The organism is Amycolatopsis sp. NPDC001319 (genome assembly GCF_042896185.1).
Classification (GTDB): Bacteria; Actinomycetota; Actinomycetes; order Mycobacteriales; family Pseudonocardiaceae; genus Amycolatopsis.
Genome location: NZ_JBIAWY010000007.1, coordinates 416,134 through 471,330, shown reverse-complemented (window position 1 = coordinate 471,330; position 55,197 = coordinate 416,134). Strand labels below are relative to the sequence as shown.

Sequence of the window (55,197 nt, the reverse complement as noted above, 5' to 3'; positions counted from 1 at the left end):
CGCGCGAGCCGGGCGGCGGCGGGACCGGGCCGGGAGCCGCGGCCAGCAACCCGGGCTCGGGTGCGGAAGCCAGCGCCGTGGCCGGGTAAGGCTTGTTCACCGGAGGCGGCGGAGGCGGCGGCAGCTGCGGACGTGGCGCGGCCTGCGAAACCGGCGGACGCTCCGGCTCCCGCCGCGGTTCCGGACGCGGCTCCGGCCGGTTGATCACCGACCACGGCGGCGGCCCGACCAGGCCCACCGGAATCAGCCCCAGCACGCTGAACGGCAGGAACCCGAGCCAGAAGTGCACGGCCGTGTTGGCCGTCATCCCGACGCTCGCCACCGCCATCACCACGAACGGGATCCAGAAGAACCGCGACGGCCACTTCGGCCCGCGCCGGAACGCCGTGCGCGCCTGCAGCATCACGAACAGCAGCGAGCCCACGGGCAGCACGATGAACGCGAGCAGGTAGAGACCGTAGGAGAGCTTGAGGCCGTTGTTGTAGAAGAGCGCCTCGAAGACGTTGGGGCCGCCGCCGAGGTACTTCGACTGCACGCCGACGAAGCAGTACGGCGAGTCGAGCGTCGACCGCGCGGCCGCGCCCAGCCCGCCGGTGCCGCCCGCGGCGACCGAGCGGAACGACTCGGAGATGCCGTTGGACAGCAGCCACGGCAGCACCAGCACGGTGACCACGCCGATCAACCCGAACACGGTGAGCGTCGTCGCGTCGTAGCGGTTGCCCGTGCCCTTGCGCACGATGGCCACCAGCAGCGCCCCCAGCGCGGGGAACAGCGCGACGAGCGCACCGGCTGTGGTCGTCGCCCAGACCCAGTCACCCGGGCAGAACCCCGGGCCGAACAGGGTGTGGGCGAACGAGAGCAGCGCGCTCGCGAATCCGCTCACCGCCTGGTTCCCCTCACTCTCCGTGGTCGCGTGATACCGCCACGCGGCCGAACTCCGTGGTCCAGCTTAGGACGCACGCCGCCTTCGCGGGGTTGCCGGGTCGGTGGGTCGTGACCGTGGTGAAACCTGCACGACACCCTTCCCAGGGCCATCATGAGTGACGGATCCGGCCGACCGGATCGAGTGACGCTGTCGAGGGAGACACCGTGGGCGCTTATTCCGAGACCTACCGGCGCAGCCTGGACGATCCCGAGGGGTTCTGGCTGGACGCGGCGAGGGCGATCGACTGGACGAAGCCACCGACGAAGGCCCTGGACGCCTCGCGCGAGCCCTTCTACCGCTGGTTCCCCGACGGGGAGCTGAACACCGCGTACAACGCGCTCGACCGGCACGCCGACAGCGGCCGCGGCGGGCAGCCCGCGTTGATCTGGGACTCGCCGGTCACCGGGCAGAAGCGGCGCTACACCTACGCCGAGCTGCGGGACGAGGTGGCGGTGTTCGCGGGGGCGCTCAAGGCGCTCGGGGTGACGCAGGGCGACCGCGTGATCCTGTACCTGCCGATGATCCCCGAGGCCGTCGTCGCGATGCTCGCGTGTGCGCGGATCGGGGCGGTGCACTCGGTGGTGTTCGGCGGCTTCGCGCCGAAGGAGCTCGCCGCGCGCATCGAGGACGCGAAGCCCAAGCTCGTGCTGGCCGCGTCGTGCGGGATCGAGCCGACGCGGGTGGTGGAGTACAAGCCGATCATCGACGCGGCGCTGGAGCTGACCGAGCACCAGCCGGACCACGTCGTGGTGTTCCAGCGCGAGCGGGCGCCCGCGGAGTTGTCGGGCACGGACCTGGACTGGGTGGACCTCGTCGAGACCGCGCAGCCGGCCGACCCGGTGCCGGTGAAGGCGACGGACCCGCTCTACATCCTCTACACGTCCGGCACCACCGGGAAGCCGAAGGGCGTGGTGCGCGACGCGGGCGGCCACGCCGTCGCGCTGGCCTGGTCGATGGGCGCGATCTACGACATTCACGCGGGCGACACGTGGTGGACGGCGTCCGACGTCGGGTGGGTCGTCGGGCACTCCTACATCGTCTACGCGCCGCTGCTGATCGGGGCGACGACCGTCCTGTACGAAGGCAAGCCCGTCGGCACGCCCGACGCCGGCGCGTTCTGGCGCGTGATCGCCGAGCACGGCGTGGAGGCGCTGTTCACCGCGCCCACGGCATTGCGCGCGGTGAAAAAGATCGACCCGGGCGCGGCGGAGCTCAAGAAGTACGACCTGGCCAAGTTCCGCACGCTCTTCATGGCCGGCGAGCGCCTCGACCCCGAGACCTACCACTGGGCGAGCGACATCCTCGGCACGCCGGTGATCGACCACTGGTGGCAGACGGAAACCGGCTGGGCGATCGCCGCCAACCCGCGCGGCCTGGAGCCGATGCCGGTGAAGGCCGGGTCGGCGACGAAACCCGTGCCGGGCTGGGACGTGCGCGTGCTCGACCAGGGCGGCGACGAGCTGCCGGCGGGCCGCGAGGGCGCGATCGTGATCAAGCTGCCGCTGCCGCCCGGCTCGCTGCCCACGCTGTGGGGCGACGACGAGCGCTACCGCGAGGCCTACCTGTCGCGTTTCCCCGGCTACTACCTCACCGGCGACTCCGGCTACTTCGACGAAGACGGCTACCTCTTCGTGATGGGCCGCACCGACGACGTGATCAACGTGGCCGGACACCGCCTGTCGACGGGGTCGATGGAGGCCGCGCTCGCGTCGCACCCGGCCGTGGCGGAGTGCGCGGTGATCGGCGTGGCCGACGAGCTCAAAGGTCAGGTGCCACGCGGGTTCGTGGTGCTCAAGGCGGGCGTGGACGTCGACGAGGGCCAGTTGCGCGACGAGCTCGTGGCCGTGGTGCGCCGCGACGTCGGGCCGGTGGCGGCGTTCCGCGACGTCGACGTGGTCGAGGCGCTGCCGAAGACGCGTTCGGGGAAGATCCTGCGCAAGACCATGCGCGGGATCGCCGACGGGCGCGAAGAGCCGGTGCCGTCGACGATCGAGGACCCGGGCGTGCTCGACGCGTTGCGCGCGGTCCTGCGGCGCTGACATTTCTCCAAGACGGGCGGCGGTGCGCGGGCGCATCGTCGCCGGTATGAACGACTACCTCCACGTGGTCCAGGACGGCCCGGCCGGCGCGCCGCCGTTGCTGCTCATCCACGGCTCGGGAGCCACGAGCGGCTCCTGGAGCGAGGTGGTGCCGGCGTTGGCCGAGCGCCACCACGTCATCCGCGTCGACCTGCCCGGGTGCGGTCGGTCGACGCCGCCGCCGTCGTTCGCCGTGCCGCGGCAGGCGAGCCGGGTGGCGGCGGTGCTCGACGAGCTGGGCCTGGCCCACGTCGTCGTGGCCGGGCATTCGAGCGGCGGCTACGTCGCCACCTCGCTGGCCGAACAGCGGCCGGACCTGGTGGGCTCGCTCGCGTTGGTCAGCACCGGCCCGCGGCTCGACGCGCTCCTGCCGCAGCCGCTGATCCTGCGGCTGCTGCTGGCTCCGCCGTTCGGGCCGCTGCTGTGGCGGAGGCGGTCGGACGCGGTGATCCGGCGCGGGATCGGGGCGACGATGGCCCGGCCCGTGCCCATCCCGGACGACATGGTCACCGAGCTTCGCGGGACGACCTACCGCGCGTTCCGGCAGGTGCTGCACCACAACGGCGCGTACCTCGCCGAGCGGAGCGTGCCCGAGCGGCTGGCGGCGCTCGACGTGCCGGCGCTGGTGGTGTTCGGCGCGGCGGACCCGCGGTGGGACCCGTCGTCGGCGCACGACTACGACGCCGTCGCGCGCGTCGAGTACCTGCCGGGAGTCGGGCACGTGCCGCTCGTCGAGGAGTCCGCGAAGACCGGCGAGCTGCTGCTGTCCTTCGCGGCTACCCGTCTGTGACCCGCGCCGCCTAGCGTGGTCACGTGCAGGCCTTCGACTGGACAGGCGTCGACATCGCGGTCCCGCCGCGACGGCTGCCGGGCGTCCGCATGGCCGGGTTCCGGCAGGCGGTGCCCGCGCCCGTCGACATCGCGATGGTGGCGCACCCGGCCGTCACGGTCCTGGTGGACCTCAGCGACGGCCTCGGTTACGAGGCTTTCGGACGGCGTGGGCGAGGCAGCGTCGTCGTCGGGCTGTGTCCGGGCGAGCTGCGCGCCGCCGGCCGGATCGGGGAATGCCTGCAGATCCGGCTGGAACCGGCCGTGGCCGCGGCGGTGCTCGGGGAGACGCTGAGCGGGGCGGTGTCGCTGGAGGACGTCGTGGGCCGCGACGCCGCGCGTTGGGAAGACCGGCTGCGTGCGGCGGTGTCGTGGGACGACCGGTTCGCGCTCGCGGCCGAGCTGCTGAGGCAGCGGCTGGGATCCCGCCGCGTCGATCCGGAAGTGGCGCAGAGCTGGCGGCGGACGTTGGCGGCTCGGGGGCTGGCGCGCGTCGAGGGGCTGGCGGACGAGGTCGGGTGGAGCCGCAAACGGCTGTGGGCGCGATTCCGGACGCAACTGGGCATCACGCCGAAACGCGCTGCTCGCCTGGTGCGGTTCGATCATGCCGCGCACCTGCTGGCGGCGGGGCGGGCGCCGGCCGAGGTCGCCGTGGCGAGCGGGTTCGCGGACCAGTCGCACCTGCACCACGAGGTGCGGGCGTTTTCGGGACTGACGCCCGCGGCCGTCGCGGTGGCGCCGTGGCTGGCGATCGACGACGTCGCGTGGCCGGAACCGAACCGCGGCGGTGGGCGACAGGGCACGTAACCGAGCCGCGGGCGATCCTTTCGGCTGTTGTCCGCGGACTGCCTAGTGGTCTATACCTCTTAGGGTCTGTCTTCTCCTCTCCCCGACCGGAGGTAGTCCGTGAGGAAGAGCTTGTCCAGAGCCGTGCTGGGGGCGACCGTGCTGAGCCTCGCGGCGCTCGGCCTGCCGGCGTCGGCGACGGCCGCGACCGCCGCGCCCGAACGCAGCGTCACCGACATCGTCCCGCTGCCCGTGCAGGCCAAGGCCGACCCGAAGGCGAACTTCACGCTGTCGCCGCTCACCGTGATCCGCGCGGGCAAGGGCACGAACCAGGTGGCCGACTACCTGCGCGGCCTGCTGCGCCCCGCCACCGGCTATCCGCTTCCCGTCGTGCCCGTGAACGCCGGCCTGCCGGCCATCTCGCTCGACCTGGGCCACGCCGACAGCCGCGTCGGCTCCGAGGGTTACCAGCTGTCCGTGGCGAAGACGGGCGTGACGCTGAAGGCCAACACCACCGACGGCCTGTTCGAGGGCGTGCAGTCGTTGCGGCAGCTGCTGCCTTCGGCGATCGAGGCGAAGAGCGTGCAGTTCCGCAAGTGGACGATCGCGGGCGGCACGGTGCTCGACTACCCGCGCTTCGGCACGCGCGGCGCGATGCTCGACGTCGCACGGCACTTCTTCAACCCGGCGCAGGTGAAGACCTACATCGACCAGCTGGCGCAGTACAAGATCAACACGCTGCACCTGCACCTGGCCGACGACCAGGGCTGGCGCATCGAGATCAAGAGCTGGCCGCGCCTGGCGACCGAAGGCGGCAAGGGCGCCGCGTACGGCGACCCCGGCGGCTACTACACCCAGGCGCAGTACAAGGACATCGTCGCCTACGCGGCGTCGCGGCACATCACGATCGTGCCGGAGATCGACATGCCGGGTCACACGAACGCGGCCCAGTCGGTGTACGCGGAGCTCAACTGCGACGGCGTCGCGGTCCCGCCGCGCACCGACACGGAGGTCGGCTACAGCTCGCTGTGCATCGACTCGCCGACGACGTACAAGTTCGTGGAAGACGTGATCCGCGAGCTGGCCGCCATCACGCCCGGCAAGTACCTCGGCATCGGCGGCGACGAGGCGCACTCGACGTCCGACCCGGACTACAAAGCCTTCTACGCCAAGGTGAACCCGCTCGTCGCGAAGTACGGCAAGCTCATCACGGGCTGGCACGAGATCGCGAAGTCGGACCTGCCGGCCACGGCGATGCCGGAGTACTGGGACCAGGGCGGCGCGAACCCCGACCTCGCCGCGTTCGCCGCGCGCGGCGGCAAGGTGCTGATGGCGCCGTCGAACCACGCGTACCTCGACATGAAGTACACCGAGGACACGCCGCTGGGCCAGGACTGGGCCGGTCTGGTGGAGGTCAAGGACTCCTACGACTGGGATCCCGCGACGCTCGTGCCGGGCGTCGGCGAGAGCTCCGTCTCCGGCGTCGAGGCTCCACTGTGGACGGAGACCATCCGCACGAACGACAACATCGAGTACATGGCGTTCCCGCGCCTGCCGGGCCTGGCCGAGATCGGCTGGTCGCAGCAGTCCGGACGCGACTGGGACACCTACCGCGTCCGGCTGGCGAAGCAGGCGCCGCGCTGGGTCGCGCAGGGGATCGACTTCTACCGTTCGCCGCAGGTGGACTGGAAGTAGTTTCTTCGACGAAGGCCCCTTCCCTGGATTCTTCGGGGAAGGGGCCCTTTTCAGCCCGCGTTGCGCAGCCGCCAGCGCTCGACCGACGAGCGGATGCCCCCGGAGTACGACGGCGAAAGCGCGGGCGTCGCCAGGATCTTCTCCGCGCGTTCGACTCCCGCTCGCGCGATGGGCGGCTCGAGCTGCGCGAAGTTGGCGAAGGCGATCAGGTGCACCTCGGCCACGGTCGGTGCCTGCGCGTCGGACTCGACCACGCGCACGGCCCCGGACGTCGGCACGCGACCCGGCCGAAGCACCCGCAGGTACCAGCCGCACCGCCCGGAGTCGATGAGCGCCGGCACGACGTCCTTGCGGCCCGTCCGCATGGCCAGCTTGAAACACGGCTGCCGCGGCTGCGACACCTGCAACCGCGCGTCACCCCACTCCCAGACGTCGCCGATGCGCACTCGGGACTCGTCCGCCCCGCTCACCGCGAGGTTCTCCCCGAACGCCCCCAGCTCGACGTCGAACCCGTCGGCCGCCCACGCGGCGTAGTGCTGCGCGGGGTAGACGTAGACCGCCTTGTCGACCCCGCCGTGCACGCTCAGGTCGGCCTGCTCGTCGCCGTCGAGGTTCAGCCGCGTGAGCTCCAGCTCGGCTGCGGCCACCCGGTCCTTGACGATCGCGCTGAGCACCGGCCGCTCGCGCCGCTGCCCGAGCACGGCGGGCCGTCCGACGAAAACACCGGCGAGTTCGAGTGTGGTCACGGTTCGGAAGCTAGCATGCGCGTCGCCGCAGGTCAGGTGCTTTTGTCCGCCTCCGGAGCCGGTCCCGGCCGACTGCTCCGATCGGTGGGTTCAGCCGGGTGATGGCGACACGGGCCCCTTGATCTTGATCGAGGGGACCTTCGGGTGTGGCCTGGAGCACTACCGCACGCCGAAAGGACGGTTTCGACGATGAGACTGTGGCGCCGGGATCGCGCCTCCCGGGCTTCGCGACGCTCCGGCGACGACATCGCTTCACTGATGCCCTACGGCCCGCATTCGTCTGTGCGCGTCCGCAACGAGGCGGTCGAGCGGGGCGCCGCGGGGTGGGACGTCGCGTATTGCTGCTTCACCGATCCCGAAGAGGCGACGCGGTGTCACGCCGCGTGGCAGCGGCACGCTCCCACGCTGAAGAGCACGCTCCTCCACGGCCGCCGCAGCGCGTGTGAGCCGGATGTCGAGGGCTCTTACCTCCACGAGGACGGAACGTGGCACACCGGGCAGCCCGCCGAGATCATCGCGCTGATGGCCGAGCTGGCTCCGCCGAGCGCCGAGGAACTGGCGGCTCGCCACGCCCATGAGGCCGAGCAGGCCCTCGAAACCGTACGGGCGGAGAAGGCCGCGTGGGAAGCGCGGCAGCCGAAGGAGATCGTGCTGGCGGAAGCGGGGGACGATGCCCCGATCCCCCACCACGACAAGTTCGTCAAGGCCACGCGGATGACCGTCGGCGGGCAGCCCGTCGACCGGGTGAAGTTCCACTTCGCCGAGTTCACCGGCGACGAGCCGGAGCCCATCGCGCCCGAGCCCGGCAGCAGCGACACCGAACGGCATCGCCTCGTCCACGACGAGTTCGCAGTGGCCCGCACCTTGTGGGCGAAGGCGGTCTACCGGCGGGAGGCCACGCCGGTGCTGCGCGCCGCCGCGTCCGCCTGGCCCGAGGTCGCCGAGGCCTTCGCCCGGATCGGCCGGGCCTGGTCGGACCTCGACGACCCGCCGCACGGCTGGGAAGCCGCGGTCAAGTGCCTGCTCGACGCGCACGACCACGCGCGGCCCATCGTGGAGAACTGGGAGCACCTCCACGCCCGGAAACTGGCCACCGTCGGCGCCGAGCTCACCTACAGCCCCGGTGAGCTGGCCGAGCTGCGCACCCAGCTGAGTGTCGAGCTGGGGATCGACACCATCGAGGAGTGGCACATCGGCCGGGTCGAGGACGGCACCCCCGATCCGCTCCACGCCGACATCCGGGACGGGGCGAGCGTGCAGCTCGAATCCCTCATCCAGCCCCAGCGCGACCGGCTCGCCCTGATCGCCGACGTCGCGGGGCGGCTCACGGCGTGAGCAAACGCTTGCGGCCCGGTTCCCGCCGTCGTGGCCGGGACCCGGGCCGCACGCGACCCCTCCGCTGTTTCAGCCGTTCAGCGCCGCCGACTCCTCGTCGCTGAAGAGGCGGGACCTGATCAGGAACCGCACGCCCTCCGGCGCCTCCAGGGAGAACCCGCTGCCGCGGCCCGGGACGACGTCGATGGTGAGGTGCGTGTGCTTCCAGTACTCGAACTGCGGGCCCGACATCCAGACCGGCACGGCGTCGATGCCGTCGACGGCGAGGTCGCCCAGGTGCACGTCGCGCTCGCCGACCTTGAACTCGCCGAGCGGGTAGCACATCGGGGCGCTGCCGTCGCAGCAGCCGCCGGACTGGTGGAACATCACCGGGCCGTGGACGGCCACCAGCTTGCGCAGGAGGTCGGCCGAAGACTCGGTGAGGTCCACCCGGGACACGTCCATCAGAAGAATCCCAGCGCCTGGTCGGAGTACGACACGAGCATGTTCTTCGTCTGCTGGTAGTGGTCGAGCATCATCTTGTGGTTCTCACGGCCGATGCCCGAGGCCTTGTACCCGCCGAACGCCGCGTGCGCGGGGTAGGCGTGGTAGTTGTTCACCCACACGCGCCCGGCCTGGATGTCGCGGCCCGCGCGGTAGGCGGTGTTGCCGTCGCGCGACCAGACGCCGGCGCCGAGGCCGTAGAGGGTGTCGTTGGCGATCTTGAGCGCGTCGGCGTAGTCGTCGAACTTCGTCACGGCCAGGACCGGGCCGAAGATCTCCTCCTGGAAGATGCGCATCTTGTTGTCGCCCTCGAACACCGTCGGCTGCACGTAGTAGCCGCCGGAGAACTCGCCGCCGAGGTCGGCCTTGTCGCCACCGGTGAGGACCTTCGCGCCCTCCTGCTTGCCGATGTCGATGTAGGACATGATCTTCTCGAACTGGTCGTTCGAGGCCTGTGCGCCCACCTGCGTCTCGGTGTCGAGCGGGTTGCCCTGGCGGATCTTCTTCACGCGCTCCACGGCGTCGCCGAGGAAGCTGTCGTAGATGCCGCTCTGGATCAGCGCGCGCGACGGGCAGGTGCAGACCTCGCCCTGGTTCAGCGCGAAGAGCGTGAAGCCCTCCTGCGCCTTGTCGTAGAACGCGTCGTTCTGCGCGGCGACGTCGTCGAAGAAGATGTTCGGGCTCTTGCCGCCCAGCTCGACGGTCACCGGGATGATGTTCTCGCTGGCGTACTGCAGGATCAACCGGCCGGTGGTCGTTTCACCGGTGAAGGCGACCTTGCGCACGCGGTTGCTCGACGCCAGCGGCTTGCCGGCCTCGACCCCGAAGCCGTTGACGATGTTGAGCACGCCCGGCGGGATCAGGTCGCCGATGATCGACATCAGCAGGTGGATCGACGCGGGCGTCTGCTCGGCGGGCTTGAGCACGATCGCGTTGCCGGCGGCGAGCGCGGGCGCGAGCTTCCAGACCGCCATCAGGATCGGGAAGTTCCACGGGATGATCTGGCCGACGACACCCAACGGCTCGTGGAAGTGGTACGCCACGGTGTTCTCGTCGATCTGCGAGATCCCGCCCTCCTGGGCGCGCAGCGCACCGGCGAAGTAGCGGAAGTGGTCGATCGCGAGCGGGATGTCGGCGGCGAGCGTCTCGCGTACGGCCTTGCCGTTCTCCCACGCCTCGGCGACCGCGATCTTCTCGAGGTTCTGCTCCATGCGGTCGGCGATCTTGAGCAGGATGCCCGAGCGTTCCTCGACCGAGGTGCGGCCCCAGGCCGGTGCGGCGCCCTCGGCCGCGTCGAGGGCCTTGTCGATGTCGGCCGCGGTCCCGCGCGCGATCTCCGTGAAGGTCTTCCCGGTGATCGGCGTCGGGTTCTCGAAGTACTGCCCGCCGGCCGGGGCGACGTACTCGCCGCCGATGTAGTGGTCGTAGCGGGTTTCGTAGTCGACGACGGCGCCGTCGGTGTTCGGTGCGGCGTAAACGGCCATCTTTCCTGCCTCGTTGCTCTCCAGTGGCGGACGGGCGCCGAACGTAGGCCGCGCGACGTTGCACGGACGTTGCAGCCGTGTGAGCTGGGTCTCTACGCTGGTGTGGTGGCGGAGCCGCCCGAAGCCGACTTGCTGCGCGATCCGGAGGCGTACGCGCGGCTATTGGAGGACGTCCACTCGGCGGTGCTCTCGGGCGTTCCCGCGCCGCGGTCGCCACGCTCAGTGGTCTCGGCCTCGTGGCGGCGCTCCCTGGCGGCCCACGTCGACCCCGATTCGGGTGAGGCGCCGCTGATCTGCGAGCCGTCGGAAGTCACCGATCTGCGCGCCGAGCACCCGCTCGCGCCCGTGCTGCCGTTGCTGCGCCAGACACTCGTGAGCATCGCCGACGACGCCGAGCACATGATGATCGTGACCGACGCCGACGGTCTGGTCCTGTGGCGCGAAGGGGCCACCGGTGTGCTGCTGCGCGCGGACCGCGTGGCGCTGACCGAGGGCACGCGGTGGACCGAGGAGGCGATCGGGACCAACGCGATGGGCACGACGCTCGCGACCGGCCAGCCGGTGCAGATCTACTCCGCCGAGCACCTCGTGCGCCGCTACCACGCGTGGACGTGCGCGGCGGCGCCCGTACGCGACCCGGAGACGGGCGAGCTGCTCGGGTCGATCGACGTGTCCGGGCCGCTGCGGACGGTGCACCCGGCGATGCTCGCGCTCGTCACGGCCAGTGCGCAGCTCGCTGAAGGTCAGCTGCGCGCGCAGCTGGCGGTGCGCGACGAGAAGATGCGCCGCGCGAACATGCGCCACCTCGACGCGCTGCGCGGCCGCCCGGGCGCGCTGCTGTCGGCGGGCGGGCGTGTGCTGGCGGCCGAGTCGTGCACGCTTCCGTCCACAGTGGAGGTTCGCCGGGGCGGCGGCACGGTGACGCTGCCGGACGGCCGCATCGCGGTTGTCGACCCGCTCGACGACGGGTTCCTGCTGCGCGTGGCCACATCCGGCCCGACACACCGCCGCCGGCTCACGCTGGAGTACCTCACCGACGCCGCCGGCTCCACGACCCTCGACGGCCGCGAAATCCCGTTCACCCTGCGCCACGCCGAGCTGCTCACGTTGCTCGCCCTGCACCCGCGCGGGTTGTCCGCCGAGCGGCTCGCCCTCCAGCTCTACGGCGAAAACGGCAACCCCGTCACCGTGCGTGCGGAAATCCACCGCCTGCGCACACAGCTCGGCACGGGTGTCGTGCAGACGCGGCCCTACCGCCTCGCCGCCGACGTCGACGCCGACTTCCTCCGCACCCGCGCCGCCCTGCGCCGCGGCGACGCCCGTGAGGCCACCCGCACGTTCCGCGGCCCGCTGCTGCCGGAGTCGGAGGCCCCGGCGATCCTGGAGGAACGCGAGTCCCTCACGGCGCAGGTCCGGCAGGTCTCCCTCAACAGCACCGACCCGGACACGCTCTGGTCCTTCTGGGAAACCTCCTGCGGCGCCGACGACCTCGAAGTGCTCGACACCCTGTGCGCGGCCTTGGACCCGGCGGATCCCCGGCTGGCGGTGGCGCGGACGCACCGGTCGCGGCTGAGCTGAGCCCGAGTTTCCTTGTGCGGTCAGGCTTTCGCGGTCTCGCGGATGGCTTCGTCGACGGAGCGGTGGACGGGTGGCTCGACGAACAGCTCGCGCAGGAACAGCCCGTCGAGGTGCTCGATGGTGAGGCCGGGCTGCTTGCCGGTGAGGCCGTTCACGCGACCGCCGAGGCGGAACATCGCGCGGACGACGCCGGCGGGCAAGGTGCGGACCGGGCGAGGCTTTCCGGCGGCGCCGGCCATGCGGGTGAGCATGTCCGTCCAGCGCAGGTTTTCCTCGACCACGGGGAGGTCCGCGCCCGAGCCGTCCTCGAGGGCGTCGACGGTCACGATGCCGACGCCCCGCGCGCTCGTCGCCGCACTGCCGCCCCGGGGCGCGAACAGCGGAGCCGACGACCGCACCCACTTCACCACCGGCACCGACCACTCGGGCACCCGCCCCGGCGCGACGCCGAACACGTAGGGCACCTCGATGATCGCCACCGGCAGATCCGGCCCGGCCGTCTCGCGGGCGAGCTTCGCCTGCTCGATCCGGCTGCGCACGTACGGGTGCTTCGCCGCCAGGCCCCACTCGGGGTGCACGCGGTCGAAATACGTGTAGTACGACGCCAGCACCGCCGCCCGCGTGCACCCGGCCTCGCGCGCCGCCTTCAGCAGCGCCACCACCGGCGCGACGTTGCCCGCGTGCAACCGCGGCGCGACCGGTCCCTTGTCGACCCTCCGGTCGTCGCTGCCGCCCGCGAACACCACCCCGTCGTGGCCGGCGAGGAGCTCGCCCAGGGCGTCTTCCGAGGCCGTCGTGACGTCGAGGACTCGGTCAACGCCTTCGCGCGCCGTGCGGGCCACCGTGGTCGCCTCGTGCCCGCGCAGCCTCAGCTGCTCCAGCACGTGGTGTCCCAGCAATCCGCTTCCACCCACCACCAGGATCTTCATGGCGAAGATCATCGCGGACGGGCCCGGCCCGGTCCAGCGGCCTTCACCCCACCCTCACGCCACCCCACGGCAACGATGCCCGCAGTGCCCACACGGACACCAGCACCGGCGCTGCGGAACGACGCGAGGTCCACGCCGCGGCCGCCACCCCACCGTCACTGGGGAACGACGCGAGGTCCAGTGCGGTCGCGAGCCGCATCACCGAGACCGCCGGCCCGGCAACGCCAGCGCCAACGTCACCGGCCGGCCGCACCCCGGCCCCCACGGCCAACGACCGCTCGGGCGCACCGCCACCCCCAACCCTCAGCCGCGACGCTCGCCACCTAGCCCAACGCGGGCCGGCCGAACGCGGCGGCGTACTCGGCTTCTTCGGCACTGGCGGGGTCGGCTACTTCACTTGCCATGGCAGGGGTTCCGGCCCTCCGTGTCTCGCCACCCGGCCGCGGCCGCGCCGGGAAGTTCGCTTTCCTGCGCACAATTGGCGAGCAAACGCCGCCGCGGCTCGGCAACAGGACCGGCCTCCCCGGCTGCTTCACTTGCGGCCACACCGTTTCCGGGGGCACCCGGGACCACGTAAGCCCATCCCGGCAGCAGTGCCGACCTTGCTGACTGTTTCGCCTGGGAGCACTGGAATTCCGATGTCTCGTGCCGGACCATGCCGACCGAAGCCAGGCGCCCCAGCGGACCCACCGTCAGCGAACCCCCGCGCGGCCATCACCCGACGGCCCGGCGCGGTCGAGCCCAGCCGCGCCGTCGGCGGCGATTTCCCCCGCCGTAAAAGGGTTTCCGGCCGAACCGACCTCGACCAGCCCCAGTTCGCCCACCAGGAAACGTCCTCCGCCCACCGTGCCCGGTATCACCGCGGCAGTAGCCGCCGGGCGGCTCGGGCACCGTCGCGAACGAGGTTCACGCGTGTCTTGCCTGCCAGCCGCGGAGGCGGGCCGTTGCCGCCTGGGCGTTGGCGTGTTGGCGGGCGGCCTCGGCGGCGACGGCGTCGGCGCCGGAGCGGGTCAGGCGGTAGTAGCGGCGCAGCCTGCCCTGCTGGACCTCTTCGCGGTCGTGCTCCACGAGGCCCTCCGCGGTGAGGCGGTCGAGGGCGCCGTAGAGCGTGCCGACCTTGAGCTTCACCCGCCCCTCTGACAGGTCCGCGACTTCGCCGACGATGCCGTAGCCGTGGCGCGGCTCGCCGACCAGCGCGGTGAGGATGAAGAAGACCTGCTCGGACATCGCCATGCCACCAACGTATCGCCGAACGATATATCTCGGCAAACCCACCCGAGTGAACCCCAAGCCAACCGGCACCGGGTCACAGCCAGCCGTTGTCCTCGGCGAGCCGGGCGGCTTCCGCGCGGGTGCGGGCCCGGGTCTTGCCAATCGCCGCGGACAGGTGGTTGCGGACGGTGCCTTCGGACAGACCCACGGCCTCGGCGATGTCAGCGGCGGCACGGAGCACGTCGACTTCGCGGTCGGGGCCGGGCGGTGATGTCCTGCCCGGACGAACCCGCTCACCGTTACGACTGAAGGCCGTGCTGAGGCTTGGCGACGGCTGCTGCGGCGGCTTGCTCGATCTGGATGCGCCGGACTTCCCAGAACGCCGCGTCGCGCTGCCGGGTGGCGTAGTCGGCGGCCGTGCCGGTCGAGCCGTCCAGTTGTTCGCGCAGGATGTCGGCGTGTCCGGCGTGCCGGCTGGTCTCGGCGAGCAGGTGGACCAGAACGTTGAACAGCATCACCTGCGGTCGCGGCCACCAGGGCACGTGACCAGGCGAATCGATGTCCAGAGCCGCGATCGTCGCGTCGGAGTGCGCCCAGACGCGTCGGTAGCGGCCGATGATCTCCTCACGCGTCTCGAGCTCGGTGGCCCACATGTCAGCGCCGCGTTGCCCGAGGTCGTCCCATCGGGGCAGGGGTTCGGCGAACGGCCGGTCGAAGACTTCGCCGAAGTACCGGGATTCCGAGAGCGCCAGGTGCTTGACCAGCCCAAGGAGGTTGGTTCCGGTCTGGGTCAGGGGGCGGCGGATCTCGTACTCACCCAGCCCTTCGAGTTTCAACGCATCACCTCGCGGAGCTCTCGCAGATCGCTGTGCAAGTACTCCTTCGCGACATCATCGATCATGACGCGAGCCTGTCACGCACCGAGTCAAGTGCCTCGGCGGCGCCGAACGCCTGGTCTCTGACATGCCGGTTGCGTTGGCACCCCGCCTCACGGCCCCGGCAAGGTCCGGACACCGACGACTTCAGCCGGACAGGACACCGTGAAGAAGTGAACCTCACGTAGACACCGTCTACTAGAGTTTGATAGACAGTGTCTACAAGGTGAACCACGGGTTACGGAGATCGACATGGGCTTTCAGAAATTCGTCGCCGTCGGCGACAGCTGCGCCGAAGGGCTCGACGATCCGTACCCGGACCACAGCCAGTACCGGGGCTGGGCGGACTTCGTCGCGGGCCGGCTGGCGCGGGACGAGCCCGAGTTCCGCTACGCCAACCTCGCGGTGCGCGGCCGGCGGCTCGACCAGATCATCGTCGAGCAGCTGCCCGCCGCCGAGCGGCACGAGCCCGACCTGATCGCCCTGTTCGGCGGCGGCAACGACGTGATGAGCGGCGGCTGGAACGCCCGCACGGTCGCGCGCCGCGTGGACGCGGCGATCCGCCGGTGCACGCACATCGCGCCCACCGTGGTCACCTTCACCTTGAGCGACATCGCCCACCGCATGCCCTTCGGCGCGCGCATGCACCCGCGCGTGACCGCCCTCAACGACGCCATCCGCGAAGCGTCGGTGAGCTACGGCGCCAAGCTCGTGGACCTGTGGCCCGACCACGCCGCCCACGACTCGCGCTACTTCGGCCCCGACCGCCTGCACCTGTCCGAGGCGGGCCACCTGCGCGTGGCCGGCCACGTGCTCGACCGCCTCCACATCGGCCACGACAACGGCTGGCTCCAGCCACTCCCCGGCTTCCCCGCGCGCCCGAGCCTGCGCGCGGACCTGCAGTGGTTCTGGCAGGAGGTCGTGCCGGTCGCCGTCACCCGCCTGCACAACCGCCTGATCGGCCGCTCGCCCGGCGACGGCTTTTTCCCCAAGCGCCCCGACCTGCTGCCCGTCGCGTTCTCCGAAGCGCAGCTATGAGCGCCCGCCAGCGGCTGATCACCACCGCGGAGACCCTGCTCGCCGACGAAGGCGTGGACGCGGTGACGTTGCGGGGCATCGCGAAAGCCGCCGGCGTCTCCCACGGTGCGCCGCTGCGGCACTTCTCCGGCCGCGCCGAGCTGTTGTCGGCCGTCGCGACGCTCGGCTTCGCGCAGCTGCTCGAACGCGGTGCGAAGCTGCCCGAGGGCAACCCGCGCGAGCGCGTGACGGCCGCCTGCCACGCGTACGTGGCCTTCGCCCTGGCCAACCCCGCGATGTTCGAGCTCATGTTCCGCCGTGACCTCATCGACCCGGCCGAACCCGGGCTCGTGGCTGCGAGCAGCGCCGTCTTCGACTACTTCGCCGACCTCGTGCGCCTCGACCGCGAAGCCGCGCACGACGACCGGCTCAAGCCGGGGACCGACCCGCGGCTCGTCGCCGCTTCACTGTGGGCGGCGCTGCACGGGCTCGCGCAGCTCTGGCTGTGGGGTGGCCTGGCGGGCGCCAGCTTCGCCCCGTCGCCGGAATCGGCCCTCGCGGTGACGCTCGACGCGTACCTGGGCTGACGCTCGGCGGGGGCAGGGCAACGCCGAATGGGTGGCCGTTTCGCTATCCGGACGAACCGCCAACCGTACGCGCCTACCGCGCTGGTGGTAGGCGGTTCTCCGCCGGTGTACCGGGGTGGGTGACCGCCCGCGCGGCTGATCACCAGCCGGCGGGCAGCGCGAGGCCGAATTCGCGCCGCAGCGCGGTTTTCGCGGCGTGCAGGCCGGCCATGCCGTGCACGCCCGGGCCCGGCGGGGTCGCGCTGGAGCACAGGTAGACACCACGCAACGGGGTCGTGTGGGGATTCCAGCGGACGACCGGGCGGGCGAGCAGCTGCCGCAGCGTCACGGCGGCGCCGGAGATGTCGCCGCCGACGTAGTTCGCGTTGTAGCTCTCCAGCTCGGTCGCGGGAATCGCACGTGACGCGAGGATCGTGTCGCTGAAGCCGGGAGCGAAACGTTCGATGCGACGACGGACGACGTCGGTGGCGTCGAGGGGATCGCCGTTGGGCACGTGGGCATAGGCCCAGATCGGCTGCTTGTGCGGAAGTCCGCGCGAGGGATCGGCGGCCATCGGCTGGGCGAGCAGCACGTACGGCTCCTCGGCGCGCCGCCCGCCGGCCACGGTGTTCTCACTCGCGCGGACCTGCGCGGCCGTCCCTCCGATGTGGACGGTCGCGGCCTTCGCCAGCTCCGGCTCGCGCCACGGAATCGGCTCCGACACGAGGAAGTCGACCTTCGCCGCCCCCGGTCCGTAACGCACGTTCTCGAGCGCGCGACGGTAGCCGGGTGGCGCGAAGGGTCCCGCGAGTTCGAGCAGGCCACGCGGACTGACATCGAGCAGCACGGCACGCGTTTTCGTGAACTCCCGCAGGTCCGTCACCCGGCTGGAGGTGTGGACCCGGCCGCCGTGCGCGACGAAATCGGCGGCGAGCGCGTCGGTGAGCACCTGCGTGCCGCCACGCGGAACCGGCCAGCCACCGGCGTGCGCGAGGTGCCCGAGCAGCAGGGCCGTGCCGCCGCCGACCAGCGACGGCAGCGGGCCCATCGGGTGCGCGGCCACGCCGGCGAGCAGCGCGGGGGCTTCGGGGCCGCGGAACAGGATCTCGTCGACGCCGGTGCCGAGCGCGAGGATCCGCGGCGCGAGCAGGGCGGCGATGGACGGCCGCGGTGGACGTCGCAGGTCACCCAGCAGCAGATCGACGATCTCGGCGGTGTGCTCGACGAGCGGCCCCATCAGGCGGCGCCAGCGCTCGCTGTCGGCGCCGAGGCGGTCGCAGGTGCGGTCGAGGTCCGCGTACGCGAGGCCGGTGCGCCGCTCGTCGACGGGGTGCCCGTACGCGACTTCGGGCCGGCACAGCTCGACGCCGTGCGCGGCGAGGTCGAAGCCCTGGAAGAACGGCGAAGCGACGGCCATCGGGTGCACGGCCGAGCAGACGTCGTGGACCACGTCGGCGTCGAACAGCCGCGCCGAGCGCGCGCCCCCGCCGAGCTCCGCCGCGGTTTCGTGCAGGTCGACCGCGAGACCGGCGCGGGCGAGCAGCACGGCGGCGGCCAGGCCGTTGGGGCCGGAGCCGACGACCACGGCGTCCGGCACGTCAGGAGAATCCCCGGACGAATCCACTCACGGATCGTATCGACACGCGGGCACCCTGCCACGCGTCCGAACACCTGATCGAATATTGTCGTACCCCGCGCCTACCTTGGACCCCACGCCGGCCCGCCCGGGCCCGGCCCAGCAGGAGAGGGGGATCATGCCCGCCCACGACACGCAGCTGGAGCGCATCCGCAAGCTGCTCGCCAAGGCCGAAGACCCGGCGGTGACCGCGGAAGAAGCCGAGCTGTACAACACGAAGGCGGCCGAGCTGATCGCCCGGTACGGCATCGACAACGCGATGCTCGCCGCCGCCGGGCAGGGCTCGGACGACATCACCGTGCTGAAGATCCCCATCGAAAACCCGTACAGCCGCGACAAGGCGAGCCTGCTCACGAACATCGCGTACCCGTTGCGCTGCCGCACGTTGCTGCACCGCGTGGGCCAAGGCGTGGACGCGGTCACGGTGTTCGGCTTCAAATCCGATCTCGGGCGCGTGGAGCTGCTGTTCACGAGCCTGCTGCTGCAGGCGAGCACCCAGCTCACCCGCGTGCGGCCCGACGACCGGGTGTTCCGCGAGTCGCTCGCCGCGTACCGCCGCACGTGGCTGCACGGCTTCGCGCGCGCCGTCCACGATCGGCTGGTGCGGGCCGAGGACACGGCGGCGCGCGAGCACCCGGGGTCGGGCGGGCAGTCGGCGGAGCTGGTGGTGCGCGACCGGAACACGCTCGTGCAGAGTGCGTTCGACCGCGAGTACGGCGACCTGCGCGCGGCCGCGCCGCGCCGGCTCTCCGGTTCGGGGTACCGCGAAGGCCATCAGGCGGGCACGCGCGCCACACTCGACCCGGCCGCGCTGGCCCGGCGCAGGCAGGCCCTGCCGGTGCGATGACGAATTCTGGGGCTGTCCCGAGGATGCACGGTTTACCCTGCGAGCCATGAACGTTGCCGGTCACCTCGTCCCTCGCCCGGAGCCGCCCTCGGCTTCCGGCGGGAGAAGCGGTGCCCGGTCGTGAGCGGCGAGCCGGCCGTGCGCGTCGAGGACCTCGCGACGCGTCCGGACCTGCGGCGGCCCGCGCTGGAACTGGGCGTGGTCGGCGGGGAGTTCCTGGCGCACGACGTGATCGGCGACCTCGCCGCGTCGGTGCGGTTGGCTGCGCGCTGGCCGGAGTTCTTCCTGGTGCTGCTGGAAGACGACGTGCCGGTGGCCCGCGCGGCGGCGATCCCCGTGGCGTTCCCGACGGAAGAGCGCACCGAGCTGCCCGACCACGGCTGGGACGGTGCGCTGCTGTGGGCCGCGCAGGACGTGATGGACGATCGCGAGCCGACCACGCTGGTGGCGCTGGAGGTCAACGTCGCCGAGCGCGCTCGGGGCCAGGGCGTCGCGGCGCTGGCGCTCACGGAGCTGAAGAACCGGGCCCGGCACGCGGGGCTGTCGCGGCTCGTGGTTCCGGTACGGCCGACGGGCAAGGCCGACCACGCCGTCGAGTCCATTGTGGACTACGTCGCCCGGCGGGACGAGCAGGGCCGGCCGGCGGATCCGTGGCTGCGCAACCACGAACGGCTGGGCGCGCGGCTGGTGAAGATCGCGCCGTTCGCGATGACCGTCACGGGCACGCTGGACCAGTGGGAGGAGTGGACCGGCGTGCGGCCCGGCGACGGCCTCACGACCGTGCCCGGCGGGATCGCGCCCGTGCTGGGATCGGTGGCGCAGGACCTCGGGGTGTACGTGGAGCCGAACGTGTGGCTGGAGCACCCGCTCTGACCTCGGCTATCGTGGTGATGTGTGCACTCGTCGGCAGGAGCTCGTGACGCCGATCTTCGGCGACCACTCCTACCGGTGTGACTTCTACGGCTGACGACGTCGTCCGTCCCCGTTCGAACGTCACCACAACCGAAGAGGAACACCGTCATGCCCGAAACCCATCCCGCCACGGCCTGGGCGCTCAAGCACATGCCGCTCACCGCGCAGGCGGTCGCCGAACTGACCCCGGTGCTCGCCGGCAAGCGGCTGGCGATGTGCCTGCACGTGGAGCCGAAGACCGCCGCGCTCGTGACGCTGCTCGTGCGTGCCGGCGTCGACGTGCGGCTCACCGGCTCGCCCGGCACCACCCACGACGACGTCGCCGACGCGCTCGCGGAGCTGGGCGTCGCCGTGTTCACCCGCCGCGGCGACGGCGAGGCCGAGCACGCCCGCAACATCGAACGAGTGCTGGAAGTCGAGCCCGACCTCACGCTGGACAACGGCGGCGACCTCACCGTTTCGCTCCTCGGCTCCGGTACTCCGGCGGGTTATCTCGGCGGCACCGAGGAGACCACCACGGGTGGAATCCGGCTGCGTGAAACGAAAGCACGGCTCGGCAAGCCCGTGGTCGTGATCAACGACTCGCGGCTGAAGCTCCTGGTGGAGAACGAGTTCGGCGTCGGGCAGAGCGTGGTGCAGGGCTTCCTCAACGCCACCAACCTCATGGTGCCCGGGATGCGGGCCGCGGTGCTCGGATACGGGCCGTGCGGCAAGGGCGTCGCCGACACGTTGAGCCGGCTCGGCGCGCGTGTTTCGGTCTGCGACACCGACCCGATGCGCGCGCTGGAGGCGATCCTCAACGGCCACAGCGTCGGCTCCGCCACCGAGGTCGTCGCCGACGCGCAGCTGGTCTTCACCGCCACCGGCCACCCGGGGGTGCTGGGTGCGGCCGAGCTCGCGGCGCACGACGGCGCGGTGCTCGCCGGCGTCGGGCACTTCGCGTGGGAGATCGACCGGGCGGCGCTCGCCGAGAAGACCGTCCGCACCGTCGAGTACGGCGCGCCCTCGCGACGCACGGGCCACGTCCTCGACGACGGCCGTGAGATCGTGCTGCTCGACCAGGGCCGGATGCTCAACCTCACGGCCGCCAACGGGAACTCCATCCAGGCCATGGACCTCGGCCTCACGCTGCAGGCCCGCAGCCTCGCCGCGGTCGCCGCGGGCGGGCTGGCCGACGAGGTGCAGCCCGTGCCCGCGGACGTGGAGCACCGCATCGCGACCGACCTCGTGGCCGCGTTGCGGTAGCTACTCCTCGAGGCGCGGCGGCAGGAAACCGTGTTCGGACAGGTCGAACCAGTTGCCTTCCGGGTCGATCGCGCGGTACTCGGCGAACGGGCGGTCCCCGCCGCGCAGTACCGGCCGGGGGACGCCCGCTTCGGCGAGCTTCTCGGCGATCGGCGGGATTTCCGAGACCCGGAAACCGAAGTGGTTGAAGCCGGTGGCGACGTCGCCGTCGAGCTGCTGCTGGATGAGCGCCAGGTTGAGGTAGCCGTCGGTCACGAAGTGGCTGCCGTCGGGGTCGGTGTGGAACAGCTCCATGCCGAACTGCTCGCAGTAGAAGGCGGCCATGCGCTTCGCGTCCTGCACGACGAAGGCGAGGTGACGCAGGCGGGGGCGGGTCATGCGGTGGGTCCCTTCGGGATCATGTTGTGTAAAGCGGCGATCGTCGGATCGCCGTCGTGGCGGACCACGGCTTGCGCGTGCGTCACCACGCCGGCGGGCCCGATCTCCGACGTCGCGTGCACGAGCGAAAGCACCGGCGACAGGGGGCGGATCAACGTGACTTCGGCGGACAACGTCGTGCCGCGGTAGGCCGTGGCGAACAGCTGCGCGTGCCCCGTCTCCACGGCTTCGCGGCCGACGAGTGCTTCGCCGCGCACGTTGACGAAGTCGACGTCGGACGCGAAGACGGACGCGAACTGCGTTGCGTCGCCGTTTGCCCAGCCGTCGGTCATCGTCTGCCAGAGAGCGCGAATCGACTCGTTCACGCCGTCACCATCCCCACGCGCAGTGGCAGCGATTCGCAGTCGCCGTTCCACGCGGCCAGCGAGTAGTAGAAGTCGCCGTGCCGGCGTTCGAGGTAACACACGACGTTGAGCGGCCAGCCCGCGCTGCGGAAGACGTACGCGTCCATGGGCGTCGGGCGTTCGCTCAGCGGGCGGCCGCGTTCGCATTCGGGCCCGAGGCGGTGCCAGTCGGGGTGCAGGTGAACGGACCCGAGCACGTCCAGACCACGCGCGTCGGCTTCGCGGGTGATGCGCAGCAGATCGGCCGGATCCAGCCACCACGCGCGCACCGAATTCTCATACGCGGAGCCGAATTTCGGCACGATCGTGGTCGTGAATTCCTCACGCGCGCTCGGGTCGGTGACCCGCGCGTTGCGGCCGAACGCGAGGTCCGAGACGATCAGCGCGTCGTCGGCGAAGGTGCCCAGCAGCACGGCGAAACACGGTCTCGGTTCCTCGGGCGTGATGAACGCGTATTCGATGGCCGCCGCGTCGAGGAACCGCTGCAGCACGTCGTCGGAGAACAGGACGGGAAGCGTCGTTTTCCCGATGAGCGGAACGGGGACCAGAGATGTCACGCCGGGCACCGTAACCAGGCACGATGCGGTGTGGCCATGATCATCACGGGATCGGCCCTATTGCATCCGGCGATAATGTTTTCCCCATGCGCCTGGAAATCCGGCACCTCGAGCTCGTGGTCGCGATCGCCGAGGCCGGCAGCCTGCGCAGAGCCGCGGGCCGCCTGCACCTCACGCAGCCGGCGGTGACCACGCAGCTCAAACGGATCGAGCAGTTCCTCGGCGGGCCGCTGTTCGTCCGTTCGGCCGAAGGCGTGCTGCCCACCCACACCGGCACGGAACTGGTGCGCGACGCACAGAAAGTGCTGCACGGCTTCGACGCCCTGCAACGCGCCGCGCGCCTCAACGCACAACACGAAGCGGGCGCGCCCGTTCGCGTCGGCGGGATTCCGGCGCAGCAGTTCAGCCTCCTGGTGAACGCGTTGACGACCATGCTGCCCCGGCGCGAGGTCACCAGCCGCACAATCCGCGAAACGAGTGCGCTGACGGCCTTGCTGCGCTCAGGTGAGCTGGACGTCGCCGTGATGCGCGCGTTCCCGGGCTTCCCCCTGATCCCGCCCGACGGCGTCGAACACCGCCTGCTGCTGCGGGAACCGTTTTTCATCGGCGTCGCGGAAGACCACGCCCTGGCCGCGCGCGGCGAGGTCGCGCTCGCCGAACTGGCCGACGAACGCTGGGTGATGCCCGACCCCGACGACAGCGGGATGAACGAGTTCTTCGCCCGCACCTGCGCGTCGGCCGGCTTCGACCAGCGCATCACGCACCTGACCAACGAGGCGCACGTCGCGTTCGCCCTCACCGCCGAGGGCCGCGCGATCTGCCTGCTCTACCCCATCGGCACCGACCGCACGGGCATCTCGACGGTGTCGCTGACCGGCACCCCGCTCTACCGCGAGCTCGTCCTCGCGTGGCGCACCGACTCCCCGATCGCTTCACTGGTGGACGAGATGTGTGCCAAGATCGAGGCCGGGTACCTCGCGCTGGTCGAGGACTCGCGCTTCTACCGGAAGTGGTGGCACGACGGCGGTTCCGCGTTCGCGCTGCCACTCTGAAGTTGCCGTTGTCGTTGCCATGAAGGAGTCACCATGCCGATCCGAGGCCTGAACCACGCCGTCCTCTGGGTCCGCGACGCCGCCCGCAGCAGCGCCTTCTACGTCGACGTCCTGGGCTTCCGCGCGGTGCACACCTCGGACCGCGCCGTCTTCCTCCAGGCCCCCGACTCCCACAACGACCACGACCTGGGCCTCTTCACCCTCCCGGACGCCGCCGCGGCCCCCGCCGGTTCCGTCGGCCTGTACCACCTCGCCTGGGAAGTCCCCACCCTCGCCGACCTCCAGACCTACCTCGGCGCCCTGCAGACCGCCGGCGCCCTCGTGGGCTCCACCGACCACGGCACCACGAAAGCCCTCTACGCCAAAGACCCGGACGGCCTGGAGTTCGAGATCTGCTGGCTGGTCCCCCAGTCCCGGATCACGCCCGCCGACCGCGCCCACAACGGCCCCCTCGACCTCGCCACGGACATCACCCGCTTCGGCGCCGACACACCTGGTGAATCGGCTCGTATCCCGGCCTGAGCTCAGGCCGCGGGCGAGAGCACGTAGGAGAACCGGCGGATCACCGGAACCCACTTCTGGAAACGGGCCAAGCGGTCGACCTCCAGCGCGGCCGACGCCTGCGCAAGTCCTCGATGCAACCGAAGCCAGACGCGCGCTTCCTCTTCGCTCAGGGCGCCGACAACCGCGTTCCCCCATCGCTCGCCCTCGCGCTGGGGCTCGCAATCGGCGACGAACCCGGCCCACGTCGCTTCGCTCGACCGGCGGGCCAGACCGCCGCGGACCGACCGGCTCGCGTCGGCGGCACCGTCCAACGCTTTGCCCAGCAAAGGGGCCGGCGCGGTCAGCAAGCCGAGCAGTGCGACGACCACCTGGTATTCGCCCGGTTCCCCGTCTTCACCGAGGAACCGCGACACCTCGGAGAGATCCCGGGTCGAGCGGAGCATCCGGTAGAAGTTGAACAGCCGTTTCGCCTCGCGCGGCGTGGCAACCAGCCGGTCCAAGGAGGACAACAGCTCGATCTCCCGGTCGGTGAGCGGACGTGGTGGTTTCACGGCTCGCTCGGGCCGCCGTCGACTGTCTACTTCGGATCCGGCTTCGATGTCCGGAACCGCCTCCTGCGCAACCGGCGGCGGGGACGGCAGCTCGGTGACGGATCGGGCTCGAGTGGTCTGTTCCGGCACGAGCGAGCGCAGCAACCGGCGCAGGCTTCCCGACGACATGCCGGGCAGAACCAGCGGCAGGTTGATGATCTTCTCCAGATAGTCCTCGGGCGTCACGTGCCCGCCGCCCGGCGTCTCGGCGAGGATCTCGTCGTAGTGGCTGCTCAGCGACCGCACCAGCCACCGGGGGTCGACTCCGACCACCACCACGAACAGTTCCAGCGCGAGCAGCAGGTGTATCGCTTCGAGCACCTCGACCACCTGCCGCGAGCTGCACCGGTCGAGGTCGTCGATGTACAGCACGATCCGGTCGATCGCCTTCCCGCCCGGCTCGGGATGCGCTCGCCAGTCGGCCATCAGCTCGACGAGCTGCTCGAAGTCCTTCCGGATCGTCGAGACGAGGCCGAGGTTGCGTCGGTAGGAGTCGTCGCGCGCGCGTTCGGCCAGGAAGGTGTAGAGACTTCGGCCCGGCGTCAGCTCGGTCAGCTGCCGGCCGAGCTCACCGACGCGAGCCACGACCTCGTCCAGCTGGGCCTCGGCGACCCGCTGGTCGGCCTCGGTCCTGCGGATCTCGTCCAGCAGCCCGGCGACCTCCGGCGACGCCTGGTCCATCCCGCTGCGCAGCTGGTCACCGAGTTCGCGCAGCGCCTGGATTCCCGACCTGGCCCGGGCCAGGAACGCGATCCCGGTGCCGGCCACGGCGACGAACCCGGCGCCCGCCGCCGTCAGCCACTGCCACGCCGCCGGCGCGACCACCGCGACGAGGAAGCCCACCAGCAGGATCACCGCGGCCGCGGCCAGCGCGACCTTGCCCCAGCGGTCCTTGGGCGACCTCCGCAGCGCGTCGGCCTCAGTCAGCGCGCCGCGCAACTGCTCGACCAGCAACGCGCCTTGCTCGGCCTCGTCCTGAACGCCGAGGTGCCGCCACACCTGCCGGGAGCCCGCCAACGCGTGGACGAGGGCTTTCCCGGTGGTTTCGCGCCTCGAAGTGGCTTTGTCGACGTCGGCCTGGAGCTTCGCGACCGTGGTCTGTGCCTGGTGCTTGGCGTCCTCGAGTTCCTTGGCCTGCTCGAGCCGTCCGCTGAGTTCCTGCCGCAGCTTCACGCGGCGTTCCTGCGCACTCGGACCGGGGCCGGCGAGCTGGCGGAAGATCTCGTCGCCGAGGCTGGCCCACAGGTTGGCGTCGGCGTAGTGCCAGGCGTTGAAGCCGATCTGCACGACCTCGTGCGTGTAGGCGCGGTTGCCGGAGCTCGCCAGCCGGCCCACCTCTTCCCGCAGCAGCCCCATGAAGTAGCTCTTGCCCGAGCCCCACTCGCCGAAAACCCCGACGGACAAAGGCAATGGGGTGCTGCGGTCGGCGATCACCGTGGCCATCATGGACACGTACGGGGCGACGCCGAGGCGGTCGCGGTCGAGCGGAATCCCGACGTTGGGGTCGACCCGATCACTCGAAACGCCACCGGCCAGGTCGGCCGCACTTGTCTCACCACTCCAGGCCGCACGGATCGCGTCTTCCGTCGCGCTGTCGAGGCAGAGGAAAACCAGCCGCTGGAGACTTCCACCGTCGAGGCCTTGAAGCGCCTTCACCGCCGCAGGAATCGCTACGGCAGCAACTGCGTCCGGCTCGAAACCGAGGCTGCCCGCGCCCAGCAGCGGCAAGCCCAAGGCGACCGCGCCGGCCTTTGCCGCCGCCTGCACGACGGCTTCGGTGGAAGTGGCGATCGCAGGAAGCGTCGGGTCTTGGAAAGAGCCACCGTCGTGCGGTGTCGCGAGCAGGGCGAACCGCAGCGAACCGGTGACGCTGTCGCGCAGATCGAGGACTTGTGGCAGCCCCGGCGTGATCGAGTCGAATTCGATCGCAGCCCAGTCGACTTCGGGAAACTCGCGGCTGACCGCGTGCCCGAGCGTGCCGAATGTGCCGCCGACGGAAATGACGATGGCGTCGATTCCGGCTTCCCACGGACGATCCGTGCGCACCACGTGACACGAAACCGCGCCCACTGAGCCGAGGTCGCCCGGTTTCCTTGCCATATCAGCGTGCGGCCTCCCCGTCGCGACCTGACCTTCGCGAACAGCGTATCCCGAGGAAAGCCCCGTCACCGCCTCATTCGTGGATCTTCCGACGGATCCGCATACATCGGCGGACAACCACCCTCAACCGCCTCCAGCCGTAGCTCGTAATGCCACGGTTCGTTCCGGTAGATCTGACACAACCCAAACCGCGAACCATGCTCCGACAACCACACCCGAGCCGCCGACGGGCCGACATCCACCGCGTGCCCCGACACGTGCGCGGAAGTGTCCGGAGTGGCCACCCACCGCGCGGCCTCGGCCGCCGAGCCGTAGCGCGCCACGGCGTCCATGAGCAGCCACTCCTGGTACTCCGGTGACCGCCAGCCGCCGTTGACGAGGATCTCGACGCCCTCGGCGGCGGCGACCGAAGCGGCCCGGCGCAACGCGGCCAGCAGGGCGGGATCGAGATTCACCACGGCGGCGGCCCCGTCGTCGAAGACCGTTACCGGAACGGGGACGGCGCCGTGGGACCGGGGCGGCCGGGTTTCGAGGTAGGGCATGCCGCCAGTGAAGGGAGCATTGTGTTGCCGGCGCGTTCGAGATTTTCGATATGCCGGCGATAGGGACCGGCTCGTAGCATCGGAGCATGCGGGTGCTGGTGGTCGAGGACGAGCCCTACCTGGCCGACGCGATCCGCGCCGGGCTGCGGCTGGAGGCGATCGCCGCGGACGTCGCCGGGGACGGGGACACCGCGCTGGAGCTGCTGGGCGTCAACGCGTACGACATCGCCGTGCTCGACCGCGACATCCCCGGGCCGTCCGGGGACGAGGTCGCCAAGCGGATCGTCGCGTCGGGCAGCGGCACGCCGATCATCATGCTCACCGCCGCGGACCGGCTCGACGACAAGGCGTCCGGGTTCGAGCTCGGCGCCGACGACTACCTCACGAAGCCCTTCGAGCTGCGGGAGCTCGTGCTCCGCCTCAGAGCGCTCGACCGCCGGCGCGCCCACAGCCGGCCGCCCGTGCGGGAGATCGCCGGCCTGCGGCTGGACCCGTTCCGCCGCGAGGTCTACCGCGACGGCCGCTACGTCGCGCTCACCCGCAAGCAGTTCGCGGTGCTCGAGGTGCTCGTCGAGGCCGAAGGCGGGGTCGTCAGCGCCGAAGACCTGCTGGAACGCGCGTGGGACGAGAACGCCGACCCGTTCACCAACGCCGTGCGCATCACCGTTTCGGCGCTGCGCAAACGGCTCGGCGAGCCGTGGATCATCGCGACGGTGGCGGGCGTCGGCTACCGCATCGACCCCGGTGGTGTGGACCATGACTAGGCCGCCGGGGCTGAGCGTCCGGCTCAAGCTCACGCTCAGCTACGCCGGGTTCCTCATGATCGCCGGGGTCCTGCTGCTCGCCGCCGTGTGGATGTTCCTGTTGCGGGACCGGCCCACCGGCGACGTCGGCGTGCTCAGCTTTTCGAACTTCCTGCGCGCCTTCAACCCGCGCAACTTCGGCCCGGCCGTCTTCGGGCCGGCGGCGGTCATGGTGCTCGTGTTCCTGCTGGTCTTCGGCCTGGTGGGCGGGTGGATCCTCGCCGGGCGCATGCTCAAGCCGCTGACCCGCATCACCGACGCCACCCGCGTGGCCGCGCACGGCTCGCTGTCCCACCGGATCCGGCTGCGGGGCCGCGAGGACGAGTTCCGCGAGCTCGCCGACGCTTTCGACGCCATGCTCGAACGGCTCGAAGCCCACGTCGTCGAGCAGCGGCGGTTCGCCGCCAACGCGTCTCACGAGCTGCGTACGCCGCTGGCGATCTCGCAGGCTCTGCTCGACGTCGCCCGCCAGGACCCGGACAGCGACCCGGGCGAGCTCGTCGAACGCCTGCACACCGTGAACGCGCGGGCGATCGAGCTGACGGAGGCGTTGCTGCTGCTCAGCCGCACCGACCAGCGGTCGTTCAGGCGCGAGCCGGTCGACTTGTCGCTCATCGCGGAGGAAGCCACCGAGACGCTGCTGCCGTTCGCGGAGGAGCACCGCGTGACCCTGGAGACGGTCGGGGACGTCACGCCCGCCGACGGCTCACCCGCGCTTCTGCTGCAGCTGACCACGAACCTGGTGCACAACGCGATCGTCCACAACCGCCCCGAGCACGGCAGCGTGCGGATCGAGACGGCCGTGCGGTCGGGGTTCGTGATGCTGACCGTCGAGAACACCGGGGAGAAACTCAGCCCGCAGCTGGTCTGGACGCTCACCGAGCCGTTCCAGCGCGGCACCGAACGCGTCCGCGGTGCGCACGCCGGGGTCGGCCTCGGGCTGGCCATCGTCCGGAGCATCACGCGAGCGCACGACGGAATCCTCAGCCTCGCGCCGCTGCCCGGCGGCGGCCTGCGGGTCACGGTGCAGCTGCCCTCGCCGCGGTGAGGACGTGGCGGGCCAGGGTCAGGCCCGCGTCCGGTGCGCCGGCCGCCGACGCCCGGGCCGACATCGCGCGGAGCCGTACGGGATCGGTGAGGATCGGGATCACGGTGGCCTCGATCCAGTCCGGGTCGAGGTCCGCGTCGTCGACGAACAGCCCGCCGCCCGCCGCGACGACCGCTTCGGCGTTCAGCCGCTGCTCGCCGCCACGCAACGGCAACGGGACGTACGCGGCCGGCAGCCCGACCGCGGCCAGCTCCGCGCAGGTCATCGCTCCCGAACGGCAGAGCACGAAATCGGCCGCGGCGTAGGCGTCGGCCATCTCGTCGACGTAGGGAACGACGACGTGGGCGCCGTCTGGTACCTCGACGACGTGGCGCGGCCCGGTGATGTGCAGGACCTGCACCCCGGCCGCGTTGAACGCGGCAGCCGCGCCGGACACCGCGGCGTTGATCGTCCCGGCGCCCTGCGAACCGCCGGTCGCCAGGAGCACCGGCCCGTCGGGGCGCAGGCCGAACCGTCGGCGGGCCTCTTTACGCAAGGCGGGCCGGTCGAGCGCGCTGATCGCCGGGCGCAGTGGGATCCCTACTGCGGTGGCGTGCTTCAGCCGAACCCCGGGGGCGGCGGTGAACACGTGGGTCGTCAGCCGCGTGGCCAACCGGTTGGCCACGCCGGGTCGTGCGTTCGCCTCGTGGACGACGATCGGCAGCCTCCTTGCGCGGGCCGCGAGGTAGGCCGCAACGGCGACGTACCCGCCGAAACCCACCACGACGTCGGCCCGCACCCCGTCGAGCACCGCCCCGGCCGCGCGCACGGAGTCACGCAGCCGGCCCGGCGTGCGCAGCAGATCCGGGCCCAGCTTGCGCGGCAACGGCGCCGGCGGGATGAGTTCGAGTGAGTAGCCGCGAACCGGGATGAGCGTGGTGTCCAGCCCGCGGACGGTGCCGAGGGCGGTGATCTCCGCCGTCGGCTCCAGCCGGCGCACCGCGTCGGCGAGGTTCATCGCGGGTTCGATGTGCCCCGCCGAATGGCCGCCGGCGACGACGACACGCGGTGGCGTCACGCGGACTTCTTCAGGCTCGGCCAGGTGACGGGGAAATCGAAGTAGGTGTCCGGGAAAGGCTCGGCTTTCAGCGTGTAGTGCCACCATTCGCATTCGTAGGACGCGAAGCCGCAGGACTCCATGATGGCGCGGAGGTGCTGCCGGTTCCCGGTTTCGGCGTCGGTGATGCCCGGCGCGCCGTGGTGGGAGATCGTGTCCATCAGGTCGTGGTCGCCGCCCATGGCCGCGAGCTCGCCGGTGGCCAGGTGGTACAGCGTCAGGTCGACGGTGCTGCCCCGGCTGTGGCCCGATTTCGCTGCCACATAACCCTTCTCGAACATCTCGGCGCGCCCGATGTTCGGGTAGTGCCGCCGTTTCGTCCGGCCGTCGTCGGGCTCCCTCGACCAGCGCACGAACCGGTCCACGGCGCGTTGCGGACGATAACCGTCCCACAGGAGCAGTCCGAAGCCGAGGGACGCGGCCTTCTCGTGCGCACTTGTCAGAGCCGCGCACAACGCCGTGGTGCCGACGATGCGATTGACCAGGTACCCGTCCACGGGCTTGCCGGTGAAGTTGTCCCAGGTGGCGTACTTGGCGTCCCAGCGGATTCCCGGCACCACCTCGTCGACGAAGGCGAAGTCCTCGTTCACTGGACCTTCCCCGTCATCGCCAGCGACACGGCCCGGTCGAGCACCTCGGCGAACGACAGGCCCGCGGCCGCCATCATCCGCGGGTAGCGGCTGTAGGCGGTCAGGCCGGGGAAAGTGTTGACCTCGTTGAGGGCCACCGTTCCGCCGTCGGTGAGGAACATGTCCACCCGCGCCAGGCCCCGGCAGCCGAGGGCGCGATAGATCGCCTTCGCCGTCTCCTGCACCAACTCGCGCGCCTCCGGCGAGATGTCGGCCGGCACGGTCACCGTCGAGTTCTCGGAACCACTTTCCGGGTCGACTTCCTGGTGGATCCGGAAGAACCCGTGCGACAGCGTGATCTGGTCCACTTCACCGACGGTCAGCTCCAGCTCGTTCCCCAGCACCGCACACCCGACCTCGCTGCCGACGACGGCGTCCTCGATGAGCACCTTCTCGTCGTACTTCCGCGCGACTTCGACGGCACTCGCCAGCTCTTCGGGCCCGGACACCTTGCTGACCCCGAACGACGACCCCGACCGGGCCGGCTTGACGAACACGGGGTAGTTCAGCTCGCCGGGGTTTTGGTGTTCGGCGGCAACCCGGCACGTCGGCGTCGCGATCCCCGCCGCCGCGACGACGGTGTAGGCCAACGACTTGTCGATACACAGCACGGAACTGGGCACGTCACACCCCACGTACGGGATGCCGGACAGCTCCAGCAACCCTTGCATCGCCCCGTCCTCGCCGTGACGGCCGTGCAGAACCGGCAGCACGACGTCCAGGTCGATCACCTCGTAGCGCCCCTCCTCCAGCACGTGCAACCCGGGCACGCTCCGATCGGGCGACAACGTGACGGGGCGGTATCCGCCCGTTTCCCAGCCGTCACCGGGGCCCGCGCACAGCCGCCACGCGCCACCCTGGGTGATCCCGATCCAGAACGCCTCGTACTTGTCGGCGTCCAGGTTCCTGGCCACCTCCTGCGCGGATTTGATCGACACGGGGTGTTCTTCGGACGTGCCCCCGAAGATGATGCCGATTCTGATTCTGTTCACGCCACGTCCCCGCTTTCGAAGTTCAAGCAATTGGCCAGACTGTTCTCGACGGTGTCGCTCAGCGCGTGATCCGTGTAATAGGCGGTGTGCGGACTGATCAGCACATTCGGCATGCGCTGCAACCGCACCAGCGCTTCGCTTTCGATCACCTTGTCCCGGCAATCGGCGTAGAACACTCCCTCTTCCCCTTCGAGGACGTCCAGCGCCGCACCACCCAACCTGCCACCTTCCAGCGCCGCGAGCAGCGCGGCGGTTTCGATCAAGGCCCCTCTCCCGGTGTTGACCACAACCGCGCCACACTTCAGCTGCGCGATCCGCGCCCGGTCCAGCAGGTGATACGTCCCCGCATCCAGGGGCGTGTGCAACGTGACGATGTCGCTCAACCCCAGCAACTCCTCCAGCGGCACGTAATCCGCCGAACTCCGCGGCCGGCTGTCATACGCGATGACGTTGCCCCCGAACCCGCGCAACCGATCGATCACCGCCGCCCCGATCCGCCCCGTCCCGATCACCCCGACGGTCAGATCCCGCAGCTCTTTCCCCCGCACCTCGGCCAGCCGATAATCATGCACATCCGCCCGCCTGATCACGGCTTTCGCATTCCGCACCGCCATCAACATCAGCATCACCGCGTAATCGGCCACACTGTCCGGCGAATACGCCACACCCTCCACGGTGATCCCGACGCTCTTCGCGTACTCCACGTCAATGTGGTCGAACCCCACACTCCGCGTCGACACATACCTCACCCCGGCCCGGCTCAACGCCAGCAACGCGGAGTTCTGAACCTTCGTCTTGTGCCCCACACTGACACACCGATTCCCCACCTCCAGCGCCGTATTGGCTTCGTTGAGCGCCTCCGCCGTGATCCCCAGCGCCACCCCGCACTTCTCCGCCAACGCCCGGAACAACGCCGCCTCATCCGGCTCACACCCGTAAACGGCAACCCCGGTCCCCACCGCGGCAGCCGCCCCCGGCCGCACCGCTTCCCTGTGCCTCATGCGGCCCAGTCAACGCACCCCCACGTTGCGGCCCCGTATCCACTTTCCGATACACCGGCGATACACCGAGGCCCGCGCCGCTCCCCCCGTCACGACCCTGTGACATGCAACCACCATCGCCGCACTTCGAAGCTGTCCGCAACGATGCCGTCGCAGGCGGGCTGCCCGAACTGGGTAGCCGACGGAACAATCCCTGACACTCAAATGGGAAGCCGCGCAAACCACCACGACTTACCTCCCCGACGCAACCACAGCGGGGGGTCCGGGGGGCGAAGCCCTCCCCGGGCGGGGCCTGGGGGTTTGCACCCCCAGAAAACAAAACGGAGCGAGCCAGTTCGCGTTTTCAGCGAACACAACTCGCCCCGAGTGACATGGAGCTGAGGGGAATCGAACCCCTGACCTTCTCGATGCGAACTATCAGCACGAACGCCGTTGCCGGTCTTTGCCGAGGTCAGAGGGTCGTCGCTGGTCGATCGCGGGCGCTGAGCGTCGGTGCGGTTGCTGTACTTCGCTGCTGTACGGCAACGAACCGACCCGGGAAGCAACTCGGGGTCGGACGGAGGTAGGTGGGCGAGCTGCCCTGGTGACGCGGGTGGCCGGCAGGGTTCGAGCCATGGCGGGCGGAGTCACCGCCACGCTGCTCGTCGTGGGGCCGGTCTGAGAAGGCCGGTGAACAACCGGGGATGTGGACACCGCGTCGGTGATCACTACTAACCTCGGTGTAGCTGTGGCCACTCGAGCAGGAAGGCACGACATGCCGGCAGACGCTGCTGACTTGAACACTCCGGTCGGGGTCGATCCGCATCGGGCCAGCGTGGCGCGGATGTACGACTACGCAATGGGGGGCAAGGACTGGTACGAGGTCGACCGCCTCGAGCTCGAGCGGCTCAAGACGGTCATGCCGGAAGCGGTGGACCTTGCGCTGGAGAACCGGCGGTTCCTGATCCGGATGTGCCGGTTCCTCGCGGAGCAGGCGGGGCTCACGCAGTACCTGGACCTGGGATCCGGTCTGCCCACGGCGGAGAACGTGCACCAGGTGGTGCAGCGGGTCGACCCGCTGTCGAAGGTCGTCTACGTCGACCACGACCCGGTCGTGACCGCGCACGGCCGGGCGTTGCTCGAGGAGAACGACAACACCCGCTACATCGCCGGCGACATCTTCGATCCGCGCGGCATCCTCGAGGACGAGACCGTGCGCAGCCACCTCGACTGGAACCGGCCGATCGGGCTGCTGTTCATCGCGAGCCTGCACCACTTCAAGGGTGACCGGGCGCGCCCGGCCGAGGTCACCGGCGAGTTCATCGATGCACTGCCTTCAGGTTCCTACGTGGCGATCTCGCATGCCTTCAACCCCGGTGACGGTGCGGACAGCGAAGCGATGCGGGCATTCGAAGCGGCCGTCGCCCGCGGCTCGCTCGGCGGCGTCACGGCACGGACCGCGGAGGAGATCGTCGAGCTGTTCCACGGGCTCGAACTCGTCGAACCCGGGCTGGTCGAGCTGGTCAACTGGTGGCCCTCTGGGCCGCGCCTGAAGCCGTTGAACGTCGCCCAGCGACTGATGGCCGGAGCCGTCGCCCGCAAGCCCTGACCGACTCCGCGCCGATTCTCCGGTGTGGCGGCACCGCTTTAGGAGAGCGGTGCCGCCGAACGGCCGGTAGCGCCTCTGACCAGGGATAACGCCGCGTTCTAGCCGCCCGGGGAGGTCATTTCGGGGTGTCCTCGCGGCAGCAAGGCCGCCTTGCGCCCGGTCAGCACCCCAGCGCAGAACGAGTGGGAGCGCCGCCACCGCGCGAACGCCATCACCGGAATCCCTCACGGCGCGTGTGGTAGCCGAGATCGAAGCCAGTCACGGGTGAGATTTCTGCCATCCAGAGCCGGACCAAGGTCGAGTATCCCGCGCACGTCCCGATCGCAGGCGTCGCCGGTCAGCGGCGCGCAGCGTAGATGCGGTTGCTCACCGTTTCCGCCGCCAGGGTCCACGTGCGCAGGCCTGATTCGGCGGCAATAGCGCGCATAGCGTCCTCGCCGGCGTGGTTGCCGAGGGCGTGCGGGCCCTTCTGGGCCAGCGCGGCGGGCAGGCAAACGGCGACGGAGGTCGCGGCGAAGGAACGGCCCACGGGGTTGATGGTGTCCTCGACGTTGCCGGACACGTTGGGTTCGACGATCATGCAGGTGCCGTCGTCGGCGAGGGCCCGCTCGGTGCGGCGGAGGGCGGCGCCGGGGTCGCCGAGGTCGTGCAGGCAGTCGAAAAACGTGATCAGGTCGTACCGCTCGCCGGGAAAGTCCCCCGCCGCGGCGACGTCGAAGGTGACGCGGCCGCCGAGGCCTCGTTCGGCGGCCAGTTTCCGCGCCGCCTCGATGGACGGACCGTGGAAGTCGTAGCCGTGGAACTCCGACCGCGGGAAGGCTTCGGCCATCAGCAGCGCGGAATACCCGTGCCCGCAACCGATATCGGCCACCGACGCCCCACGTTCCAGCTTCTCGACGACACCTCCGAGCGCCGGGAGCCACTCCTGCACGAGTGACGCCGTGTAGCCCGGCCGGAAGAACGCCGCGACTCCCTCGAACAGCTCCGGCGCGTGCTGCGCCCAGCCGACGCCCTCGCCGGTGCGGAACGCCTCTGCGAGCGCGTCCTCGGTGGCGAACAGCGCCTTCAGCATGGTGAACGTGCCCATGGCATAGGTCGGCGAGGACGCGTCCGCGAGGACGGCCGCGTGCTCGTCCGGGAGCTCATACGTGGCGCCACCCGGGTCGTAGCGGACGTACTCTCCGGCGACCTGGACGGCCAGCCACTCGCGCACGTACCGCTCGACCAGACCCGATCTTTCGGCCAGCTGCGCGGACGTCAGTGGTCCGGCGCCGGCCATTGCCGAATACAGGCCGAGCCGCCCACCGAGCGACGTGGACAACCCCGCCTTTGCCGCGCCGCTGTCAACGACGACCCGCCGCTGGAAATCCGCCACACGGTCCTGATCCAACGAACCTGCGTCGGTCATGTCAGTCATCTCCTGTCTGCGCCAGGTCGGGCTTGCCCAACTCACGTTACGCAGCTGCCCACAGCCGAGCGCACAGCTGCGCAATAGGTTCACCACGTCCGGCCACGCGCTCGAGCCGGACAAACCCGGCTGGTCGTCCTCGCGGTTGGTGCGCCGAGCCGCCGAGGCCAAAAGATCAGATCAGCCCAGGGAACGGCGGATCTCGCAACGACGTGACCAGGAATTACGCACCGCCCACGGCCTGCACGACGCACTCCAGGCGCTCATAACAGCAGGCACGGTCGCGGTGTTTCCTCTGCTGGGTATGAGCGGCGATCAGGCTGTCCCGTCGGCGCAACGTCCGGGTCCCGCCGCATGAGCAAGCTCACCCACGAGACGCTGTTGATCCCGTCGTTTTCGACGCGTCCGCAAGGTGGTGGGCAGGTCGCCGGTCGAGGACCGGGCTGTGTTCACGGCGGCGGTGTACGTGCTGACCAGCGGGTGCGCGTGGCGGATGCTGCCACCGTCGCTCGGGGTCACGGTGCCGACCGCACATCGCGGGTTCGCCGAGTGGACCAAAGCCGGTCTATGGCCCCGCCTTCACCGGTTCGTCCTGGACGACCGCGCAGGCCTGCCCCTGGCGGTCGCGGTGTCCGCCGCCAATACCAACGACTCCTACGCCCTAGGTCCATTAAGGACGGCGGAAATCGTCGAGTCCTGCCTGCTTGGGTTGACGAATACATCAATCGACTCGTGGAGGAAGCGGCCTGATATGGCGAGCAAGGGACGCGCCAACGGCGAGGGGGCGATTTACCCGTTCCGCAACGGGTTTGCCGCGTATGTGTGGGGTCACCACTCCGACCGGTGAAAGGAAGCGCAAGTACGCGTACGGCCCGACGCGCGAACTGGTCCACGAGAAGTGGCTCAAGCTTCATCGGGCGGCCAAGAACGGCCCTGTGGCGACCGCGGTGCCGCGCTTGCGCGAGTATCTGAACTACTGGTTGACGGAGGTGATCAAGCCGAACCGCGCGCCTCTGACGTACGTCAACTACGAGCTGTTCACCCGGCTCTACATCAACCCGGCATTGGGCGACCAACGGCTGGACAAGCTCGGTCTGCGCGACGTTCAGAAGTGGATCAACGCCATTCCGGGAATCTGTCAGTACTGTGCGCAGGGCAAGGACGCGCGGCGAGACGAGAAACGCCGCCGGTGCTGTGCTCTGAGCGCTCGCCTGTGCTGCAAGGACGCGCCATCGGCCCGGACGGTCTCCGACGTCCGCGCGTGCCTGCGCGCGGCGCTGAACCACGCAATCCGCGAGGAGTTGATCAGCCGGAACGTCGCGGAGCTGGTGACGCTCCCGACCGTCCGCAAGCGCAAACGAACAGCCTGGACGAGCGAGGAGGCCCGGAGGTTTCTCGAATCGGCCCGAGACGCCCGGGACGCGATGTACGCCGGGTACGTGCTCGCCGTTGTCCTGGGCCTGCGCAAGGGCGAGATCCTGGGGCTCCCGTGGGACGCGCTCGACTTCGACAAGGGCGAGCTGGCCGTCAGTCACCAGCTTCAGCGGGCCAGTGGCGAGCTGCTGCACCGGGAGACGAAGACGGCCGCGTCGGACGACACCATGCCGCTGCCGTCCATCGTCGTCGCCGCCCTGGAGAAGCGGCGGCGGGACCAGCTCGCCGACCAGAAGGAGGCGGAGCTGGCCTGGCACCCGAACGACTTGGTGTTCACCACGAAGTACGAGCTGCCGATCGACCCCCGGAACTTCAACCGATCCTGGGACAACCGAGTCACGCGCTCAGGGGTTCGGAAGATCACTGTGCACGATGGACGGCGATCCTGCGGCACGCTGCTGGTCGACCTGGACGTGCACCCCCGGGTGATCATGCGCATCCTGCGGCACGCGCAGTTCTCGATGACGATGGAGATCTACTCGCAGGCGTCGTCGAAGAAGACACGGGACGCGCTCAAGCGTCTTGGCGAGAGCCTCGACGAGTAGCGCCATTGCTGTACTTTGCTGCTATCAAGGCAACAAAAGAGGCCGTCCACTCTACAGTGGACGGCCTCTGACCTGCGGTGGAGCTGAGGGGAATCGAACCCCTGACCTTCTCGATGCGAACGAGACGCGCTACCAACTGCGCTACAGCCCCTTGTTCAGTGCTCGTAGAGCGTATCAGCTACCCCAAGAGCACCGAACGCCGGGGGTCACTCCCCGACCGCCCGGCGGTACGGGCTGGTCCCCGGCTCGTCGAGTTCCTCGAAGGCCGGGTCTTCGTCGTCGAGGTCGACCACGACGGCCTGGCGGCGGATGCGGGACATGGGGGACGGCTTGCGTTCCACGATCTCGCGGGGTGCCGGGGAGACGACCTCGACGTGGTCGTCCTCCTCTGAAGCAACCGAAGCCGCCGGAGCCGAAGCCGAGGCCGAAGCAGCAGGACGCCGCGGCGCCGGAAGGGGCTCGCGAGCTTCTCGAGAGCCTTCCCGCGCATACCGCGCCATCCGCCGCTGCCGGATGTCGTTTTCGATGCGGACCTGGCGGCGCAGGTACGCGAGGTAGCCGACCAGGATCACGTCGACCACGGCGTTGCCCCACCACACCACCGACATCACGAAGCCCGCGAAGGCGGCCGACGCGACGGCGAGGATCAGCAGGATCACGACGATCCGCTGGCGGAACGCGTACTTCGCCCGCGCGGCGATCTCCGCCGCTTCCGGGTCGAAGCCGCCGCGGCCCGGGCGGTAGCCGGGGCGCGAGCGGGCGGGCTCGTCGCGCACTTCGGCGGCCGGCTGGGGCAGCGGCTCGGGTTCCTGTTCTTCCTCTTCGAGGTCGGCATCGAGCTCCGCCTCGAGTTCGGCGAGGTCGTCCTCCACCGAAGGTTTCGCACTTTCGGACACGGCGAACTCCTCCTGTCCTTCATTGCGAGCTCCCCCGCTGCGCACGACGCGCGCTGCGAGCGCGGACGACGGCGTCCGTGCAACCTGCTGGCGCTTGCGAGCCACCATGGGCACGAGAACGACGAGCCATGCCGCGGCGAGCGCGACGATGATCACCGAGCTGGGCATCTCCCGTCACCTCCCCCGATCCTCTGCTGTAGTCACGCTAGCCACAACAGTCACACAGGAGACGCAGACTCGCCGGGTTCGATCACGAAATTGCGTCACCGGATTAGGTGAATCTCACAGTATGTGGTAACGCGTGATCGGAACCGGACCCGTAGTCACCATCAGAGCAGGTCGGCGCGTCCCATGGCCACGAGCCGGGAGACGAGGCCGTCGCCGATCTCCTCTTTCGTCACGGCGAAGCAGAGGTGGTCGCGCCAGGCGCCGGCGACGTCGAGGTAACGCTCGAACATGCCCTCCTGCCGGTAGCCGGCCTTGGTGAGGACGCGGATGCTCGCGTTGTTCTCCGGTCGCACGGTCGCCTCGAGCCGGTGCAAGCCGGACGCTTCGAAGGCGTGATCCGTCACGAGGGCGACAGCCGCCGTGGCAACCCCGCCGCGCACGATGTCCGACGACACCCAGTACCCGATCCAGGCCGATCGCAGCGAGGCACGGATGACGTTACCCACCGTGATCTGCCCCGCGAACTTTCCGTCGACCGTGATCGTGAACGGCAGGCACTGCCCGCGCCGCGCGAGGCCGCGCAGGGCCGCCCACTGCGAGGGCCACGACCAGAACGCGTTGCGGTCGGGCCACGGCCCGATCCCCGTCGGCTCCCACTGTTCGAGGTGGTCGCGGTCGCGCAGGCGGATGCGGCTCCACTCGCCGGCGTCGCGCAGCCGTACCGGTCGCACACTGACGACCCCGGCCGGCACGCGCAGCCCACCGAGCTTCGCGGGCCAGCCCGGGTGGCGGCTTTCGACCGGGTACGAGTACGAGCCCACTACGCCCGCTGCGCGAGGAACGTGACCTTCACCTGCTCGCCCGCGGCCACCTCGGTGAGGTCCTCGTCCACGGTGATCAGGCAGTTCGCCTCCGCCAGCGACGCCAGCAGGTGCGCACCCGACGTGCCGAGCGGCTGCACGAGGTATTCCCCGTTGGCCTCGTCGCGCAGCAGCTGGCCGCGCAGGTAGCCGCGCCGGCCCTTCGTCGACGTGATGGGCGACAGCAGCCGCGCGCCGACGATGCGCCGGTGCGGGTTGCGCGTGCCGCGGGCGGCCCGGATCAGCGGCCGGACCAGGACCTCGAACACCACCAGGGCGCTCATCGGGTTGCCGGGGATGAGGAACGTCGGCACGGAGTCCGGGCCGAGCCGTCCGAAGCCCTGCACCGAGCCCGGGTGCATCGCCACGCGCGTCATGTCGATGTGGCCGAGGTCGGACAACGCGGCGTGCACCTCGTCGCCGGAAGCGCCACCGGCACCGCCCGCGACCACCACGATCTCCGACATCAGCAGCCGGCCCTCGACGATCTCGCGCAGCCGCTTCGGGTCGCTCGGCACGATGCCGACGCGGCTCACCTCGGCGCCGGCGTCGCGCGCGGCCGCGGCCAGCGCGTAGGAGTTGACGTCGTAGACCTGCCCCACGGACGGCGTGCGGTCGACGTCCACGAGCTCGTCGCCCACGGACACGATCGACACGCGCGGACGCGGGTAGACCAGCACCTTCGCACGCCCGACGGCGGCGAGCAGGCCCACCTGCGCGGACCCGATGGTGTCGCCCTTTCGTACGGCGACGTCGCCGATCTGCACGTCTTCGCCCGCGCGGCGCACGTACGCGGCCGACGGCACGGACTTGTGCACGGTGAGCTTGGCCTGGTGCCCGTCGGTGTACGCGGTGGGCACGACGGCATCGGCGAGCGTCGGCAGCGGCGCGCCGGTGTCCACGCGCACCGCCTGCCCGGGCTGCAGCCGCCGCGGCTGGCGGGAGCCGGCCTGGATCTCGCCGACCACCGGCAGCTGCACCGGCTCGTCGCCGGCGGCGCGGACGTCGACGCTGCGCACCGCGTAACCGTCCACGGCGGCCTGGTCGAAGCCGGGCAGGGCGTGCTCGGCGACCACCTCCTCCGCGCACAGCAGGCCCTGCGCCTCGGAGATCGCCACGCGGACCGGCCGCGGCCGGACGGCGGCGTCCAGCGTCAGCGCGATCTGCGCGTCGACAGAGCGCAGCTCCGCCTCCGCGGGTTCCGGGGCCTCTTCGGCCGGGGCAGCGTCGAGGGAGTCCGTCATGGGCGTTCGGTCCCGATCCGTTCGGTCAGCCACGTCCGTAACGATGGCCCGTATTCGGGCGTTTCAAGCGCGAAATCGACGGCGGCGCGCAGGAAACCACCCGGATTACCCAGGTCGTGTCGTCCGCCGCGGTGCACGACCACGTGAACGGGGTGGCCTTCCTTGATCAGCAGCGCCACGGCGTCGGTCAGCTGGAGCTCGCCGCCGGAGCCCGGCTCGATCCGGCGCAGTGCGTCGAAGATCGCGCGGTCGAGCAGGTACCGCCCGGCCGCCGCGTAGGTCGACGGCGCGTCTTCCGGCCGCGGCTTCTCGACCATGCCGTGAACCTGCTTCACGTCCGGGTCGTCGGTGTCGGAGACGTCGAACACGCCGTAGGGCGAGATCTGCTCCTTGGGGATGTCGAACGCGCAGAGCACGCTGCCCCCGTGCTGCGCGCGGACGGCCGACATGCGGTTGAGCACGCCGGTGGGCAGTACGAGGTCGTCGGGCAGCAGCACGGCGACGGCTTCATCCTCGTCGGTCAGGTTCGGCTCGGCCTGGGCGACGGCGTGGCCCAGGCCCAGCGCCTGCTCCTGGATGGCGACCTCGACGTCGAGCAGCCCCGGCCCGCGCCGCACCTTCTCGAGCAGCTCGGTCTTGCCCTTGGCCTCGAGCGTCTTCTCCAGCTCGGGCTGCGCCTCGAAGTACTTGACGACGGCGTCCTTGCCGGGCGAGGTCACGATCACCAGGCGTTTCGCCCCCGCGGCCGCGGCTTCGCTCGCGACGAGCTCGATGCCCGGCGTGTCGACCACGGGCAGCAGCTCTTTCGGTACCGCTTTCGTCGTCGGCAGGAATCGGGTCCCGAGTCCGGCCGCAGGCACGATGGCTGTTCTGAACGTCTGGGAGGTTGAGGCGCCCGTCATGGGCGCAAAGCCTAACGTGGTCGCATGCTGGCACCGGGCAATGAGCACCTGAGCAAGGCGGAGTGGCGTGCACGAGTTCTTCAGGCGCGCGCCTCAGTGAGCCCTGCGGAGCACGCGGCGGAGGCCGAGGCGCTGGCTTCGGCGGCCGCTTCGGTGGCCGCGGGGACGGTGTGCGCGTACGTGCCGTTCGACACCGAGCCGGGGTCCGTTTCGCTGCTCAACGCCCTGGTCAAGGCCGGTTCGCGCGTGTTGCTGCCGGTGATCCCGGATGTCGTCGGGCCGCTCGACTGGGCTGTCTACTCGGACGAGTCGACGCTGGTGCCCGGCCGGCTGCGCGGCATCCTCGAGCCGTCGGGGCCGAGGTTGGGGGTCGGCGCCGTGTCGGAGGCCGACGTGGTGCTGGTGCCCGCGCTCGCCGTCGACCGCCGCGGGGTGCGGCTCGGACGTGGCGCTGGTCACTATGACCGTTCGCTCACTTCGGGCGGCGCGGACCGGTTCGCCGTGGTCCGGGCCGAGGAGCTGGTGGATTCGCTCCCAGGTGAGGCGCACGACGTCCCGATGACCGGGGCATTGACCCCCGCCGGTCTGGTCCGGTTGCCCGCTCTCACAGTGATGTGACGCAGGGGGAATTGCGCACGGGGAATGCCGTCCAGCACAATTGGGTTGGCACTCTTGTCTCACGAGTGCCAGTTGCATGAAGGAGCTCCAGTGCCCACGTACCAGTACGCCTGCAAGGAATGCGACCACCGCTTCGAGGCGGTGCAGTCCTTTTCCGACGCCAGCCTGACCGTCTGCCCCCAGTGCTCCGGTCCGCTGCGCAAGGTCTTCAGCTCGGTCGGCGTGGTCTTCAAGGGCAGCGGGTTCTACCGCACCGACTCGCGCGACTCGTCGAAGTCTTCGACCACGGCCGCCGCGCCGGCGAAGTCCGAGACCAAGACGGAGACGAAGAGCGAGTCGAAGACGGACTCTTCATCGTCCTCCTCCACCACGACGAAAACCGCTTCCACCGCCTCCTGACCCCTGAGTTGTCCACAAGGGGGTAGTTGTCCACAGGTCGCGGAAGTTCCTCTTTCCGCTGGTCACCACCGTCCCTAACGTCGGTTTCGTGCGGCACCGCGCCGCACGGGATCCGACGAGGGGACGACCGTGGACACCCTGCTCATCCGCCTGACCGATCTGCACTTGCTGCGCGGCAGGCGCGCCCGGCTGCTTCGCCGGTTCCTGGCCGCGGCCCTGCTGCTGGCCGGCGTGCTCGTCCTTCTGCACCCAGCTTCGGCGCGTGGTGCACCTTCCACAGCCACCGTGGTGGCCGCGCGGGATCTGCCCGCGGGCTCCGTGCTGCGCGCCGCCGATCTCCGGCTGGCCGACCTTCCCGACGACGTCCGGCCCGCCGGCGCGCTCGGCGACGTCGGCGCGGCCGTCGGCCGGCTGCTGTCCGGCGCTGCCCGTGCGGGTGAGCCGCTGACGGACGTCCGCCTGTTGGGGACGGCCCTCCCCGCGAAGGGGGATTCCGGCACGGTCACGGTCGCCGTCCGGCTGGCTGACGCGGGCGTCGCGGAGCTGTTGCGGCCGGGTCAGCACGTCGGCGTCGTGGCGGCTCCCGGTGCGACGCACACCGCCGCTGAGCTGGTGAAGGACGCCACGGTGGTCACTGTGCACCGTCCCGACAGTGGGGGTCAGGGGGTGATCGCACCCGACAAAGGCCCACTGGTGCTCCTCGCGCTGCCCGTGAGCGTGGCCAACGAGGTCGCTGCGACGTCGCTGGAACGACCCGTTACGGTTACTCTCCGCTAACCCGTCCCTGTTCCGATGGGCGACGGACCCCCCGTCTGAACCTCTCGAGGAGTGGCACATGCTGAAGGGCTTCAAAGACTTCCTGATGCGCGGCAACGTCGTGGACCTCGCGGTCGCGGTCGTGATCGGCGCCGCGTTCACGGCGATCGTCACGGCGTTCACCAACGGTTTGATCAAGCCACTGATCAACGCCATCGGCGGCAGCGACGCCGCGCAGGGTCTGGGGTTCTACATCTTCAGCGGCAACAAGGGCACGTTCCTGGACTTCGGATCCGTGATCAACGCGGCGATCAACTTCGTGATCGTGGCCGCGATCGTGTACTTCCTGTTCGTGCTGCCGGTGAAGCACCTGCAGGAGCGTCGCAAGCGCGGTCAGGAGCCGGGTCCGTCGGAGCCCACCGATGTCGAGCTGCTCACCGAGATCCGTGACCTGCTGCGCGAGCAGGCCACCAGGTCGGACGTCTGAGGGTCAGCGGTCGTGGTGCGGTGGCCGGTTCTCCAGGTACCAGGAGTCCGGGGTGTCCCCGCTCAGGCCTCGCTCGTCCGAGGTGGTCTCAGGCAGCACGTCACCGAAGATCTCGTCGACCCGGCGGCGCTCGGCCGCGGTGTCGGAGGGGCGGGATTCTTCACGTGGCATGACCCCATCGTCCCACCCGCTGTTTGACAACTGCAGAGAGATGCGAATCGCCTGGCCCTCGTCGTGGCGGGCCAGGCGGGGCGGCCGGGGTTCAGACCTCTTCGAGGCCGGAGAGCTCGTCGATCACGTGCGGCACGAGCGAGGACAGGGTCGCCATGCCGTCGCGCACCGCGGCGCGCGAGCCGGCGAGGTTGACCACCAGCGTGCTGCCCGACACCCCTGCGAGGCCCCGGGAGATGCCGGCGTCGACCGCACCCGCGGCGAGGCCCGACGCGCGCAGCGCCTCGCCGATGCCCGGGATCGGCCGGTCGAGCACGCCGGCGGTGGCGTCGGGCGTGCGGTCCCGCGGCGAGACACCGGTACCGCCGACGGTGATCACGAGGTCGGCACCGCCGATCACGGCGGTGTTGAGCGCGTTGCGGATGCCGGCGGTCTCGGCCTCGACCACCACGACGCCGTCGACGATGAAGCCGGCCTCTTCGAGCAGCTCGGTGACGAGCGGTCCGGTGTTGTCCTCGTGCTCCCCGTGGGCGACCCGGTCGTCCACGATCACCACGAGGGCCCGGCCCAGCCGCTGTGCGCTCCGTTCCATGCCGACACCGTATCCGGTGACGGCACCCGGCCGCCGCCGTGGGCGGGTGATTCCTGACGATTCGGTGACGTGGTCCGGCCGGGGCGGGCGTGGTCCGGTCCGTGCGCCCTAGCGTCGGCAGGGTGCGAGTACTGATCACCGGTGGAGCCGGGTTCATCGGGTCCCACATCGCCGACCGGCTGGCCGACGCGGGCGACGAGGTCGTCGTGCTGGACACCCTCCTGCCCACCGCCCACGGCACGCCCACGCCGCCGGAGTACACGGGCCGCCACCGGTTCGTGCGCGGCGACGTCACCGACCCGGACGAGGTCGCCGAGCTGCTCCGGGGCATCGACGCGGTGTGTCACCAGGCGGCCGTCGTCGGGCACGGCGTGGACCCGTCGGACGCGCCTTCGTATGCGCTGAACAACGACTACGGCACGGCGGTGCTGCTGGCCGGGATGCACGCGGCCGACGTCCGCAAGCTCGTGCTGGCGTCGTCGATGGTGGTCTACGGCGAAGGCCGCTACTCGTGCCCTCGCCACGGGATCGTGCCGCCGTCGCCGCGACGGCAGTCCGATGTGGACGCCGGCCGGTTCGAGCCCACATGCGGCGACTGCGGTGCGGAACTGCACTGGCAACTTGTGCCCGAAGGTGCACCTCTTCTGCCCAGGAGTACGTACGCCGCAACGAAACTGGCGCAGGAGCACCTCGCCGGCGCGTGGGCACGGCAGACGGGCGGCACGGTGTGGGCGTTGCGCTACCACAACGTGTACGGCCCGCGGATGCCGCAGAACACGCCGTACGCCGGGGTGGCGTCGCTGTTCCGTTCGTCGCTCGAGCGCGGTGAGGCGCCGACCGTGCTGGAGGACGGGCGGCAGCAACGGGATTTCGTCCACGTCCACGATGTCGCCCGCATCAACGCCCTGGCGCTGCACGCCGACGGGCCGAGCGGGGACATCACGCCGCTCAACGTCTGCTCGGGTGACCCGCACACGGTAGGCGACCTCGCCCGCGAGCTGGCGCGCGCGTACGGCGGGCCGGAGCCGCGGATCGTCGGCGGCGCGCGGCCCGCGGACGTCCGGCACGTGGTCGCCGATCCGGCGCTGGCCAGGAAATTGCTGGGATTCACGGCGGAAACCACGTTCGAGGACGGCATCACCTCGTTCGCCACCGCGGAGTTGCGCGCGCCCGTCGGCGCCTGAGATCCCGCTTGAGACGAAGGTCACTTCCCGGAATTATTTCCTGCCACCGTGATCTTGGTCGTGTGCATGCGGTCCATCGAGGTGGGGAACATCGAGATCCATGCGCTGGCCGACGGCCGGATCCGGCTGCTGGCGCCGTTCTTCCCGGGACTCGACGCGGGGAGACATCCCGGCGCGTTCGCGGAAGACGGCACCGTCCACGTGCCCACGGGTGCGTTCCTCGTCCGCGGCAACGGCCGGACGATCCTCGTCGACGCGGGGCTCGGCCCGCGCGAGATCGAGTTCCCGGAGGGCCTGCGGCCCGACGACGGTGACATGGGCGCGGGCGGCGGCCTGCCCGTCGCGCTCGCCGAGGCCGGATGCTCGCCGGCCGACATCGACACGGTTCTGTTGACGCACCTGCATTCCGACCACGTCGGCTGGCTGGCGCCGCAGGGGAAGCCGTACTTCCCGAACGCCACGGTGCTCTACGGCGCGCAGGACTGGGCCGCGCTCGTGGAGCCGGTCGGGCGCCACGACTGGACGCGGATCGGGCTGGAAACCGTGCGTGGCCACGGACACCTGCGTGCGCTGAACGGCGACGTGGAGATCGCGCCGGGCATCACCGCGCGGCACGCGCCCGGGCACACGCCGGGTCACTACGTCGTGGACATCACCGCGGACGACCGCCGGGTCGTACTGCTCGGCGACGTGCTCCACACGCCGGCGCAGCTGGTCGACTCGAACATCCGGTTCATCAGCGACAGCGATCCGTCGCTCGCGCTGCTGACGCGTCAGCAGTGGCTGCGGCAGGTCGCGGGCACCGACACGATCGTCGCGCCCGCGCACTTCCCGGGGATGCAGTTCTTCCGCGTGACCGCGGACCGGGTGGCGGAGCCGGTGGAGGCCGTCACCGTCGGCTGAACTCGTCCGTCCACTATGGCCGGACGGTGGTGGCCGGACGGTCAGACGGAAGCGGCGATCTTGGCCAGCGGCAGCCGGACCTCGAACCGGCAGCCGGGGCCGTGGTTGTGCACCCCGATGTGACCGCGGTGGGCCTCGACGAGGCCCTTGGCGATCGCCAGGCCGAGGCCACCGCCGGAGGTCGTGCCGCTGCGGTCGGGGGTGCGGGCCTGGGTGCCGCGGAACGCGACGTCGAAGACGCGGCCGATCTCGTCGTCCGGGATGCCGCCGCAGGAGTCGTCGACGGCGAGGATGGCCTGGTCGCCGTCGATGTCGAGCTGCACGGCGACCGTGCCGTCGGGCGGGGTGTGGCGGATGGCGTTGGAGACGAGGTTGCGCACGATCCGCGCGAGCTCCGGGTCGCTGCCGGACACGACCGGCCACGCCTCGGCGTTCTCCAGCACGCGCACGCGTTTGCGCTCGGCCACGGGTGACTGCGCGGCGACCGCGTCGCTCACGACGTCGCGGAGCGGCACGGCGGACATGGTGAGTTCGAGTGCGCCCGCGGTGATCCGGGAAAGCTCGAACAGGTCGCCCACCATGCCGGAGAGCCGCGTGGTCTCACCGCTGATGCGCTGGGCGTAGTCGGCGACCTCGTCGCGCTCGGAGACCACGCCGTCGGCCAGCGCCTCCGCCATGGCCTGGATGCCGGCGAGCGGGCTTCGCAGGTCGTGGCTGATCCACGCGACGAGCTCGCGCCGGGACGCTTCGGCGGCGCGTTCGCGGTCGCGCGCTTCGCGTTCCCACACGCTGCGGCGCGCGATCGCGCGGCCGAGCACGATCGCGGCGGGCACCGTCACCAGGGCGACGAGCAGGCACACCAGCAGCTCCGTCATCAGGGCCTCGGTGAACATGAAGCCGCTGATGCCGATGACGCCGACGAGCAGGGCGATCACCGGGATGAGCACGAGCACCGTCATCGTGGTGGCGAGCGAGCGGTTGCGCAGCGTGTAGAGAACCAGCCCGCCCACCGCGGCCACCGGAAGCGCGAACAGCAGCGCGAACGGCAGGATGTGCAGAACGTGGATGAGCATGTCCAGGGCGGATTCACCGGTGTTGATCATGACTGCTCCCGGTCGTAGCGGTAGCCGACGCCCCAGACGGTGGCGACCCGCGTCGGCTTGGCCGGGTCGCGTTCGATCTTTTCGCGCAGCCGTCGCACGTGGACGGTCACCGTGGACTGGTCGCCGAAGTCCCAGCCCCACACCTTCTCGAGCAGGTCGGCGCGGGAGAAGGCCACGCCCGGGTGGCCGAGGAAAAACGCGAGCAGGTCGAACTCGCGCGTGGTCAGCGGCAGCTCGGCCCCGCCGAGGGTGGCCTGGCGGGCGGTCATCTGCAGGCGCAGGTCGCCGTCCACGAGCTCGGGCGCGGGAGGCGCGGCGCGCGGCATCCGGGCGCGGCGCAGCACCGAGGCCACGCGCAGCGCCAGCTCCTTGGGACTGAAAGGTTTGGTGACGTAGTCGTCTGCGCCCAGCTGGAGGCCGGCGATGCGGTTCTCCTCCTCGCCGAGGGCGGTGAGCATCACGATGGGTACGTGGCTCACCTGACGCAGGCGGCGGCAGACCTCGAGGCCGTTGATGCCCGGCATCATCACGTCGAGCACCACGAGGTCGGGGTTGCGTTCGGCGAACAGCGCGAGGCCCGCGGCGCCGTCACCCGCGACGTCGACCGTGAAGCCGGCGACCTCGAGGTAGCGCCGGACGACATCGCGCACCGTCTCGTCGTCGTCGACCACGAGCACGCGCCCGGCCTGGTCCTCCATGCCTCACCTCACCAGCTCGTCAGAAGAAGATGGTTGACCGCCAGCGCGGTCACCGCCTGCCCGGCCAGCCACCAGCGGCGGCCGGGTGCGGGCAGCAGGGCCGTCATCGGCAGCAGCCACGCGCCGAACGGTAGCCAGATGCGTTCCACCTCCGCCTTCGACAGGCCGGACACGTCGGCGAACACGATCGTGACCACGGCGGCGATGCCGAGCAGCAGCACCGGGTCGCGCAGCAGGCCGCGACGCGACTCGGGCAGGAACGCCCCGGTGACCCCGCGGCGAGCGGCGGCGACCACCGCCGGGCCGGCAGCGACGGCGACGGCGGCCAGGTCGGCCCACACCCAGTACGAGTATGGCCGAAGCGTGGCGATGCCCTGGTAATAGCGCTCGACGACAAGGCGGTAGCCGTCGAGCCACCAGAACCCGGCCAGCGCGAAGGCGGCCACCACGGCCAGTGCGCCGACCACGGCGAGGGCGGCGGCGCGCCACTGGCGGCCGAGCACGGCGACGGCGAGCGCGACGAGGCCCAGCAGCACGAGGCCGTAGGAGAGGAAGGCGCCGTAGCCGAGGAGCACACCCGACGCCAACGCGGTGGGCACGGCGTAGCGGCGGCCGTGGGTGAAGCCGACGGAGGCCGGGGCGAGCAGGGCGATGCCGGTGGCCGTGACGCCGGCGAAGAGGCCGTCGGCGGAGACGCCCAGCCACACCGCGCCCGGGGAGAGCACGGCGAACGGAAGCACGGCGCGCGCCGCGCTCTGGCGGCCGAGCAGGGCGACCGTGGCCGGCACGGCGACGGCGACGAGGGCGGCGACCAGGATCACGGCGGTGGAGGCCCAGGCGCCGCCGCGCAGGCCCAGGTGGTCCAGCCAGACGAACACCAGCGTCGCGCCCGGCGGGTGGCCGGAGACGTGCGTGGTCCACGAGTTCGGCTGGAAGTCGAGGATGCGGGAGCTGAACTCGCGCAGGAACCGCGGGATGTCCGTGATGCCGGGCACCTCGTGGAGGTACTCCTGCGGGGTGGTCAGGCGGCCGGTGAAGCCGCGCGACCAGCCGTCGATCATGGCGAGGGAGAAGATCCAGGCGAGTGAAGTCGCGTACCCGGCGGCGAGGGCCCGTCGCCAGGACAGCCGGGTCGCGACCGCGGGGCCCCACAGGACCACGGCGGCCGCGACCAGCACGGCGAACACCGAGCCCGGGCCCACGTGGGGCAGCCAGTGGGCGAAGATCGGCGCGGTGGGCGCGTAGATCACCACGCCGGAGTTCGGCCGGTTGTAGTAGAGCCCGACGGCGGCTGCGGTGGCGACCAGCACGAGGGCGGCGCCGACCGCGATCGCGTCGCCGCGCGTACCGGCGCGGCGGGGCTCGGGTGGTGGCGCGGGCGGCCCGGCGAGCCGGGCAGCCGAAGTCGACTCGCTCATCGACCGCACGATAACCCCCGTCGCGGTCTCGCACGGGGCTGGAAGACGCAGCCGTGAGAACTCGGTAAGAAGTGGGCTCGCGTCATGATTCGGTAAGCACCACAAGGGTTCTCGACCGTCCTTTACGGACCTAGCGTACGCCTGGTGAGCGATCTTCAGGTAGACGTCGTGCTCCCTTGTCTCGACGAGGCGGGCGCGCTGCCCGGTGTGCTGGCCGCGCTGCCGGCGGGGTTCCGCGCGATCGTGGTGGACAACGGTTCGTCGGACGGCTCGCCCGACGTGGCGGCCGCGCTCGGCGCGAAGGTGGTGGACGAGCCCCGCCGCGGGTACGGCGCGGCTGTGCACACGGGGCTCGAGGCCGCGACCGCGGACATCGTGTGCTTCGCCGACGCCGACGGTTCCCTCGATCTCGGCGACCTGCCGCGCCTGGTGGCCGCGGTGGAAGGCGGCGCGGACCTCGCCGTGGGGCGCCGGGTGCCGACGCACGCGGGTGTGTGGCCGTGGCACGCGCGGGCGGGCAATGCGGTGCTTTCGCTGTTGCTGCGCAGCCGCGGGCTGCCGGTGCGGGACATCGCGCCGCTGCGCGCGGTGCGGCGGGACGCGTTGCTGGGGCTGGGCGTGACCGATCGCGCCTTTGGTTATCCGCTGGAGCTGCTGATCCGCGCGCAACGTGCGGGCTGGCGGGTGCGGGAGTTCGACGTGACCTACGGGGAGCGCGCGAAGGGCACGAAGTCGAAGGTGTCCGGGTCGGTGCGGGGCACGCTGCGCGCGGTGCGCGACTTCGGGCGGGTGCTGGCCCGATGACCTCCCGGTTCTGCGTGCTCGTGGTCGCCAAGGCGCCCGTGCCCGGCTTCGCGAAGACCCGCCTGTGCCCGCCCGCAACGGCGCGGCAGGCCGCGGAGATCGCCGCGGCGGCGTTGCTGGACACGCTCGACGCCGTGTGCGCGACGCCCGGCGCGCTGCCCGTGGTCGCGATGACCGGCGACCTCGGCTCGGCGGCGCGCGGGAGCGAGATCGGCCGGTCACTGCGGCGGGCGACGGTGATCGCCCAGCGCGGCTGGGACTTCGGGGCGCGGCTGGCCAACGCGCACGCCGACACGGCGTCGGTGCACGCCGGGTTGCCGGTGCTGCAGATCGGCATGGACACGCCGCAGGTGTCGCCGGAGCTGCTGGGCTCGTCGATCGAGCCCGTGCTGCGCCGCGTGCACGACGCGGTGCTGGGGTCCGCCGAAGACGGCGGCTGGTGGGGGCTCGGACTCAGGGACCCGCGCCATGCGCAGGTGCTGGCGGGCGTGCCGATGTCGCAAGAGGACACGGGCGTTCGCACGGTTCGGGCGCTGGCGTCGGTCGGCCTGTCGGCGGGGCCGCTGCCAGAACTGTCCGATGTGGACACCATGGGTGACGCCGTGCGCGTGGCCGCGGAGGCGCCCCGCGGGCGGTTCGCGGCGGCCGTGCGCGCGGTCGAGGGACGGGAAGTGGCGTGAGGAAACTGAGTACCGGCACGGAGTTCGACCGCGGGCTGCTGGGGCAGCGCTGCTGGCTGGAGCTCGCCAACGGCGACCGAGTCGATCTGCCCGTCGACCGCTGGACCGAGGGCTGCGACCTGGGTGACACCGTGCTGCTCGACGCGTGCGACGGCCCGACACTCGACATCGGCTGCGGCCCGGGCCGGCTCACGGCGGCGTTGGCGAAACGCGGTGTGGTGGCGATGGGAGTGGACACCTCGCCCACCGCCGTGCGGCTGACGCAGGAGCGGGGCGCGGTGGCGTTGCGGCGCGACGTCTTCCAGCCGCTGCCCGGCGAGGGGCGCTGGCACCACGCGTTGCTGGCCGACGGGAACATCGGGATCGGGGGTGACCCGGTTGTGCTGCTGGATCGGATGCGCGAGCTGATCGCGCCGGACGGGGACGTGCTGGTGGAGCTGGAGCCGCCGGGGCGGGGCGTGCGGCGGGAGGCCGTGCGGCTGCTGCCGGGTTCGTCGGGGCCGTGGTTCGTCTGGGCGTGGGTCGGGGCCGACGCGATCGCGGAAGTGGCCATGCGCGCGGGGTTCCACGTGGACTGGACCACGAGCCGGGGCCACCGGTGGTTCGCCAGGCTGGAGCGGGCATGACCGACGAGAAGCCCACCGAGGACGCGTCGCCGGACGGCATCTGGACAGAAGGCTCCGTGGACACCGAAGGGCCCGAGGCGCCGCGGGAGCACCGGCTCGTCGCGGCGTGGAAGCGCTTCGACGAGCGCGTGTCCGAGGCACAGGTGCGGTTCGGTGAGCGGGCCGCACAGGCGCGAGCGGGGGCGGCGCGCGCGAAAGTGCGGGCGGAGCAAGCGAAAGCGCGCGTGGACGAGCGGATCGAGAAGCTGCCGATCCCGCGTGAGGAGCAGTTCAAGGGCGGGGCGCACGGCGAGCGCGTGACGGCGCGGATCGGCGCGCTGCTGGGGCTGGCGTTCCTCATCTGCTTCGTCACGGGCCTGCTCAGCCACCTGATCCAGCACCCGCCGGGGTGGTTCTTCTGGCCGAGCCGTCCGGTGTGGCTGTACCGGCTGACGCAGGGCGCGCACGTGATCTCGGGTATCGCGGCGATCCCGTTGCTTCTGGCGAAGCTCTGGAGCGTCTTCCCGAAGCTGTTCGAGCGGCCGTTGGTGAAGTCGTTGCCGCACGCCCTGGAGCGGGTGTCGATCCTGGTGCTGTCGGGGTCGGCGTTCTTCGAGCTGAGCTCGGGGTTGCTGAACGTCGCGCAGAACTACCCGTGGAGCTTCTACTTCCCGGAAGTGCACTACGCGGTGGCGTGGGTGGCGATTGGGTCGGTGGTGGTGCACGTGGCGGTGAAGCTGCCGATCGTGCGGCGGGCGTTGACCCGCGAGACAGTGCTGGCAGCGCAGGCCGAACAACCGCCGGCCAAGAAGCCGGTCTACGGGTTCACCCGCCGTGGTTTCCTGCGGACCACGTGGATCGCGACGGGTGTGGCGGTGCTGTCCACAGCGGGCGCGACGGTGCCGTGGCTGAAGGACATCTCCGGGCTGTCGTGGAAGACCGACAAGGGCCTGCAGAAGCTGCCGGTGAACCGCACGGCCGTCGCGGCGCGCGTGACGCGGACGGCGGTCGACCCGAACTGGCGGCTGTCGGTGGTGACGCGGGGCGGGACGAAGCAGTTCACGCTGGCCGACCTGCGGGCGCTGCCGCAGGTGAGCGCGGATCTGCCGATCGCGTGCGTCGAGGGCTGGAGCCAGATGGCGAGCTGGCGCGGGATCTCGTTCCCGACGCTGCTGCGCGCGGTCGGGGCCGAGCCGGGCGCGGAGGTGCGGGTGTCGTCGCTCGACAAGACCGGTCTGTACGGCGCCAGCACGCTCCCGGGCGAGCACACGGCCGACGACTTGACCCTGCTGGCGTTGGAGCTCAACGGCGAGGTGCTCGACGTCGACCACGGCTACCCGTGCCGGGTGATCGCGCCGAGCCGTCCGGGCGTGCTCCAGACGAAGTGGGTCGAAAAGCTGGAGGTGCTGTGAAGGTCATCCGGATCCTGCTCGCACTGGCAGGCCTGGCGGCGCTGGGTTTCGGTGCGTCGCTGTTCGTCGACTACGCGGCACCCGCGTGGCCGGAGAGCTTCAAGACCGTGCTGTGGATCGGCGGCGGCCCGATCGTCAACGACGCCGTGTTCGCGCCGGTGGCCGGCGTGCTTGGCCTGCTGCTCTCGCGGGTGCTGCCGGCGACGTGGCGGGCGCCCGTGCAGGTGGGCGCGGTGCTGACGGCTGTGCTCGGGTTCATCGCGTTCCCGTTGCTGTGGCGCACGTACGGCGTTATCCCCAAGCCGGGCCTGCACGACGGCAACACGTGGGCGGGGCTCCTACTGACGCTGGCCGTGGTGTGGGCCGTCGTGATCCTCACCGGCGCGGCCCGCACGGTACTCGCGCACCGCAAGCCGCGCCGCCCCGCGACGAAGAGCGCTGCCGCCCAGTAGGCTGGGAAGACGCCGGAGACCTCTCCGTACCGCCTCCGACTCGGTACGGAGAGGTCTCCGTGGGGCGTGAGGTGCCCACGAGGTGCGCGGGCCAAACGTCGATAACCCACGAATTTTCCTTACCGGGCAAAGAGCCTGGTCACAGTGTTGGAATTCGCTGAGGAATCTTCCGGACAACGCGTTCGGCCGCGCGTGGAGCGCCCGCAGCCGAGTGCGGCCCTACCGCTCGCGGTGACCGGATAACCACGCCGGCTTGGCCGGCCAAGGGTTCTTCGAGCCGCCGAACGCTGCGGGCCGCGAAGCCCCGGGACCGCGCGCCGCTCCGGCAGCGGCCGGCGACCTCAGCGAGGCCGCCGGCCCGAGGCCTCTGAAAGCCCCGCCAACGCGCCCACGCTTGGAGCGCTGCAAGCCGGGTGCAGCCCTGCCGCTCGCGGCGACCGGATGACCGTATCGAGCTTGCCGGCCAAGGGTTCTTCAAGCCGCCAAGCGCATCAGGCCGCGAAGCCCCACGACCTCGCGCCGGTCCGGCAGCGACCGGCAACCTCAGCGAGGCCGCCGGCCCGAGGCTTTGAAACCCCGGCAACGCGGCCAGCCACGCTTGGAGCGCCGCGAGCCGGGTGCAGCCCTGCCGCTCGCGGCGACCGACGAAGAGGCCGGCCAAGCTTGCCGGCCGAAGGTTTCTTGAGCCGCAGGCGCATCGCCCACAACGACCTAGGATCGCGCGCCGGTCCGGCAGCGACCGGCAACCGCAGCGACGCCGACGGCCCGAGGCCTCTGAAAGCCCCGCCAACGCAGACAGCCACGCCTGGAGCGCAGCGAGCCGAGTGCAGCCATGCCGCTCACCGTGACCGACGAAGGTGCCAGCCAAGCTTGCCGGCCAAGGGTTCTTCAAGCCGAGCGCATCGGGCTGCGGAGCTCCGGACCGCGCGCCGGTCCGGCAGCGGCCGGCTACCGTCCCGAGGCCGTCGGCCCAAGGCTTTTGAAAGCCCCGGCCACG

The 55,197-nt window shown here is 70.9% G+C and carries 54 protein-coding genes, 1 tRNA gene and 3 pseudogenes (1 of these 58 only partly in view); 29 read left to right on the top strand and 29 right to left on the bottom strand.

The features are described from left to right. On the bottom strand, positions 1–883 hold the 5' portion of the coding sequence (locus ACFY1H_RS28730; protein WP_366584629.1) for a serine/threonine-protein kinase. 845 nt of this gene lie to the left of the window's left edge; 883 of the gene's 1,728 nt are visible here — the first part of the coding sequence; the start codon lies at positions 881–883; the stop codon falls past the left edge of the window. Positions 884–1,089: 206 nt separating this feature from the next. On the opposite strand from ACFY1H_RS28730, the gene ACFY1H_RS28725 reads away from it, so the two are divergent. From ACFY1H_RS28725 to ACFY1H_RS28710, 4 genes are all read left to right on the top strand, one after another. After that, positions 1,090–2,964, top strand: coding sequence for a propionyl-CoA synthetase (locus ACFY1H_RS28725; protein ID WP_386951331.1), 1,875 nt, complete (start codon positions 1,090–1,092; stop codon positions 2,962–2,964). 46 nt (positions 2,965–3,010) lie between these two features. Then, on the top strand, positions 3,011–3,793 hold the full coding sequence (locus tag ACFY1H_RS28720) for an alpha/beta fold hydrolase (RefSeq protein WP_386951328.1): 783 nt from the start codon (positions 3,011–3,013) through the stop codon (positions 3,791–3,793). A 23-nt stretch (positions 3,794–3,816) separates the two neighbouring features. Next, positions 3,817–4,638 (top strand): helix-turn-helix domain-containing protein, encoded by an 822-nt coding sequence (locus tag ACFY1H_RS28715; RefSeq protein WP_386951325.1) that lies wholly within the window; start codon positions 3,817–3,819, stop codon positions 4,636–4,638. Between the two features lie 99 nt (positions 4,639–4,737). Next, the gene (locus tag ACFY1H_RS28710; RefSeq protein ID WP_366584637.1) at positions 4,738–6,312 is read left to right on the top strand and encodes a beta-N-acetylhexosaminidase; all 1,575 of its coding nucleotides are present in this window, start codon (positions 4,738–4,740) and stop codon (positions 6,310–6,312) included. Positions 6,313–6,362: 50 nt separating this feature from the next. Here ACFY1H_RS28710 and ACFY1H_RS28705 read toward each other — a convergent pair whose 3' ends face one another. Beyond that, positions 6,363–7,058, bottom strand: coding sequence for an MOSC domain-containing protein (locus ACFY1H_RS28705; RefSeq protein ID WP_386951321.1), 696 nt, complete (start codon positions 7,056–7,058; stop codon positions 6,363–6,365). A gap of 189 nt (positions 7,059–7,247) precedes the next feature. Here ACFY1H_RS28705 and ACFY1H_RS28700 point away from each other — a divergent pair, with 189 nt between their 5' ends. Further along, positions 7,248–8,393 carry a hypothetical protein gene (locus ACFY1H_RS28700; RefSeq protein WP_386951318.1) on the top strand — a complete coding sequence of 382 codons (1,146 nt, stop codon included), beginning with the start codon at positions 7,248–7,250 and terminating at the stop codon, positions 8,391–8,393. Between the two features lie 69 nt (positions 8,394–8,462). Here ACFY1H_RS28700 and ACFY1H_RS28695 read toward each other — a convergent pair whose 3' ends face one another. Together ACFY1H_RS28695 and ACFY1H_RS28690 are read right to left on the bottom strand one after the other, a co-directional pair. Next, entirely contained in the window at positions 8,463–8,837 is a 375-nt protein-coding gene (locus tag ACFY1H_RS28695; protein WP_386951315.1) for a DUF779 domain-containing protein, read from the bottom strand. Next, positions 8,837–10,360 (bottom strand): aldehyde dehydrogenase family protein, encoded by a 1,524-nt coding sequence (locus tag ACFY1H_RS28690; protein WP_386951312.1) that lies wholly within the window; start codon positions 10,358–10,360, stop codon positions 8,837–8,839. The genes ACFY1H_RS28695 and ACFY1H_RS28690 overlap by 1 nt, the downstream gene beginning before the upstream one ends. 105 nt (positions 10,361–10,465) lie before the next feature. Between ACFY1H_RS28690 and ACFY1H_RS28685 the strand changes: the two genes are divergently transcribed. Continuing rightward, entirely contained in the window at positions 10,466–11,938 is a 1,473-nt protein-coding gene (locus ACFY1H_RS28685) for a GAF domain-containing protein (protein ID WP_366584647.1), read from the top strand. 20 nt (positions 11,939–11,958) lie between these two features. On the opposite strand, the gene ACFY1H_RS28680 is transcribed toward ACFY1H_RS28685, so the two are convergent. The 4 genes and pseudogenes from ACFY1H_RS28680 to ACFY1H_RS28665 form a co-directional block, all read right to left on the bottom strand. Beyond that, a complete protein-coding gene (locus ACFY1H_RS28680; protein ID WP_386951309.1) occupies positions 11,959–12,867 on the bottom strand; it encodes an NAD-dependent epimerase/dehydratase family protein in 909 nt (302 codons plus the stop codon). 906 nt (positions 12,868–13,773) lie between these two features. Further along, a complete protein-coding gene (locus tag ACFY1H_RS28675) occupies positions 13,774–14,100 on the bottom strand; it encodes a PadR family transcriptional regulator (RefSeq protein WP_386951306.1) in 327 nt (108 codons plus the stop codon). 73 nt (positions 14,101–14,173) lie between these two features. Beyond that, a pseudogene (locus ACFY1H_RS28670) lies at positions 14,174–14,332 on the bottom strand (LuxR C-terminal-related transcriptional regulator); the annotation flags it as partial. Between the two features lie 46 nt (positions 14,333–14,378). Then, a pseudogene (locus ACFY1H_RS28665) lies at positions 14,379–14,980 on the bottom strand (DinB family protein). Between the two features lie 226 nt (positions 14,981–15,206). Between ACFY1H_RS28665 and ACFY1H_RS28660 the strand changes: the two are divergent. Further along, positions 15,207–15,992 carry an SGNH/GDSL hydrolase family protein gene (locus tag ACFY1H_RS28660; RefSeq protein WP_366584654.1) on the top strand — a complete coding sequence of 262 codons (786 nt, stop codon included), beginning with the start codon at positions 15,207–15,209 and terminating at the stop codon, positions 15,990–15,992. After that, complete coding sequence (locus ACFY1H_RS28655; RefSeq protein WP_220244346.1) at positions 15,989–16,558, top strand: TetR/AcrR family transcriptional regulator; 570 nt, start codon at positions 15,989–15,991, stop codon at positions 16,556–16,558. The genes ACFY1H_RS28660 and ACFY1H_RS28655 overlap by 4 nt, the downstream gene beginning before the upstream one ends. A gap of 139 nt (positions 16,559–16,697) precedes the next feature. On the opposite strand, the gene ACFY1H_RS28650 is transcribed toward ACFY1H_RS28655, so the two are convergent. Further along, positions 16,698–18,161: a phytoene desaturase family protein gene (locus ACFY1H_RS28650; protein ID WP_386951301.1), complete on the bottom strand. Its 1,464-nt coding sequence runs from the start codon at positions 18,159–18,161 to the stop codon at positions 16,698–16,700. Positions 18,162–18,291: 130 nt separating this feature from the next. Between ACFY1H_RS28650 and ACFY1H_RS28645 the strand changes: the two genes are divergently transcribed. The 3 genes from ACFY1H_RS28645 to ACFY1H_RS28635 all read left to right on the top strand — a co-directional run bounded on the left by ACFY1H_RS28645 (position 18,292) and on the right by ACFY1H_RS28635 (position 21,177). Further along, complete coding sequence (locus ACFY1H_RS28645; protein ID WP_364049244.1) at positions 18,292–19,020, top strand: DUF2786 domain-containing protein; 729 nt, start codon at positions 18,292–18,294, stop codon at positions 19,018–19,020. 138 nt (positions 19,021–19,158) lie between these two features. Beyond that, positions 19,159–19,893 carry a GNAT family N-acetyltransferase gene (locus ACFY1H_RS28640; protein ID WP_386951405.1) on the top strand — a complete coding sequence of 245 codons (735 nt, stop codon included), beginning with the start codon at positions 19,159–19,161 and terminating at the stop codon, positions 19,891–19,893. 147 nt (positions 19,894–20,040) lie between these two features. Continuing rightward, positions 20,041–21,177, top strand: a complete 1,137-nt coding sequence (locus ACFY1H_RS28635; RefSeq protein WP_386951299.1) for an adenosylhomocysteinase — start codon at positions 20,041–20,043, stop codon at positions 21,175–21,177. Here ACFY1H_RS28635 and ACFY1H_RS28630 read toward each other — a convergent pair whose 3' ends face one another. Genes ACFY1H_RS28630 through ACFY1H_RS28620 form a run of 3 tightly spaced genes read right to left on the bottom strand, consistent with a single transcriptional unit; the run spans position 21,178 to position 22,516 of the window. After that, complete coding sequence (locus ACFY1H_RS28630) at positions 21,178–21,555, bottom strand: VOC family protein (RefSeq protein WP_386951296.1); 378 nt, start codon at positions 21,553–21,555, stop codon at positions 21,178–21,180. It lies immediately after the preceding gene. Next, a complete protein-coding gene (locus ACFY1H_RS28625) occupies positions 21,552–21,920 on the bottom strand; it encodes an SgcJ/EcaC family oxidoreductase (RefSeq protein ID WP_386951293.1) in 369 nt (122 codons plus the stop codon). Before ACFY1H_RS28625 ends, ACFY1H_RS28630 begins: the two co-directional genes overlap by 4 nt. Continuing rightward, positions 21,917–22,516, bottom strand: a complete 600-nt coding sequence (locus tag ACFY1H_RS28620; RefSeq protein ID WP_366584667.1) for a hypothetical protein — start codon at positions 22,514–22,516, stop codon at positions 21,917–21,919. The genes ACFY1H_RS28625 and ACFY1H_RS28620 overlap by 4 nt, the downstream gene beginning before the upstream one ends. 86 nt (positions 22,517–22,602) lie before the next feature. On the opposite strand from ACFY1H_RS28620, the gene ACFY1H_RS28615 reads away from it, so the two are divergent. Together ACFY1H_RS28615 and ACFY1H_RS28610 are read left to right on the top strand one after the other, a co-directional pair. Beyond that, positions 22,603–23,568: a LysR family transcriptional regulator gene (locus ACFY1H_RS28615; RefSeq protein ID WP_386951290.1), complete on the top strand. Its 966-nt coding sequence runs from the start codon at positions 22,603–22,605 to the stop codon at positions 23,566–23,568. A 33-nt stretch (positions 23,569–23,601) separates the two neighbouring features. Next, complete coding sequence (locus ACFY1H_RS28610) at positions 23,602–24,090, top strand: VOC family protein (protein ID WP_386951287.1); 489 nt, start codon at positions 23,602–23,604, stop codon at positions 24,088–24,090. A 2-nt stretch (positions 24,091–24,092) separates the two neighbouring features. On the opposite strand, the gene ACFY1H_RS28605 is transcribed toward ACFY1H_RS28610, so the two are convergent. Both ACFY1H_RS28605 and ACFY1H_RS28600 read right to left on the bottom strand, forming a co-directional pair. After that, a complete protein-coding gene (locus ACFY1H_RS28605; RefSeq protein ID WP_386951284.1) occupies positions 24,093–26,708 on the bottom strand; it encodes a P-loop NTPase fold protein in 2,616 nt (871 codons plus the stop codon). 119 nt (positions 26,709–26,827) lie between these two features. Then, positions 26,828–27,304 (bottom strand): M15 family metallopeptidase, encoded by a 477-nt coding sequence (locus ACFY1H_RS28600; RefSeq protein WP_386951281.1) that lies wholly within the window; start codon positions 27,302–27,304, stop codon positions 26,828–26,830. 86 nt (positions 27,305–27,390) lie between these two features. Between ACFY1H_RS28600 and ACFY1H_RS28595 the strand changes: the two genes are divergently transcribed. Both ACFY1H_RS28595 and ACFY1H_RS28590 read left to right on the top strand, forming a co-directional pair. Then, positions 27,391–28,068, top strand: a complete 678-nt coding sequence (locus ACFY1H_RS28595) for a response regulator transcription factor (protein WP_386951278.1) — start codon at positions 27,391–27,393, stop codon at positions 28,066–28,068. Then, on the top strand, positions 28,061–29,155 hold the full coding sequence (locus ACFY1H_RS28590) for a sensor histidine kinase (RefSeq protein ID WP_386951275.1): 1,095 nt from the start codon (positions 28,061–28,063) through the stop codon (positions 29,153–29,155). The genes ACFY1H_RS28595 and ACFY1H_RS28590 overlap by 8 nt, the downstream gene beginning before the upstream one ends. On the opposite strand, the gene ACFY1H_RS28585 is transcribed toward ACFY1H_RS28590, so the two are convergent. From ACFY1H_RS28585 to ACFY1H_RS28570, 4 genes are read right to left on the bottom strand one after another with little or no spacing between them, the layout of a single operon-like run. After that, the gene (locus ACFY1H_RS28585) at positions 29,127–30,212 is read right to left on the bottom strand and encodes a glycosyltransferase (RefSeq protein ID WP_386951272.1); all 1,086 of its coding nucleotides are present in this window, start codon (positions 30,210–30,212) and stop codon (positions 29,127–29,129) included. The genes ACFY1H_RS28590 and ACFY1H_RS28585 overlap by 29 nt on opposite strands. Continuing rightward, positions 30,209–30,841, bottom strand: coding sequence for a D-Ala-D-Ala dipeptidase VanX (gene vanX, locus ACFY1H_RS28580; protein ID WP_386951269.1), 633 nt, complete (start codon positions 30,839–30,841; stop codon positions 30,209–30,211). Before vanX ends, ACFY1H_RS28585 begins: the two co-directional genes overlap by 4 nt. Next, on the bottom strand, positions 30,838–31,872 hold the full coding sequence (gene vanA, locus ACFY1H_RS28575; RefSeq protein WP_386951267.1) for a D-alanine--(R)-lactate ligase: 1,035 nt from the start codon (positions 31,870–31,872) through the stop codon (positions 30,838–30,840). The genes vanX and vanA overlap by 4 nt, the downstream gene beginning before the upstream one ends. After that, on the bottom strand, positions 31,869–32,873 hold the full coding sequence (locus ACFY1H_RS28570; protein ID WP_386951264.1) for a D-isomer specific 2-hydroxyacid dehydrogenase family protein: 1,005 nt from the start codon (positions 32,871–32,873) through the stop codon (positions 31,869–31,871). Before ACFY1H_RS28570 ends, vanA begins: the two co-directional genes overlap by 4 nt. A 754-nt stretch (positions 32,874–33,627) precedes the next feature. On the opposite strand from ACFY1H_RS28570, the gene ACFY1H_RS28565 reads away from it, so the two are divergent. Beyond that, complete coding sequence (locus tag ACFY1H_RS28565; RefSeq protein WP_366584830.1) at positions 33,628–34,461, top strand: SAM-dependent methyltransferase; 834 nt, start codon at positions 33,628–33,630, stop codon at positions 34,459–34,461. Positions 34,462–34,798: 337 nt separating this feature from the next. Here the strand turns inward: ACFY1H_RS28565 and ACFY1H_RS28560 are convergent, their stop codons facing one another. Continuing rightward, positions 34,799–35,869, bottom strand: a complete 1,071-nt coding sequence (locus ACFY1H_RS28560) for a class I SAM-dependent methyltransferase (RefSeq protein ID WP_386951261.1) — start codon at positions 35,867–35,869, stop codon at positions 34,799–34,801. Between the two features lie 354 nt (positions 35,870–36,223). Between ACFY1H_RS28560 and ACFY1H_RS28555 the strand changes: the two are divergent. Together ACFY1H_RS28555 and ACFY1H_RS28550 are read left to right on the top strand one after the other, a co-directional pair. Then, positions 36,224–36,542, top strand: a pseudogene (locus ACFY1H_RS28555) (transposase); the annotation flags it as partial. Between the two features lie 283 nt (positions 36,543–36,825). After that, positions 36,826–37,848, top strand: coding sequence for a tyrosine-type recombinase/integrase (locus tag ACFY1H_RS28550; RefSeq protein ID WP_386951258.1), 1,023 nt, complete (start codon positions 36,826–36,828; stop codon positions 37,846–37,848). A 78-nt stretch (positions 37,849–37,926) separates the two neighbouring features. Here ACFY1H_RS28550 and ACFY1H_RS28545 read toward each other — a convergent pair. The 5 genes from ACFY1H_RS28545 to ACFY1H_RS28525 form a co-directional block, all read right to left on the bottom strand. Further along, positions 37,927–37,999, bottom strand: a tRNA-Ala gene (locus ACFY1H_RS28545). 55 nt (positions 38,000–38,054) lie between these two features. Then, the gene (glpR, locus tag ACFY1H_RS28540) at positions 38,055–38,912 is read right to left on the bottom strand and encodes a gephyrin-like molybdotransferase receptor GlpR (RefSeq protein ID WP_386951255.1); all 858 of its coding nucleotides are present in this window, start codon (positions 38,910–38,912) and stop codon (positions 38,055–38,057) included. Between the two features lie 161 nt (positions 38,913–39,073). Further along, entirely contained in the window at positions 39,074–39,733 is a 660-nt protein-coding gene (locus ACFY1H_RS28535; protein ID WP_366584695.1) for a GNAT family protein, read from the bottom strand. Beyond that, on the bottom strand, positions 39,733–41,016 hold the full coding sequence (glp, locus tag ACFY1H_RS28530) for a gephyrin-like molybdotransferase Glp (protein ID WP_366584697.1): 1,284 nt from the start codon (positions 41,014–41,016) through the stop codon (positions 39,733–39,735). Before glp ends, ACFY1H_RS28535 begins: the two co-directional genes overlap by 1 nt. Further along, on the bottom strand, positions 41,013–41,918 hold the full coding sequence (locus ACFY1H_RS28525) for a UTP--glucose-1-phosphate uridylyltransferase (RefSeq protein ID WP_364049271.1): 906 nt from the start codon (positions 41,916–41,918) through the stop codon (positions 41,013–41,015). The genes glp and ACFY1H_RS28525 overlap by 4 nt, the downstream gene beginning before the upstream one ends. 24 nt (positions 41,919–41,942) lie before the next feature. Here ACFY1H_RS28525 and ACFY1H_RS28520 point away from each other — a divergent pair, with 24 nt between their 5' ends. The 4 genes from ACFY1H_RS28520 (at position 41,943) to mscL (ending at position 44,178) form a co-directional block, all read left to right on the top strand. Further along, entirely contained in the window at positions 41,943–42,536 is a 594-nt protein-coding gene (locus tag ACFY1H_RS28520) for a 5-formyltetrahydrofolate cyclo-ligase (RefSeq protein ID WP_366584699.1), read from the top strand. Positions 42,537–42,626: 90 nt separating this feature from the next. Beyond that, positions 42,627–42,935, top strand: a complete 309-nt coding sequence (locus tag ACFY1H_RS28515; protein WP_366584701.1) for an FmdB family zinc ribbon protein — start codon at positions 42,627–42,629, stop codon at positions 42,933–42,935. A gap of 129 nt (positions 42,936–43,064) precedes the next feature. Continuing rightward, entirely contained in the window at positions 43,065–43,712 is a 648-nt protein-coding gene (locus tag ACFY1H_RS28510; protein ID WP_386951248.1) for an SAF domain-containing protein, read from the top strand. A 58-nt stretch (positions 43,713–43,770) separates the two neighbouring features. After that, on the top strand, positions 43,771–44,178 hold the full coding sequence (mscL, locus tag ACFY1H_RS28505; protein ID WP_366584705.1) for a large-conductance mechanosensitive channel protein MscL: 408 nt from the start codon (positions 43,771–43,773) through the stop codon (positions 44,176–44,178). Between the two features lie 3 nt (positions 44,179–44,181). On the opposite strand, the gene ACFY1H_RS28500 is transcribed toward mscL, so the two are convergent. Together ACFY1H_RS28500 and ACFY1H_RS28495 are read right to left on the bottom strand one after the other, a co-directional pair. Beyond that, positions 44,182–44,349: a hypothetical protein gene (locus tag ACFY1H_RS28500; RefSeq protein WP_366584707.1), complete on the bottom strand. Its 168-nt coding sequence runs from the start codon at positions 44,347–44,349 to the stop codon at positions 44,182–44,184. Between the two features lie 91 nt (positions 44,350–44,440). Beyond that, positions 44,441–44,941, bottom strand: a complete 501-nt coding sequence (locus ACFY1H_RS28495) for a MogA/MoaB family molybdenum cofactor biosynthesis protein (protein WP_328604492.1) — start codon at positions 44,939–44,941, stop codon at positions 44,441–44,443. 122 nt (positions 44,942–45,063) lie between these two features. Here ACFY1H_RS28495 and ACFY1H_RS28490 point away from each other — a divergent pair, with 122 nt between their 5' ends. Next, the gene (locus ACFY1H_RS28490; protein WP_366584710.1) at positions 45,064–46,125 is read left to right on the top strand and encodes an SDR family NAD(P)-dependent oxidoreductase; all 1,062 of its coding nucleotides are present in this window, start codon (positions 45,064–45,066) and stop codon (positions 46,123–46,125) included. A gap of 48 nt (positions 46,126–46,173) precedes the next feature. Further along, entirely contained in the window at positions 46,174–47,028 is an 855-nt protein-coding gene (locus ACFY1H_RS28485; RefSeq protein WP_366584712.1) for an MBL fold metallo-hydrolase, read from the top strand. 41 nt (positions 47,029–47,069) lie between these two features. Here ACFY1H_RS28485 and ACFY1H_RS28480 read toward each other — a convergent pair whose 3' ends face one another. From ACFY1H_RS28480 to ACFY1H_RS28470, 3 genes are read right to left on the bottom strand one after another with little or no spacing between them, the layout of a single operon-like run. Next, the gene (locus ACFY1H_RS28480) at positions 47,070–48,131 is read right to left on the bottom strand and encodes a HAMP domain-containing sensor histidine kinase (protein WP_366584714.1); all 1,062 of its coding nucleotides are present in this window, start codon (positions 48,129–48,131) and stop codon (positions 47,070–47,072) included. Further along, the gene (locus tag ACFY1H_RS28475; protein ID WP_366584716.1) at positions 48,128–48,829 is read right to left on the bottom strand and encodes a response regulator transcription factor; all 702 of its coding nucleotides are present in this window, start codon (positions 48,827–48,829) and stop codon (positions 48,128–48,130) included. The genes ACFY1H_RS28480 and ACFY1H_RS28475 overlap by 4 nt, the downstream gene beginning before the upstream one ends. Before the next feature lie 8 nt (positions 48,830–48,837). Continuing rightward, positions 48,838–50,247, bottom strand: a complete 1,410-nt coding sequence (locus tag ACFY1H_RS28470) for a hypothetical protein (protein ID WP_386951241.1) — start codon at positions 50,245–50,247, stop codon at positions 48,838–48,840. Positions 50,248–50,391: 144 nt separating this feature from the next. Between ACFY1H_RS28470 and ACFY1H_RS28465 the strand changes: the two genes are divergently transcribed. Genes ACFY1H_RS28465 through ACFY1H_RS28445 form a run of 5 tightly spaced genes read left to right on the top strand, consistent with a single transcriptional unit; the run spans position 50,392 to position 54,200 of the window. Beyond that, positions 50,392–51,051: a glycosyltransferase family 2 protein gene (locus ACFY1H_RS28465; RefSeq protein ID WP_364182131.1), complete on the top strand. Its 660-nt coding sequence runs from the start codon at positions 50,392–50,394 to the stop codon at positions 51,049–51,051. Next, a complete protein-coding gene (locus tag ACFY1H_RS28460) occupies positions 51,048–51,731 on the top strand; it encodes a DUF2064 domain-containing protein (RefSeq protein WP_386951236.1) in 684 nt (227 codons plus the stop codon). The genes ACFY1H_RS28465 and ACFY1H_RS28460 overlap by 4 nt, the downstream gene beginning before the upstream one ends. Further along, on the top strand, positions 51,728–52,357 hold the full coding sequence (locus ACFY1H_RS28455; protein WP_386951234.1) for a class I SAM-dependent methyltransferase: 630 nt from the start codon (positions 51,728–51,730) through the stop codon (positions 52,355–52,357). The genes ACFY1H_RS28460 and ACFY1H_RS28455 overlap by 4 nt, the downstream gene beginning before the upstream one ends. Further along, positions 52,354–53,748: a molybdopterin-dependent oxidoreductase gene (locus tag ACFY1H_RS28450; protein WP_386951231.1), complete on the top strand. Its 1,395-nt coding sequence runs from the start codon at positions 52,354–52,356 to the stop codon at positions 53,746–53,748. The genes ACFY1H_RS28455 and ACFY1H_RS28450 overlap by 4 nt, the downstream gene beginning before the upstream one ends. After that, positions 53,745–54,200, top strand: coding sequence for a hypothetical protein (locus ACFY1H_RS28445; protein WP_386951228.1), 456 nt, complete (start codon positions 53,745–53,747; stop codon positions 54,198–54,200). The genes ACFY1H_RS28450 and ACFY1H_RS28445 overlap by 4 nt, the downstream gene beginning before the upstream one ends. Positions 54,201–55,197: the final 997 nt, after the last annotated feature.

Excerpts from the sequence above, each read along its gene's own strand:
- ACFY1H_RS28675 (WP_386951306.1), bottom strand. The coding sequence starts at position 14,100 with ATGGCGATGTCCGAGCAGGTCTTCTTCATCCTCACCGCGCTGGTCGGC.
- ACFY1H_RS28595 (WP_386951278.1), top strand. The coding sequence starts at position 27,391 with ATGCGGGTGCTGGTGGTCGAGGACGAGCCCTACCTGGCCGACGCGATC.
- ACFY1H_RS28645 (WP_364049244.1), top strand. The coding sequence starts at position 18,292 with ATGCCCGCCCACGACACGCAGCTGGAGCGCATCCGCAAGCTGCTCGCC.
- ACFY1H_RS28450 (WP_386951231.1), top strand. The coding sequence starts at position 52,354 with ATGACCGACGAGAAGCCCACCGAGGACGCGTCGCCGGACGGCATCTGG.
- ACFY1H_RS28525 (WP_364049271.1), bottom strand. The coding sequence starts at position 41,918 with ATGACGGGCGCCTCAACCTCCCAGACGTTCAGAACAGCCATCGTGCCT.
- ACFY1H_RS28690 (WP_386951312.1), bottom strand. The coding sequence starts at position 10,360 with ATGGCCGTTTACGCCGCACCGAACACCGACGGCGCCGTCGTCGACTAC.
- ACFY1H_RS28630 (WP_386951296.1), bottom strand. The coding sequence starts at position 21,555 with ATGACCCGCCCCCGCCTGCGTCACCTCGCCTTCGTCGTGCAGGACGCG.
- ACFY1H_RS28520 (WP_366584699.1), top strand. The coding sequence starts at position 41,943 with ATGCTGGCACCGGGCAATGAGCACCTGAGCAAGGCGGAGTGGCGTGCA.
- ACFY1H_RS28600 (WP_386951281.1), bottom strand. The coding sequence starts at position 27,304 with ATGCCCTACCTCGAAACCCGGCCGCCCCGGTCCCACGGCGCCGTCCCC.
- glp (WP_366584697.1), bottom strand. The coding sequence starts at position 41,016 with ATGACGGACTCCCTCGACGCTGCCCCGGCCGAAGAGGCCCCGGAACCC.
- ACFY1H_RS28560 (WP_386951261.1), bottom strand. The coding sequence starts at position 35,869 with ATGACCGACGCAGGTTCGTTGGATCAGGACCGTGTGGCGGATTTCCAG.
- ACFY1H_RS28565 (WP_366584830.1), top strand. The coding sequence starts at position 33,628 with ATGCCGGCAGACGCTGCTGACTTGAACACTCCGGTCGGGGTCGATCCG.
- ACFY1H_RS28680 (WP_386951309.1), bottom strand. The coding sequence starts at position 12,867 with ATGAAGATCCTGGTGGTGGGTGGAAGCGGATTGCTGGGACACCACGTG.
- ACFY1H_RS28475 (WP_366584716.1), bottom strand. The coding sequence starts at position 48,829 with ATGGAGGACCAGGCCGGGCGCGTGCTCGTGGTCGACGACGACGAGACG.
- ACFY1H_RS28720 (WP_386951328.1), top strand. The coding sequence starts at position 3,011 with ATGAACGACTACCTCCACGTGGTCCAGGACGGCCCGGCCGGCGCGCCG.
- ACFY1H_RS28500 (WP_366584707.1), bottom strand. The coding sequence starts at position 44,349 with ATGCCACGTGAAGAATCCCGCCCCTCCGACACCGCGGCCGAGCGCCGC.
- ACFY1H_RS28480 (WP_366584714.1), bottom strand. The coding sequence starts at position 48,131 with ATGATCAACACCGGTGAATCCGCCCTGGACATGCTCATCCACGTTCTG.
- ACFY1H_RS28635 (WP_386951299.1), top strand. The coding sequence starts at position 20,041 with ATGCCCGAAACCCATCCCGCCACGGCCTGGGCGCTCAAGCACATGCCG.
- ACFY1H_RS28700 (WP_386951318.1), top strand. The coding sequence starts at position 7,248 with ATGAGACTGTGGCGCCGGGATCGCGCCTCCCGGGCTTCGCGACGCTCC.
- ACFY1H_RS28570 (WP_386951264.1), bottom strand. The coding sequence starts at position 32,873 with ATGAGGCACAGGGAAGCGGTGCGGCCGGGGGCGGCTGCCGCGGTGGGG.
- ACFY1H_RS28695 (WP_386951315.1), bottom strand. The coding sequence starts at position 8,837 with ATGGACGTGTCCCGGGTGGACCTCACCGAGTCTTCGGCCGACCTCCTG.
- ACFY1H_RS28470 (WP_386951241.1), bottom strand. The coding sequence starts at position 50,247 with ATGAGCGAGTCGACTTCGGCTGCCCGGCTCGCCGGGCCGCCCGCGCCA.
- ACFY1H_RS28610 (WP_386951287.1), top strand. The coding sequence starts at position 23,602 with ATGCCGATCCGAGGCCTGAACCACGCCGTCCTCTGGGTCCGCGACGCC.
- ACFY1H_RS28590 (WP_386951275.1), top strand. The coding sequence starts at position 28,061 with ATGACTAGGCCGCCGGGGCTGAGCGTCCGGCTCAAGCTCACGCTCAGC.
- mscL (WP_366584705.1), top strand. The coding sequence starts at position 43,771 with ATGCTGAAGGGCTTCAAAGACTTCCTGATGCGCGGCAACGTCGTGGAC.
- ACFY1H_RS28460 (WP_386951236.1), top strand. The coding sequence starts at position 51,048 with ATGACCTCCCGGTTCTGCGTGCTCGTGGTCGCCAAGGCGCCCGTGCCC.
- ACFY1H_RS28655 (WP_220244346.1), top strand. The coding sequence starts at position 15,989 with ATGAGCGCCCGCCAGCGGCTGATCACCACCGCGGAGACCCTGCTCGCC.
- ACFY1H_RS28495 (WP_328604492.1), bottom strand. The coding sequence starts at position 44,941 with ATGGAACGGAGCGCACAGCGGCTGGGCCGGGCCCTCGTGGTGATCGTG.
- ACFY1H_RS28615 (WP_386951290.1), top strand. The coding sequence starts at position 22,603 with ATGCGCCTGGAAATCCGGCACCTCGAGCTCGTGGTCGCGATCGCCGAG.
- glpR (WP_386951255.1), bottom strand. The coding sequence starts at position 38,912 with ATGCCCAGCTCGGTGATCATCGTCGCGCTCGCCGCGGCATGGCTCGTC.
- ACFY1H_RS28660 (WP_366584654.1), top strand. The coding sequence starts at position 15,207 with ATGGGCTTTCAGAAATTCGTCGCCGTCGGCGACAGCTGCGCCGAAGGG.